Genomic DNA, 57,671 nt, shown 5'->3' on the forward strand with positions numbered 1-57,671 from the left:
TTCATCGCATTGGCATTACGAGTCTTAATTTCTTCTAAGACGAAGCGATCATTGATTAATTGCGAGCGGGCATCGGCCAACTGTACCCTAGTTTGGGCCAATTGTTTTTCTAATTGTTCCATTTCCAATCTAGCGGCCGCTTGTCGAGAATTGGCCTCCCGTCGGGAAGCCTCTAAACGGGCTAATTCATCCCCTTGTAAAGCAGAGCTAGAGGCACCTTCATTGACCTGTGCTTGATAAAGTTGATTTTCTGCCACCAAAGCGGCACGATTACGCGCTAAATCGGCGATTTCACTCGGTAATTTTAATTGAGTGATCGAACTTTCCACTTGTGCCGGTGTCAGATCCTGCGCCATTAAGAGACGATAGAATTGATTTTCCTTCTCGGCAGTGGCCCGAATTGTTCTCAAGGATTCTAACTGCACTTTCGAGGCACTGGAATCCATTAAAACCAGTACATCACCTTTGTTAACTCGATCGCCGTCTTTAACTTTTACGAACTGTACTACCCCGTTCACCGGTGCTTGTACTTCTTGCACTTTGCCCTGGGGTTTAAGTTGTCCTTGGGCGCCCACCACCTGCTCGATTTTGGCGACCGCTGACCAAATCAAAGCGGCAGTGGTGACACTCATTAATGTCCAGATAATCGTCCGCGACCAAATGGGCGATTGTTTCAGAATCACCGATTGTTCCGGTGGGCTGAAAGTGGGTAAAGAAGGGGTAATACTTTTATTTTTCGTGGTAGTAGCCACATTTTTACCCGCTTGGGTCAGTTCATCGCTTTTACCGTTACCGTTGCCGTTGTGGCCGTTGTTAGAATTACCATCCATGAAGATTCTCCTATATTTATTTTTTCAGTGTTGCCAAAGGCACGGCGTAGCCGTCCAGTGAACAGTAAACAGTAATCAGTGAACCGATAACCGTTTACTGATAACCGTTTACTGATTACTGATAACTGATAACTGATAACTGACTGACTAGATTTGCGAATCCTGTTGTTTATAGAGAGTATAGTAAAGGCCTTTTCTGGCCATTAATTCCTCGTGGGTGCCTTCCTCTGCTACCGTCCCTTTATCCATCATGACAATAATATCGGCGGATTTGATCGAAGCTAAACGATGGGTGATAAAGAAGACCGTATGATCCTTGAAAGCTTCCTTGAGATTCAGACACACTTGCCGTTCGGTGTTATAGTCGAGGGCGCTGGTGGCCTCATCAAGAATGAGAATTTGCGGTCTTTGCAGGACGGAACGAGCGATCGCAACCCGTTGTCGTTGTCCCCCCGATAGGGATGCCCCCCGTTCACCGACGCGGGTATTATAGCCATTAGGCAGGGTCATAATAAATTCGTGGGCTGCCGCTGCTTTTGCTGCCGAGACAATTTCCTCCACAGTCGCATCGGGGTTAGTCAGGGCGATATTTTCCTGTACCGTACCGTCAAATAATAGCGTTTCTTGGGGAACCATGCCGATTTGACGACGCAGGGAATAGAGTTCCACTTTGTTGATATCATAGCCATCGATGAGAATCCGTCCCGATTCTGGTTCGTAGAGACGAGCTAATAGTTTAGTGATGGTACTTTTCCCGGCACCACTTTCTCCCACCAAAGCGACAAAAGTACCAGCGGGGAATTCTAAGTTGACGTTGTATAGTTGCAGGGCGCCGTGGGGATTGAAGCGGAAAGCGAGGTTTTCGTAGGTGACAGTGCCTTTAATTAAGGGCATGGGGATATTTTGGCGATCGAGTTCTGCTTCTTGGGGAGTATCGACGATATCGGCCAATCTTTCCAACGATAAGCCAGTTTCTTGGAAGTTTTGCCAGAGTTGGGTCAAACGCAGAATCGGCGAGGTAACGTAGGAAGAGATAATCCGGAAGGCGATTAATTGACCGAGAGTGAGTTTTCCGTCTAAAACTAAGGCCGCCCCCACCCACAGCACTAATAAACCCGATAATTGGTTAAAGAAGTGACTAAAGGAACCGGCCAAAGTTGAGGTCATGACCGTTTGAAAACCTTCGGCCACATAGCGTGCATAACGTTCTTGCCACTGCCAACGGGAACGCAATTCGATATTCTGTGCTTTCACGGTTTGGATTCCCGTCATCACCTCCACTAGATAGGATTGGGTTTCGGCGTTTCGTTCCGCTTTTGCTCGCAGTTGTCGCCGCACGATCGGTGCGAAAATAGCTGTGGAGATAACTAAAATCGGCACGACTCCCAGGGCCCAAACGGTTAGGATCGGGCTATAGATCAACATAACCACGATGTAGATAACCGAGAAAATGGCATCTAACACCACTGTTAGGGCTGTACCCGTTAAAAATTGCCGAATATTCTCTAATTCGTTGATTCTTGTCGAAATTTCCCCCACGGGCCGCCGTTCAAAGTATTTCAGGGGTAAGCGCAGCAGGTGATCGATAATTTCTGAACCAAGGGTCATGTCGATGCGGTTAGTGGTATCGACAAACAGGGATGTTCTCAAAAAGGTTAAAATTCCCTCAAAAACGGCAATTACTAAGAGGAAAACCCCGAGGGTATTCAGGGTTTCCGGGCTATTCTGCACGATCACTTTATCGATGATCACCTGAATCATCAAGGGATTGGCTAGGGCAAATAACTGCACGAAGAAAGAAGCAATAAAAACTTCTATTAAGACTCGTTTATGTTTCTTGACAGAAGGCCAAAACCATGATAGGCCAAAACGCTGTTGCTGGGTGTGTTTGGTGGGTTTAAGCAGAATTACTTCCCCTTTTTCGCCCCAAGATTCCAGAAATTCGCTAGTTTTGCGTTTAATTATCCCCCGTTCGGGAACGGCGATCGTGGTTTCCCGTTGATTAATTTCGTAGAGGATAACGATGCTATCTTGCCAGCGAATTAGGGCAGGAGGGTTGATATTGGGCAATGAAGAAGCATTTAGGGGTACTAATTGGCTATGGAGTCCCACTACCTCAGCCACAGCCCCACACAGGGGCAGGGAAAGGCTGCCAGTTCTTTGCAGTTGATCCCCTAGGATGCGTTGGATCACGTCCTTGCGAAAGGGGATATTAAAATATTTGCAGAGCATCTGAAAACAGGCACTCACCGCCTCTAGTTCCGTTTTTCCCCTGAAAAAAGGATAGGATTTGCCGTTTTTCTTGACAGTTTTTTCAAGGTCGATATCGCTGGTGATGTCGCTTATTCTTCCTTGGGGGATATCTAATACCTGGGTAGGTTTATTTCCCTTGATGACTTGGGTTTCTAGGATATCATCCCTTTCTGTTGCTGCGGCCGCTTCGGTTTCAACTGTCAGGAACTTGTCTAACCGATCCGAGGAAAGGCCTAATAATCGGGTGTTAGTCGGATTATTCTGGGTGATAACTGTGCCTATAGGATAATTATCGGTATTTTCGCTGACTAACCAGAGATAATCATCGTTAATCTGGTTGTAGGACACAGAAGCTTTGTTTAAAAGAGCTTGAGCAATTTCTTTCAGGTCCCCCCCACCCCAGGCCTGTTGATTAAGATAGGAGCCTAGAAGATCATAAACTTCAGCGATCGAGGTTTGTTTAAAGAAATATTCCTTAAATTCCGGGTAATTATTGATTAAAGACCAAAAATCCTCTTGTTTTAAGGTTAAACAGATAGTGACTTCCGAAGAAGCGATGACCGTTTCACAGGGGGTAGCGCGCAGGAGACTGATCCACCCGAATAAATCCCCGGGCTGTAATTTAGCTAAAGTGACTGGCAGCGGATTGTTTACCCTAGCATCGTAACCCAAAAGTCTGCCCTCTCCCTCGTAGAGAAGGACGAGGTGGGAGGGTAAGCGGTCGCACTTGAGTATGGCATTGCCCATATCATAGCGAAGGGGTTGTAATTTCTGACCGAGGGAACGTCTAACCTGGACGGGCAGTCGATCGAAGGGCTGTACAGTCTCCAGAAAAGCGGTAAAATCTAAAGTGGTATAACTCATTAGCTAGGCGAAAATTGACTAAGTTGGCAAATAATTAGGCGAAAAGACTGGGTTTACCCAGTGTTGCAAGGGATGCTATATAAGTGATAGCTGCTCGCCATTGACTGGGGTTGATTCGGAGATAAATTTGACTGTTTGCATTTGAGCCGTTAACCATTGTTGGAATAAATCATTGCGTAAGCGTTGACGGGTGGGAGGATCCAGTTCACAGGATAAATATTTTTCTAGCCGGACAATCACGACCCATTCTCCCACTTGCGTCGGTGGCCACAGTTGCCCCGGTTTACTTGCTTTGAGAATTTGCCCGATCTGGGGATGGGGGGCACTCAGTTCCACCGGTCCGATTAGTCCTCCGCTTTCCGCTTCTGAGCCTTGGGAGTATTTTTTGGCTAGTTCAGCGAAGCTATTTTCTCGATCCTGTATCCGGAAAAATAGTTCTTGGGCAATGCCGAGATTTTTTGTCCGAATCAGCGAATAAACCACCTTATCCAATTGATTTTTGACTTGCAAGAAGTAGGATTCTACTTTGTTATCCCAAGTCTCCTGTTTAAATTTTTCCAATTTAATGTCCCGAAGAATTAGATATTCTAGTTGTTCGGAATCCATCCCGTTTTGTTGTAACCAAGATTTCATTTGTTCATCGTTGGCAATTTGATTATTTTGATAGAAACGGGAATAGGCGGCGTTTCTTTCTTCGGGATTGCAGCTGATATTGGCGATCGCTTGCTCGATAATCACTTCCCGGATTAACTGCGGCAGCATACCATATTTTGCCAAAAGAGACAAGACCTGTGACTCGCTAATTTTTTGGTCGCCGATTTCAACAATTGAACTCATAATAAATACATTTTCCTCACAGAAAGGCTTAAAACTATAAACTCTAGAAGCTTCTAAATTTTATTGAGGTGATTATACGTCAAAAGAGGGATTTCAAGCTATTGCCCCCTATTCTAATGTGAGTTTTCCACCGTGAAAGCCGAAAATTACGGAAATTAAACAAATAAGTCGGTCCTCTCGGTGGGGATGGTGAGGGGAAGTGATCCTGGTCTGGCCGATAGGCCTGCCCAAAAATCCTGCTCAGAAACCCCTAATCACGGCTCTAATTGACTAAAATAGACTTCTTGCAGAAGTGGGGGAAGGGGGAGAGGGGAAATTTTAACCTTTAACCCTTAACCCTTAACCCTATAATATGCAACCCTTTTCCCTACATTTGCGGAAAGTTTTTTGATTTATGCAAGAGATCTAATGATAGGATATAGGTCTAGCTGCCTTGGAGAGGTGGCAGAGTGGTCGATCGCGCTCGACTTGAAATCGAGTAACCAGCAATGGTTCGTGGGTTCAAATCCCACCCTCTCCGTACTCAACCAATCAAATTGAGACTCAGGTTGCACGATTGTTCGTAGACAGGGGAAAATAAAATATACTAGGCTAAAAAGATAACATGAGGCAGTAGCCCCCCGGCATGGTTTTTTGGAAAAGATTGTTTAATAGCTCGGAAGTCACTGCATCACCTGACTATTCGGGAGACTTGGTAGAGGTTGCTCAGAACGACCTCGGACAGACGCGAGTGTTTTTTAGTACCGATCGAGAGCTAGATCTGTATGAGTTAGAAGAACTTTGTGACTCGGTAGGTTGGGCCCGTCGTCCTTTACGCAAAGTTAAAAAGGCGATCGAATGTAGTTTTTTAGTGGTATCGATGTGGGAAGTGCGAGGTAATCGCCGTCGTTTGGTGGGTTTTGCTCGTGCCACTTCCGATCACGCTTTTAATGCTACGGTCTGGGATGTGGTTGTTCATCCTCACTATCAAAGTAAAGGCTTTGGTAAAGCATTAATGAAATTTATGATCAGGAAGTTGCGGGGTGAGGACATCAGTAATATAACTCTTTTCGCCGATCCACAGGTGGTGGATTTCTATCGTCGTCTCGGTTTTGTTCTCGATCCCGAAGGTATCAAAGGGATGTTTTGGTATCCCGATTAAGAATGCGGCTCTTAGGCTATACTAAAAAAAGAGTTTGTTTCGGGATGTAGCGCAGCTTGGTAGCGCGCCTGCTTTGGGAGCAGGATGCCGCAGGTTCAAATCCTGTCATCCCGACTGGAGAAAAAATTATTAAAATCCTAACTTTGTCTCCGTTCCGGTTGACAAAAAAGGCTGCCTTCTTTTATGGCCAAACTCAGGTGAATTAGCTGGAAAATTAGGGAGTTTGGGGAGAGAAGCAGGAGATTCTTGGGGAATAACAAGGGTCTTTCTCTAGAAAAATTGCCCTTGCCTCCCCGTGTCTCCCACTGCTCCTTGTCATATCTCGACAGACGATTATTCTTCTTCTTCGTAATCCTCCTCGAAATCGTCCTCCTCCCCTTCCTCATCAGCTGCTGACCAGCTGTCGCTAATGGGTTGGCGACTAAAGCGACTGCTGCCGCGGGAGGAGAGGAAAGCCATCTCATCATCCTCTAAATCGACCACATCACCCTCAGCGTAGGCGCGAGCGGTTTGATCGTCAAGAATCATATCGCTATCGTCACTACTATCGCCGAAACCGGGACGGGGGGGGAAGCCGATCGCGCCGGGGGCAGCGTAATAGCTACGATTGTTGTAGTTATATTCCTCCTCTGGGGGGGTGTAATCGCTGATCCCCGCCGTGTTTTCGTGGGAATTGAAGCCAGTACCCGCCGGAATCAGACGACCGATAATCACGTTTTCCTTGAGACCGCGTAACCAGTCGGACTTGCCTTCGATCGCCGCTTCGGTGAGGACGCGGGTGGTTTCTTGGAAGGAGGCGGCACTGATAAAGCTATCGGTATTCAAGGAAGCTTTGGTGATCCCCAGTAGTACAGGCGTATATTTAGCCGCCGCCCCACCGGTGATCGACATGGCTTCGTTTACTGTTTCCACCTGTCGCAGTTCCAACAATTCCCCGGGTAACATACTGGTATCGCCGCCGTCATCGATCCGCACCTTAGAGGTCATCTGACGTACGATCACTTCGATGTGTTTATCGGCAATATCGATCCCCTGGGATTGATAGACCGACTGTACCTGATCGACGAGGAACATCTGGGTTTTTTCCAAGGCCTTCAGGGCTGCCTCGTAACTGCCCAAGCTATCCACATAATAATTAAAGAACACCTCTAAAATCTCGTGGGGATTAGCCTGACCATCGGTTAACGCCTGGCCCACATCGATACGCTGATTATCGCTCACCAGAGGGTTTTGACTGCCTAAAAGCGGATATTCACTGATCGTGCCGTCATCCTCGACCACCTTAATATCGACAATCTCAGAATCTTGGTACTCCACTTGACAAACTCCCGGTTTGCGTGACAGAACACAAGCCTCTTTCGGTTTACGCGCTTCGAGCAGTTCTTCGATTCTCGGTAAACCTTGAATGATATCCCCAGTTTTCGAGCGCTCAAACACCAACAGCACCAAATTATCGCCCCGTTGGACCAAATCCCCCTCATCGATGTGCAGAATGGCCCCCGCCGATACTCGGTAGGGTCGGGCGCTACGCAGACGGATTTCGTAGCCAGTGACGGTTTCGTCAACGGCCAGCACTTGACCAGAATTGGGGGCTAAAACTCCGTCACCGATCTCAGTTTCGGCGATCACCAGATCCCCAGCTTTGACGGTGGGAGCAACGGCGAGCGGGAGAATAAACTCGTCACGGTCACTCACAATTAAAAGACGGCGCACCGCTTCGCTACCCTTGCGAATCCCGCGAATTTCTCCAACTTCCTTACACTGGATCTCGGTTCTGGCCACCACTGCTCCAGGTGGAATTTCATCGCCATCTTGGACGAGAACGCGAGTCTGAACATTGCCACCTAAAGGATCACTATCACTATCCCGACGCAGCACCAGAGATTCCAGAATAACTAACTGTAAACGCTGACAATCGCTGTCCTCGCACCGCTTCGCGGATCCCTGCGGGATCGGTTCTAACTCGATATCGGCCGTCAGATGGGAGACCGATTCTGGTTCTTCGCTAGAAATTTCTAGGACTAATTGGGTGCTAATCAGTTGACAACCCTCAACGGATTTAACTCTTTCCCCGTCTTTAAAGAAGATGCGCTGCACCGATCGCAGTTCGATATGTCGTCCTCCTTCTTGGTTAGCGGAACCTTGGGTGGGAGAAGTGGATTGGTCCTGTACGGTGAACTCCTGTACCGGTCGCAACAGTAACCCCAAACCCTCGTTAGTTTCTACCCATTCGGCTTGCCGTAACTCCTCGATCGTCACTTCGGGAGTCAACTGTGTCCCAGGGTAAATTAACTGTTCTTGGGCAATTCCGGAGGATTCTGGTTCGAGATCCATAAATAACAGCCCCGGTTTGACAATAATCTCCCGGAGGATGTCATTTTTCTGGATCACTTCCACCACACCGCTAGAGTTACAGAAGATGTCTTTAACCACTTCTTCCCCCGCTTCCACATACTGGCCATCTTCCACCTGTAAGAGGGAGATATCTTTATTGACTTCGTGGGTTTCTTCGGGAATCCAGAGGATCGTGCCGCCTTTGGTGATTTCATACCCCTGTTTACGGCTGCCTTTGGAGACTTCGATATCGACGTATTTAATCATGCCGCCGGTGTGGGTTTGATAGCGATCATCGATTAACTCGGCGACAATGGCATGATTCTGTACTTTTGTCCCCGGAGTGGTTTTCAGCAGGAAGCGTTGACCGTCTCCGGTATGAATAATAAATTGTTCCCGACCAGCACTACTTTCTACTTTTACTTCGGCCTGATCCAAAGACACGGAAGCGGTGACGATATCGATTTCCCGGCTATTGGGGGCTAAACGCACCAAACCGCCGTTAGTGGATACCAACTTAGTTTCCGCCAGAACATCCCCCACTTGTACTTTATCGCCGTTACTGACCACGGGTTCAGCCCCCGGGGGCAAGTTATACACTTCTCCGGAGAGAATCCATAGTAATCCCCCCCGTTGGGCGATGCGGGTGGTATTGCCTTGGCGATCGGTTTTTTCCTCTGGGACTAATTGGGAGAATAGCACCTCGCCGGCTAAGTCACTGGTTACGTCTTTTGTGGCTTTTTCCGTGGATTTTTGGACTTTATCGGAGGTAATTTCCGCTAGTAACTGTTCCTCGCTTACTGTTGCCCCATCGGTGACGAATAGCAGCGACCCCGGAGTCAAAGAGTAGGTGACAGTTTCTTTAGTTTTATCCTTGGGCGTTAATTTAATTTCCCCTGGGGCCTCCACCTGATCCCGTTCATCCCCGTGGCGAGTTCGCACGTTACGGATACTTAACCCCGGCAGAAAACGCACAGTTCCCTCGAAGGGACTCCGCACTTGCCGGGCTACTTCTCCGGTAAATACGCCCCCGGTGTGGAAGGTACGCATGGTTAACTGAGTCCCCGGTTCTCCGATCGATTGGGCGGCAATAATCCCCACTGCTTCACCCATATCCACCGGATGACCGTGGGCCAGACTCCAACCGTAACAGGTTTGACAAACCGAGCGGGCCGCTTCACAGGTTAAGGGGCTGCGGACTTTGATTTTATCGACGAGTTTGCCCAATTTTTCGGCGGTTTCGTCATCGATAATTTGGTTGCGGGTGGCGATCACTTCTCCGTTGACCACCACATCTTCGGCCAGGGAACGACCTAATAGGCGATCGCTTAAGGGGATTAACACGCGATCGCCATCGGTCATGGCGGTTAATTCGATGTAACGATTGGTGCCACAATCGGCCTCGCGGACGATGACATCTTGGGACACATCGACGAGACGACGGGTCAGATAACCGGAATCTGCCGTCCGTAAGGCTGTATCAACTAAACCTTTGCGGGCCCCGTAGGAGGAAATAACGTATTCGGTAACGGTCAATCCTTCCCGGAAGTTAGTCTTAATCGGGAGGTCAATAATTTCCCCCTGGGGATTGGCCATTAATCCCCGCATTCCGACTAACTGACGCACTTGGCTCATATTACCCCGCGCCCCGGAGAAAGCCATCATATAGACGGAGTTGAGGGGATCGGTAACTTGGAAGTTGCGAATTACTTCATCTTTAAGCGATTCAGATGTACTATTCCAAGTGTCAATTACTTTTTGGAAGCGTTCCACTTCGGTGATTTCCCCGCGCACATAACGCTGTTCGGTTTGCCGGATTTCCTGTTCGGCACTTTCGATCATCTGTCGTTTAGCCGGCGGTACGGTTAAATCATCCACACTAATGGAAACCCCTGCTTTGGTAGCGAAACGAAAACCGAGGTTTTTCAATTCATCGGCCATTTGTGAACAGCGCGCCGAACCGTAGTTTTGATAGGCCCAAGCGATCAGTTTTTTCAGTTTTCCTTTGTCAACAGTTTGGTTATAAAACATCTCGATCCGGGTAACAAGTAAACAGCTATTAGCTATCAGCATTCAGCATTCAGCTATCAGTTAGAAAAGGGAACAGGAAACAGGGAATAGGGAACCTGGAATAGGCAAATTTTTACTTTACTGTCCTTTTTTTGGCTTTTTCCTTGAAAATTCTCTCCTGTCTCCTGACTGGAAAGAGGGTGTAGGGTGTGGGGTGTAGGGAAAGAAACCTCTTTCATCTGTGGGGGTGAAAATTTTTTCATCGGGACTGACTCCTGACTTCTCACTGATAACTGATAACTGATAACTGATAACTGATAACTGATAACTGATAACTGAAATTACACTTCCGATTCTTCTTCCTCAAGGTCTTCCGTGGTTAAGGATTCGTAGGTGGGGCGAGAGGGGGCGCGACGGCCGACATCGACCATCAGATCCACCTCCACATCGCGGGAAGTACCATCGGGGGCATTTTCCACCTTGTGAACGGCGATATCGAGGCCGAGGGATTGCAATTCTCGCATCAAAACCTTAAAGGATTCTGGCGTACCTGGGCGGGGAATCGGCTTGCCTTTTACGATCGCATTTAAAGCCTCATTCCGTCCTTGCATATCATCGGACTTCACCGTTAGCAATTCCTGCAAAGTATAGGCCGCCCCGTAGGCCTCCAGGGCCCAGACTTCCATTTCTCCGAAGCGTTGGCCTCCCTGTTGAGCTTTACCGCCCAAGGGTTGCTGAGTAACCAAGGAGTAGGGACCGGTAGAACGGGCGTGAATTTTATCATCAACCAGGTGAACCAGTTTTAACATATAAGCCATACCGACGGTAACGGGACGGTCAAAGGGTTCGCCGGTGCGACCATCATAGACGGTGACTTTGCCAGCGTGTTCTTCCTTGAACACCCAATCGCGATTGGGTTTTTTCGAGGCGTTTTCTAGCAATCCGTGGACGGTTAAACGGCTGGCTTCTTCCCCATACATTTCGTCAAAAGGAGTAATCTTAAAGCGCACGCCCAGATTTTCGCCGGCCCAACCCAGTAAACATTCAAACACCTGACCGACGTTCATGCGACTGGGAACCCCTAGGGGATTGAGAACGATATCGACGGCACGACCATCGGGGAGGTAGGGCATATCTTCTAGGGGCAGAATCCGAGAAATAATTCCTTTATTGCCGTGACGACCCGCCATTTTATCGCCCACTTGGATTTTGCGTTTTTGGGCAACATAGACCCGCACCACCATATTGGCCCCGGGGGGTAATTCATCCCCCTGTTCGCGGGTAAATACCCGCACATCCACTACCCGGCCTTTTTCGCCGTTGGGGACGCGCAGGGAGTTATCGCGTACATCCCGGGCTTTTTCGCCGAAAATTGCCCGTAGTAGTTTTTCTTCGGGGGGTTGGTCTGATTCTCCTTTCGGGGTGACTTTCCCCACGAGGATATCGCTGGCTTCTACCCAGGCACCGACGCGAATAATGCCGCGTTCATCGAGGTTTCGCAGGGCATCTTCACCGACGTTGGGAATTTCCCTGGTGATTTCCTCCGGTCCGAGTTTGGTTTGACGGGCTTCGATTTCGTATTTTTCGATGTGGATACTGGTATAGACATCTTGTGCCACCAGTCGTTCACTGATTAAAATTGCGTCTTCGTAGTTATAGCCTTCCCAGGGCATATAGGCGACGAGGATATTCTGGCCGAGGGCGATTTCTCCTCCTTCGGTGGCGGAACCATCGGCGAGGATCTGTCCGGGGACAACCTGTTCACCTTGATAGACTAAAGGACGCTGATTTAAGCAGGTATCTTGGTTAGAGCGTTGATATTTCTGAATTTCGTACTCGATCTCGCTCTTGCCAAAAATCTCTTTGTCTTGATCCGCTACTTTGATGCGAATCCGGTTAGCATCAACGTAGGAAACGACCCCATTGGTACGCGAAACGATGACCATGCCAGAGTCGCGAGCGGCCTGTGCTTCTAATCCCGTTCCCACAAGGGGACGTTCGGGACGCAGCAGGGGGACTGCTTGTCGTTGCATATTAGAACCCATGAGGGCGCGGTTAGCGTCGTCGTGTTCGAGGAAGGGAATCAGGGAAGTGGCCACCGAGACAATTTGGACGGGGGAAACACAAACGTAGTCCACTTGTTCGGGGGAAGTGGTGGAGAATTCCTGCCGATAGCGCACTGGGATAGTTTCGCCGAGGATATAACCATTTTCATCGGTGGCCACGTCTCCAGGGGCCACCCGCAGATCGTCTTCTTCGTCGGCGGTTAGGTATTTAACGGGGAGATCATAGCGTACTCGGCCATTTTCCACCACATAACAGGGGGTTTCAATAAAACCGTAGTCGTTGACGCGAGCGTAGGTGGCCAGGGAACCGATTAAACCGGCGTTGGGACCTTCTGGGGTTTCCACCGGACAAATGCGACCGTGGTGGGAGGGGTGGATGTCGCGCACGGCAAAACCGGCCCGTTCCCTGGTGAGACCGCCGGGTCCAAGGGCGGAAATGCGGCGTTTATGGGTCAATTCCGCTAGGGGGTTGGTTTGATCCATGAACTGGGAGAGTTGCGAGGAACCAAAGAATTCTTTAATGGCCGCTACTAGGGGTTTCGGGTTGACTAGGGAAGCGGGGGTGAGGTTTTGGGATTCACTGACGGTCATCCGTTCCCGAATGATTCTTTCTAAGCGGTTTAAACCTACTCGCACTTGGTTTTGTAGCAGTTCACCCACGGAACGGACGCGACGGTTGCCGAGGTGGTCGATGTCGTCGGTGTTGCCGATGTCAAATTCGAGGTTAATTAGGTAGTCGATCGCTGCTAAGATGTCGGTGGTGGTGAGAACGCGCTGGTTATCGGGGACGTTGAGGCGTAGTTTTTTGTTGAGTTTATAACGACCAACGCGACCGAGATCGTAGCGTTTATTGTCAAAAAAGCGCGATTCGAGCAGTTGTTGTCCGCCGGTGACGGTGGGAGGTTCCCCGGGGCGTAGTTTGCGGTACAGGTCGAGCAGGGCTTCTTCTTCGCTGGGATTGCCTTCTTTGTCAAGGGTTTTTTGGTAGAATTCGGGATGCCGTAGGGAGTCCAAGATTTCGTTATCGCTCAATCCGATCGCTTTCAGGAGAACTTGGGCGGATAATTTGCGGGTTTTGTCGATTCTGACCCAGACTAAGCCGTTTTTGTCGGTTTCAAATTTTAACCAAGCTCCTCGGTTGGGAATCAGGGAAGCGGAGTAGGTGCGGCGACCGTTTTTGTCGATTTCGGCTTTGTAGTAAACACCGGGGGAACGGACGATCTGATTGACGATGACTCGTTCGGCACCGTTAATGATGAAGGTTCCCCGTTCGGTCATCAGGGGTAAATCGCCGATAAAGACTTCCTGTTCGATGTTTTCTCCCGTTTCTTTGTTGATTAAACGGGTGGGAACGTACATCTGAACGGAATAGGTGCTATCGCGTCGTTTGGCTTCATCGACGTTGTATTTCGGTTCTTTGAGTCTGTAGTCCTGGCCGAGAAAATGTAGTTCTAATTTACCTGTATAGTCGCTGATGGGGGAAAAGCTGTTCAGTTCCTCGATTAGTCCTTCTTCCAAAAACCACCGAAAACTGGAGTGTTGGATTTCGATGAGGTCGGGTAAGAGGTTAAAGGTAAGATTGTTCATTATGGTTACAAGGGCTGATGACACGATAGCGACGGTCGGATATCAGTGAGCGGTGAGGGGATGGGTGATGGGGGAGTAGGGGAACACCGGAGAATAAATAAAAGCTTTCTCCTGACTCCTGACTCCTGACTCCTGACTCCTGACTCCTTTCTCCTGTCTAATAAACTATGTTTTTTAACTGGGGAGTTGAAATAAGTTGCGGGCGTTGTGGGTGGTTTGTTCGGCTAGGGTTTCGACCGGATAGCCGCGCAGACGGGCGACGGTTTCGGCCACGTGGAAGACGAAGGAGGGTTCACAGGGTTTACCTCGGTGGGGATTGGGGGAGAGAAAGGGGCAATCGGTTTCGATCAGTAGGCGATCGCTGGGGACAATTTGGGCGGCAGCTTGCACGGTTTTACTGTTTTTGAAGGTGACAATGCCGCTAAAGCTGATGTAAAAACCCAAATCTAAAAACCATTGAGTTTCTTCGGGGTTGCCAGTCCAGCAGTGCATCACGCCGCGAATTTTGCCCACTTGTTGCCGAAAGGCGATGATTTCCTCCCGCATGACCGGGGCCGCATCTCGACAATGGATAATCACGGGTTTATCGAGACGATGGGCGATTTCTAATTGCGTCCAAAAGACTTGTTTTTGCTGCTCTTGATTATCCGCTTTATAGAAGTCTAAACCCATTTCCCCGATCGCCACAACGCGCCGATCAGATCGGGCTAGGGATTCGATCTGATCGGCACTATTATCTCGCCATTTTTGGGCATCTAGGGGATGTAAACCGACGGCGAAGGAAATTTCCTCAAATTGATCAGCAATGGCTTTAATCGCCGCAAATTCATCTGGTTCAACACAGGAGTGAACCAGATGAACGACTCCCACACTTCGCCAACGTTCGGAGATAGCGGGCAAGTCGGCTTGCAAAACGTCAAAGTTCAGATGAACGTGCGTATCTATTAATTGCATCGACCCCCGATCGCTTGTTGCGTCTGTCCTGATTACAGCTTACTTGTTTCTTAGGAAGCTTGGCTAACTTTTTGCCAAGCTTTGGCTAAACCAGCTTTTTTTCTAGCGCCGTTGTTCCGGTGCAAGACGTTGCGCTTGACGGCTTTATCGATTTTACTGTAAGCTTCTGATAGAGCTTGTTGGGCGCTTTCTAGCCCTTCTGGGCTGGGGTTGGCTCCGTAGGCCGAGACAGCGACAAGACATTTTTTGATCAGGGTTCTTACGGCTGACTTGTACGCTTTGTTGCGTAGACGATTTCTTTCGGAGATTTGGACTCGTTTGAGTGCAGACTTTGTATTAGCCACAGTCGTTTCTTGTTCTCAATACTGGTATGGTTAATCGGGACACAGACAAACCATAATAACAGATTTGTGCTATTTGTTGCAAGAGTTTTCTGGACAAGATTGGGACAACCCCAGAGACGGGGAAGGATTGAAGGTTAAGGGGACTGTCAAACCTGAATTCAGGTTCAGGGGATTTTGCCGTGACTGTCCCGATAACTATCGCCAAACTTGTCGCCAGAGGCTAAAGTGTGCTATAAGCAGTCAGACCCTGCCCTGGTCTTTATTCTTTCCGATTAGGTAAATTACTGATGACTGAAGCTAAACGCGCCCTCATTACCGGCATCACCGGTCAAGATGGTTCCTATCTGAGCGAATTATTATTAGAAAAAGGCTATGAAGTCCACGGTATCATCCGTCGTACTTCAACTTTTAACACCGATCGCATCGATCATATCTACATTGACCCCCACCAGCCAGATGCTAAATTATTTCTTCATTATGGCGACCTCACCGACGGGACGACCCTGCGGCGTATTCTCGAACAAGTGCAACCGGTAGAAGTGTATAATTTAGGGGCCCAATCCCATGTGCGAGTTAGTTTTGATGCCCCAGAATACACCGTTGATGCAGTAGGTGTGGGAGTTTTAAGATTACTAGAAGCAATTCGGGATTACCAAAAAAGAACTGGCATCGAAGTGCGTTTCTATCAAGCAGGTTCCTCGGAAATGTTCGGGAAAGTCATGGAAGTTCCCCAAAAAGAAACCACGCCATTTTATCCCCGCAGTCCCTACGCTTGTGCGAAAGTTTACGGTCACTGGCAAACAGTCAACTATCGGGAATCCTACGACTTATTTGCCTGTAACGGCATTTTATTTAACCATGAATCCCCCCGTCGTGGAGAAACTTTTGTCACGCGCAAAATTACCCGCGCCTTGGCCCGAATTATTGCCGGACAACAGAAAAAACTCTATCTAGGAAATCTCGATTCTAAAAGGGATTGGGGTTATGCTAAGGATTATGTGCGGGCGATGTGGTTAATGTTACAACAGCAAGAACCGGATGATTATGTGGTGGCAACAAATGAAACCTATTCTATCCGGGAGTTTCTCGATATTTCCTTCCAATATGTTAATCTAAATTGGCAGGATTATGTGGAGTTTGATGAACGTTATTTGCGTCCAGCGGAAGTGGATTTATTGATAGGAGATTCCACAAAAGCTAGGGAGAAATTAGGCTGGCAGCCGTCGGTGACATTCGAGGGACTGGTAAAATTGATGGTAGATGCGGATTTAGCGGCTTTGGGGATTAATCTTAATAACGGTGGTGATAGCCAACAGTTATTAAAAGATCTGGCTTATCTTCGCAATCGTTCCTTAATTGCCGTCGATTAAAAAGTCGGGTGGGTTAGGGAAGGGCAACCCACCCTCCTGTCGGGAATGACCAGCAACTGTTAAAATGTCATACATTAGATGTGTAATTAATTTTGCTTAGGTACTTATTAGGTAGTTACAAGAAAAAAGACGGTATATTGCTCAAAAAAGTCAACAAAAGTAGCCGTACTAAAAACAAAATATTTCCCGTTTGTAGAACTATTCTCATAAGGAAATTGGCAAGAAAATTGGTGCTTTAGAAAAAAGCCGCGGTGACATAAAAACACTATTAACCTTAGGTTTTGGAGAGATTTATGTAGAAATTGAAGAGATAATCGGCAAAATGACTAACCCTACTATCTTAGAAAAGCTACTAAAATTAGCAGCTACTGCTAATTCTCTCGCAGAATTTAAGCAGTTTTTGGCAAGAATCCAATAATCTTATACTAGGACGATGCACTGCCTACCATGACGAATCTCTTCCTTGCAATAACCAGCTAAAATTGTCATTGTGAGGGAGTAATTGACAAGTAATCTTCAGTCATTAACGAATAAAATTAATCTGACAAATATTAAGAGGAATAATCGGTTCAAACGATTCAAACGGTTCGGTTCACGATCAATTAACCCGTCAAGACGGAAACGATAGTTTAATTGGTGGTTCTGGCGATGATTTACTCACCGGTGGTAATGGTAGCGATAACTTTATCTTCAACAGTAGTAATTTAGGCATCGATGCCATCAGCGATTTCACCCCAGGCAGCGATAAAATAGTATTAAGTAAAGCCATCTTTTCCGCTTTACAAAGTAGCATTGGCAATGGCTTCAGTCAACCGGCTGAATTTGCCAGCGTCGATGACGATGATTTAGTCGCCACTAGCAGTGCTCTTATCGTTTACAGTAACAGTAGTGGCAGTATCTACTACAATCAAAATGGTAGTGCTGCTGGCTTAGGAAGTGGCTCTGAATTTGCCAATTTGTTGACTGTTCCTACCCTGATGGCGGCTGATTTCACACTGATAAATTAACCTAGCCAAACAGCCACTAATTTTACCACTAAAATTAGTGGCTACTGCTAATTCTCTCGCAGAATTTAAGCAGTCTTTGGCAAGAATCCAATGTCGTAATTCTTGACATCCTCACCGCCGTAAACGGACGGTGATTCCCAAACCTCACGATTTGAGTTTCTGCTTCTTTCCCGAAGGATTTTTCGCACCTGCCTTAACAGATTTACTCTGTTCTGGTCTTATGGTCGCTCTACAGACTGACACCGCAAGCCCTGCGGCCAAAATGTTTTTACTAGCGTTAATATCTCGGTCATGGTGTGTCCCACAGTCTGGACAGTCCCACTCTCGAACATTTAACGGCATCTTCAAGGGCAATATGCCCGCAATTACTGTACCTTTTAGAACTGGGAAACCATCTATCTATTTCGATGTAATTTCTACCGTACCAACGGCATTTATAGGCTAATTGTCGAGTGATTTCTCCCCAGCTAACGTCAGATATTGCCTGAGATAACTTGGGGTTTTTGACCATATTCTTGACGGCTAAATTCTCAACCACAATCGTTTGGTTTTCACGAACTAATTGAGTGGTTAGCTTATGTAAATGGTCTTTTCTGTTATCAGTAATTTGAGCGTGAATCTTGGCTACTTTGATTCTTGCTTTTTCCCGATTCTTTGAGCCTTTCTGTTTTCTAGAAAGGCTTTTTTGTGCCTTTCGCAGTCTCCGATAATGTTTCTTAAAATGCTTGGGATTAGATACTTTATCGCCGTCGCTGGTAATGACAAGGCTACTAATTCCTAAGTCAATTCCGATGGCTTTATCTGTTACTGGTAATGGCTTAATCGTTGGGTCATCAAATCTAATTGAAATATGCCAGCGTCCAGAGGGATGTAATCTGACTGTTACTGTGCTTGGTTCACAGCTTTCTGGGATTTGTCTTGACCATCGAATAGGTAAAGGTTCTGTGCATTTAGCTAAATAGATTTGTCTGTCTTTAAATTTAAAAGCAGATTTGGTAAATTCGGCACTTCCTCCTTGATGTTTTTTCTTAAAGTTAGGATACTTATTACGACAAGCAAAGAAGTTAGTAAAAGCTGTTTGTAAATGTCTTAACCCTTGTTGTAAGGGTACACAGCTTACTTCATTGAGAAAGTTTAATTCTTCTTGTTTTTTCCACTCGGTTAGCATTGAAGAAGTTTCAGCATATCCTACTCTTTCTTGTCTTTCATGCCAAGCTTGTGTTCGTTCGTGGAGAGCTTTATTGTAAACCAATCTTACACATCCCAAAGTGCGCCGCAATAGCGACTCTTGTTCGGGTGTGGGGTAAAATCGGTAAGAATAGGCTTTTTCCATACCTCACATTTTAGCATATATTTCGTAAACGATGCTCATATTTAACAGCAAAGCCAACCTAAAACGGCGGGGTTTCAGACCCAAATTTTCGATGAGACCTGAGACCCCTAAAAGGTTAACCAGAAAATTCCAGATAGATTGGAAATGTCGTTGGTGTAACTGGTTATCTACGGGTGTTTCGTCAGAACAGGGCAATTCTTCGGCACTGGGAAGAAGGCGATTTTTATTGTAGTCCAGGTTAACCATAGCTCCCGCAAGCGTGGTGTTTGATTGATGCCAATTCTAGCAGATAGCCTCGATGCGCTGTGACCAAGGCAGTCCGGGTAAAGATAACCGCAGCGCTCAACTTCCGCAAGAATGCTAATATAAAAAAGCTATTGGCTAATTTTTTCCTATTTTAACTCGCAATATGCTCCCGTCTAATCTTGATCGCATCGTCGAACGCCTCAAACGTCGTACCGATCCTAAGCAAAAATACGAACAATTACTAGCTTTTGCTAAAAAACTAGAACCAATACCAGAATCTGCCAAAATACCCGCTAATAAAGTTCATGGCTGTGTATCCCAAGTTTATATCACCGCCGACCTCGAAAATGGCCAGGTTTGGTACAAAGGGGATTCCGACGCACAATTAGTCAAGGGTTTAGTTGCTTTGTTAATCGAGGGGTTAAATGGACTGACTCCCACAGAAATCCTGCAAGTCACCCCGGATTTTATCGAAGAAACCGGCTTAAAAGTCAGTCTTACCCCTTCTCGCGCCAACGGCTTTTATAATATTTTCCAATTAATGCAGAAAAAAGCTCTCGGTTTTCAGTTGGGAATGTCCGCTTAGATGTCTAGTTTTCTGGTTCCGGTTCCTTTAATTCAGGAATCTCGCAGTTTTGGAAACGAGTATCCACCAGCGAACGGGTACAACCCCAATTACTCGGTATTCCCGACGGCCAACCCATCCGCAAAGCTTCCGGACAGATGGCCATCACCGTTAGCTGACAGTCAATTAACTGAAAACCCTCTTTCTCACACTGTTTGAGACTGTGTTTGAGAATCGAATCATTGTTAAATTCGATGGTTTTATTGCACTGAATACAGACCAAATGATGATGGTGGTGGGGATAGGGTTGATTGAGTTCGTAGTGTTTATGACCTTCGGCCAATTCCAACTCCCGCAAAATCCCCATCCGCGACATCAGTTTAACACTGCGGTAAATCGTCGATAAACTAATTCCCTCCCCCCTTTTGTCCAGTAATTCCTGCAATTCCTCAGCACTGAGATGATTGCCTTTCGGTAAATTCTGGAAAACGTGCAGAATTTTCTCTCGCTGGGGAGTTAAGCGCCACCCCCGCGCGTTGAGTTCCGCTTTCAGGGAGGAAGCAGTGTAGGCAGACATAAGCGATCAACTCTCAATAAAAGCTATTTAATTGACAATGATAGTCGTTTCGGCGAGCCATTGGCAACAATTTTAAGTAGTTGAAAATTCCCCCAGCATTCGAGTATGAAAAATTACTATGAAGTCCTCCAAATTCCCCGTAATGCCAGCAATAATCAGATAAAAGCCGCTTTTCGTCGTCTGGCCCGGCAATATCACCCCGATTATAATCCCAATGATCCAGAGGCAGTGACAAAATTTCGGGAAATTGAACAAGCTTATCGGGTTTTGAGGGATAAAGACAAAAGAAAAGAGTATGATCGCCGTTTATACCCAGAAATACCCACTTTTAACCGTAGTGCCGAGGATTTTTATCAACAGGGATGGCACTACGCTCAAGAGAAAAATTATCAACTAGCGATCGCTTTTTACCAGCAAGCGATCGCAATTAATCCGCAATTTTGGCAGGCCTATCTGCAACGGGCGGAAGTTTACTACTATAATCAGCAGGATCGGCAAGTTTTAAGCGATTGTCGGCAAGTTTTGCAGTTAAAACCCGATTGTTCCCAAGCTTACTATTACCTCGGTTTATCCCGTCAACGACTCGGTTACACCCAATCCTCCCTAGAAGCTTATGGCAAAGCAATCGCTATTGACCCAAATAATCCCCAATTCTATTATCAAAGAGGATTGGCTCTAGAGGAACTCTCGGAACTGCCAGCAGCACGAAAAGATTTTCAAATAGCGGCAAAAAAATTTAAGCAACAGGGAAATTTTCGCCGCTATCATGCCATTGAAAATAAATTAAGAGATGCTCATAAAAGTTATCGACAACGGCAATCAATCAAGTGGTCAAAAACTCTTTTTATTGTTGTTAATTTGCTGAAAATCTCTTGCTCATCTTTGCTCAAACCCAAGACAGGTCTGGCAGAGGCTTTTTTAAAGCTCAACCGTAATCAGGCTTTAGCTACAGGGGTATTGGCGGCAATAATCAGCAGTTTTTTTATCGCTTTGACTTGGCAAAACTGGACAGTTAAATCTGAGTTTGTGCTGTTATTAGGCTGGGCAGTATTTCCTTTTATTATTCTGACTTTATCTAGTTGTTTGGGCAGAAAATTAAGTAATAAATATGGTGGTTTTACTGGCGATATATTTTTAGGTGGCTTAATAATTTTGCCCTTTTCCCTCGTCATTTGGCTCACTTCCTATTTATCCATAAATGGTGATATTATTGGCGCAATTATCGGTATAACGGGCGGTTATCTAACTGGAATACTCTACTATAGTTATCGCCATTTATCCAATATTTCTTCGCAGATCTCTTTACTTTTACTCCCTTTTGTGCTAAGTTTTCTTACGGTTAATATCTGGGTAGTTTATTATTATCTCTAAATCTTCTGGAGTATTACAGTTAAATAAAATCTCAGAATTATCGATGATTAATTCCTCCACCACAGCGGCATTTAACCACTTTTGAAAAGAAGTTCCCCCCTGCTTAATATAAGTCTGCAAAGATGCTAAACAACGACGATGATAAAAAGCACAGAGAGGCTCCCAACGATTGCCGCAGCGGGGAACCAAAGCGATGGCATTTTCCGGTACAGTGGCTAGTAATCTTGACCATTCTTGAATAATTGGGGGCGTTAGTAAAGGTAAATCGCAAGGGAGTAATAAAACCCAATCGGTTGATACAAAAGTTAATGCCAAGGCAAAGGCCAATAAAGGACCCCTAGTGGGAAGCGGTTCCTTGATTATTTGGCAGTATTGGGGAATGATCAGTTCATAACGTTCCGGCCAAGGCGTAATCACAGACACTTGTACGGCACAATCTTGGGCAATTAAACAGATATTCTCCAGAAAAGAGAGACCCTGAAAAGATAACAATGCTTTATCTCGTCCCATACGGGAACTTTGACCACCAGCCAGAATTAACGCCGTTAAAGCGGGAAAATCACTCATAATAACCAGTTCTAAAGGATAAACCACAGAGGCACAAAGGACACGGAGAAGAAGACAGAAAGGACAAGAGAGCCTACTAATCTAGCCAACTTGCTCCAATCTATGCTAGTCTGTTGACATTTATAAGATATCCATAAACAAGCACTAGATGAATTCCAATTTAATCAAAGTTCCCTTTGTGGATTTGACTTGGCAAAATCAGCCCCTACAGGCAAAAATTACCGAGGCCATCCAAACAGTTATCGACCGAGGAGATTTTGTTTTAGGCCAAGCTTTAGCCGAATTTGAAACCGCCTTCGCCCAAGCTTGCGGAGTCGAGTATGCTGTGGGAGTAGCTTCCGGCACTGCCGCTCTTGCCCTTGCTTTACAAGCTTACGGCATCGGTGCCGGGGATGAAGTGCTAGTCCCCGCTAATACCTTTGTCGCTACCCTCATGGGTGTTATGCAAGCGGGAGCTAAACCGGTTTTAGTTGATTGTCACCTCGATACAGCCCTAATTGACCTCGCAGCGGCCGCCCAAAGAATTACCCCCAACACCCGCGCCATTCTCCCCGTACACCTGTACGGACAGATGGTATCACCCCAACAATTAGAGGATTTTGCCCGCAGCTATAATCTGACTATCTTTGAAGATGCGGCCCAGGCCCATTTAGCCAGTAGAGAAGGTTATCGCGCCGGCAGCATCGGTGTGGCGGCGGGGTTTAGTTTTTATCCCAGTAAAAATTTAGGTGCTTTTGGCAATGGCGGAATGTTAGTGAGCAATGATCCCGAAATTAGCCAAAAAGCCCGCAGTTTAAGAAATTATGGCGCACCAAGCAAGTATTTTCACACCGATATCGGCACTAATAGCCGTTTGGACAGCATACAAGCGGCCATTTTAAACGTTAAACTACCCCATCTGGACAGTTGGAATCTCTCCCGTCATCAAGCGGCAAGACAATACGACCGGCTTTTGGCTCCTTTGGCCGATCAGGGCATTTTACCCATAAGGGATGAAACCGAAACTGGTCATGTCTATCATCTCTACGTTATTCGCATTCTCCCCCATTGTCCCGTTGATCGCCAACAACTACAAGAAAAATTAACTGCCGTCGGTATTCAAACCGGCATTCATTATCCGATACCTTGTCATCTGCAACCGGCCTATCGCTACCTGGGTTATCAACAGGGAGACTTTCCTCATGCAGAGAGCCTCTGTGAAGAAATTTTATCTCTCCCCATGTACCCCGGCATCGGTGAGGAGCAAATTGCAATCGTAGTTGAACAGATCACTGCGATCATTGGGTAACATAAACTCAGAATTTGTCACTAAATCGCTACGTCCTATGGGTATTAGTCCTTCCCTATCCACCGTCTCCCAGAAAAATCGGCAATCTTGGCTGATTATCGCTTTCTTGGCGGTTATCTACGGTCCGGTGATCTTTCATTGGTACGATGGTTGGCTGAATAAATCGATCAGCATTGAACACGAATACTTTAGCCACGGCTTGATCGGCCTTCCCTACGCCGCCTATATTGTCTGGCAGAATCGCAAAAAATGGCAACGCCTCGAAGATCGCTCCCACCCCCTCGGAGCGTTTTTGTTAACCCTAGGAGCGATTTTTTATCTCCTCGGTTCCTCTCTTTGGGTTAGTATGTCTTTCCCGATTATGTTAGCGGGAATCTGTCTCTGGTTAAAAGGAACGGAAGGTTTAAAATTACAGGGATTTCCCCTACTTTTAACAGCTTTAGCGACTCCTAATCCTATCCCCTACCTGATTACTCCCTATACCCTACCCCTACAGATTTTTATTGCCGCTTGCGCTGGTTTTATTCTCCAGCAAGCCGGCTTAGATGTCTCCGTTGACGGTATCTATGTAGCGGTAGAAGGTCGGATGGTGGAAGTCGCTCCCTACTGTGCGGGGCTAAAAATGTTATTCACCAGTCTTTACGTCACCCTCCTGCTGCTCCATTGGACTGATACCATCGAAAACGGTCGTAAAACGCGCTTTATGCTCCTCAGTGCCTTTGGAATTAGTGTCGGGGCTAATATCGTTCGTAACGCACTTTTAGCTTGGTTTCACGGCACAGGACAAGAGGAAAACTTTAAATTACTCCACGATAGCTGGGGGGGTGATTTGTACTCCGTCTTTATGTTATTACTCATCCTTTTGGTCTTCCAAATCATCCAGTATCGCGAGGCGCTCAGGAAACAGTCCCTGGCTCAAGAGGAACGTAACCAAGATGATTAGTCAAAAAACTCCGGACGAGGTAACTTTGGTGTTAGATAAAGTCAAAAAAAAGCTACCGGGTAATTATTTACTGGTGTTGGGTTTGCTGCTGCTGTTGATTTTAGGCGGTATCTTGCCCAATTTAATTTCTGGCCATTGGTCTTGGCTGGAGCAACCGAGAATCGGTAATATTGAGAAAATGCGGCTCCTACAAGCATCGGGAATCGAGTTGTCTGACCTGAAAACCATCGACCAGAAACAGGGCGACATCGGTGAGGGAAAATGGTCGGTACAAGTGGTAGAAAGTCCTGAGGGCAAGAGGATCACCGTGCTTTTAAAGCCACAGATCTACTATAAAAACCAACCGGGATTAGAATGGTCGGATATCACTTCGATTAGTCATTGGAATCAGGGGGAAACAACCGAGCTATCAATTCCCACCCAGTCGGGAGGAAAGGCCAAGGCTCGATTCTATCGGGCTTGGACACAAAGCACTTTTGCCGTGGTGCAATGGTATGCTTGGCTAGGTGGTGGTCATTACGATCCCTCTGTTTGGTATTGGCTTGACCAATGGGCGCAATTAAAAAGACAGAGAGTACCCTGGATAGCCGTTTCCTTGGTGATTCCCTTAGACCCGACGAAAGAACTGCAAACTCTCACTCCCTTTGCTCTCAATCTCGCTGGGGAAGTTCAAAGTTACTTAGAACAAAATGTCTTAAGTCAATTAACTTCTCTCCCTCCGCTCAAAAAAGAAAAGTAATTTTTCTGCCCGCAACCATCTCTTTCAAGAAACTAGCTCAAGGCACTTTTGAGTCCCTTAATAGCTTCTTTGTTCCTCTCCCACTAGATAAGTCCCAGAAAATAAATTATCATCGTCAGAACCCAAAAATTGATAAATCTGTATGATTCCACCAATGCTCAACAAGTTTTTGCCAGTTAGTTTATTGAGAACTGGGGCTATAGCCTTATCGGGGTTGAGTCTGACAGGGTTCTTATCGGTAATTGACTCCGAGAGCATCAAAGCCCAGGGGCCTTTGTCCATACCCCAGACTCAACCAGGAGCAGGGTTGGAATTTTTGCCCCCCGAACCGCCTAATCCCACCTTTCCTGAAAACACGATTCCCCCCACTGGCTACAGTCCTCCGGTTTACTCCCCCAATAATCCCCAATCCCGACAAATTCAGATCTATCGACTCGATATAGGCGATCAAATCACTGTCTCGGTTCCCGATTTTCCCGAATTTAATTCCACAGGTCCAGTGGATCCCGATGGGAATTTTCTGGTGCCGATTTTAGGGCGTATTCCCGTGCTGGGCTTGACTTTAGACGAAGTGGAAACTAAAATACGACTCGAATTGGGGCGAAAATACTTGCGGGAGGAACCAGAAGTCATTGCTGTTTTAACCACTGCCCGTCCTGTTGAGTTAACCATTCTGGGAGAGGTACAGCGACCGGGGTTTTATAGTATTGCTCCTAATACTTCCCTAGCACAGGTAATTTTGGCGGCGGGTGGTGGTACTCCCAGAGCCGATCTGCGTTCGATCCTTGTCCGCCGGATTTTAGTCGATGGTACAGTTTTAGAGGAGAAACTTGACCTTTATACTCCCTTGATTAAGGGGGAACGCTTGCCAGATCTGCGTCTGCAAGGGGGCGATGCCGTGATTGTTTCCAAGTTAGAAGCAGGCCAAGAAACGGGGTATAATCGCACACTGGTGGCTAAGACCACCCTCGCCCAGCAGAATATCACCGTCAGGGTTTTATCTCCCTCACTTCCTTCGGGAATTTCCCTGAGAAATGTTTCGATTCCTAATGGCAGTAGCTTCCTCGATGTGGTGGCTAGTTTACCGGTTTCTGATCGCCTGCGGATTAATGTCAATGAAGTGTCCCTGCTCCGTTTTGACAGTGCCAAAGGGGGAATTGTTAGTCAAACTTTGAGTCCGCTAGCGGCAGTTAGGGGAGACATCTCCCAAAATGTTCCCTTAGAAGATCAAGACGTAATTATCGTCACCCGCACCCTATTGGGGGAAATTTTCGCCGCTTTTAATATTATTACTCAACCCATCCGCGATCTTTCCAGTTTTACCAATACAATTCTCAACATTAGCAATCAATTCGATGGCTCACGATAATTGACGAGCAACTCGCTCCTCTCACGCCTTAACACAACTTCATAAGCTAGGATTTCAAGGACGAGAATAACTCTTGACCGCTAGAATGTAAAAAATCTGGGAATATATTAAAAAGCTATGGCTGTACCAATTGTTAAACGATTTCTCATCTCGCTAGATCAGAACAAATTTGTCGGAATATTCGTCTTTCTCGTCTGTTTAGGCGGTTCTGCGATCTTTGCTCTTCTCCCCGACCCGGAGAAACCCCCTACCTTTTATCGGGCGGTGGGACAATTGGCCTATCGGGTGCCGCCGCCGGCTTTTACCACTACGGGAACCCAACTGCAAGAACAAGGGCGGGCTATCGATCGCGATTTACTGCTATCTCCCCGGGTATTGGTCAATACAGCCAAAAAATTGCAATTTAATCAAGAACAGATCGTTAAAATTCGCGATCAAGATTTAAAAATTACCTTCCCCGGTGAAGGGGAGGAACAAAACAATAATAAAAATAGGTCTACAGCAACCGACCAACCCCAAGAGGTGCTTTTAGAGTTAACGGCCGACTCCCAGGCCAAGGCGGAGTTAATTCTCGAAACCTTGATGAAGGAAATGGTCGAATACAGTCGCTGGCTTAATACTTCCCAGTTACGCGCCCGCATAGAGGCTCTCGGTGTCCGGCTTAAAGAAGTCCAAAAAGATTTAACCAGAGCCGAAGAAAAGTTTTATCGCTACATTAGTACCCAGGGTTCGGATTTACTGGCCATTCAAGATGGGAGTTTATTCACCGCCATCACCAGTAGTCAACAGCAACAGCGAGAAATTCGCCTAGAACTGCAAGGTATTCAAGGACAAATTGATAGTCTAAGTGAACAACTCGATTTAACACCTGATCAAGCCTACACCTCCTCGGCCCTTAGTGCCGACCCGATTATTGCCAGTATCCGAGCGCAGATATTGGACACGGAGTCCCAATTGGAGCGACTAGAGAAGGATTTACGTCCCGAACATCCCACCGTAGTTAAATTACGCAAACAACAGCAGGTTAACGAGTCTCTCTTACAAAAAAGAGCCGCTGAGGTGATCGGAAAAGATGGTGTCCTGACCGCTCTTCCCAGCAGTCGCATCCGTCAGCAAAGTAATCTCGATGCCACCCGTCAACAACTAGCGACTCAATTAGTCACCCTGCAAACCCAGCGCGAGGGTTTGATGAAACAATTAGAATCCTTAGTGACTCAGGAACAGCAATTACGCTCCCAATACGAGAAATTCCCCGATAAACAGCTACAGCAAGCTCGTTTAACCCAAGCAGTCGCCTTTCAAAGGGGTATCTACGAGAATATTCTCAATTCTCTGGTAGATGCTCAGGCCGCAGAAGCGGAAACCGTGGGCAGTCTCACCGTCGCCCAACCGCCGGTTGCTGAACCGATCGAACAGGTATTTAACCGCAAGAATCGTACCTTGATTCTCTTGGCGGGTGCCGGTTTGGGAACTTTAGCAGGATTGGGTACAATCCTGCTGTTAGCAGTGATCGATGATCGCCTGCACAGTCCCCAAGAATTGCGGGAAGCTTTGGTGAGTCGGGATATCCTCCTCTTGGGACAATTGCCGATTGTCCGCAATTTAGAGGGCGAGGAAATCGATCCGATTCTCGCCGATGCTAATGCCAATTATCTCCCCTACTACGAACGTTTACGCAGTACCCTGCGACTTGTTGGCGGCGGCGAAACGGTGAAAGTGGTTGTTGTCACCAGTATTACTGGCGGGGAGGGGAAAACCGCCACTGCCTATAATCTGGCCATCGCTGCAGCTTTAGCGGGCCGACGGACTCTGTTAGTGGAAGGAGATCTGAGAAGTCTTTCCAAAGCTGAAAAAATCGGAGTCGCTCCCGATCCCAATTCTTTCCGAGAACCCCTACTTTACTACGGGGCAAAAAGTAAATCGATCCGTCTGGCCCCAAATATTGAAAACCTTTCCATTTTGCCTAGTCCCGGTCCGCAAAAACAAGCGGCAGCTATCATTGAATCGAGCGAATTACAATTAATTCTCAAAGATTCTCGCGGCCGTTTCGATCTGGTGATTGTCGATACGCCTTCTCTGTCTAGCTGTAATGATGCACTGCTCTTAGAAGAACTAGCGGACGGGATTATTCTGGTAACGCGCCAGGCGATCACTCGTTCTAGTCTCTTGAGTGAAGCAACTGATCAGTTAGCAGAAGCGGAGGTGAAAATTTTAGGGGCGGTGATTAACTACGTCGATATTACACCGACTCTCAACACCGCCGAACCAGAACTGCCAGCTTTGATAGTTCCCTCAACACAGGGACAAACAGAGGTGGAGGAAGTGAAAGTGGAGGTGTAAATGCGGTTACTTATGACAAAATCTTCTGGCTCGATCGAATTGTGGTTCTTGCCAAGAAAAAGCAAAATGACTGATACTATCTATGGTGGGAAAAGCAATGCGAATCGCTTCCATTTGCACTTCTAAGGAGGGACGATTGTTATAGGGTTGTCCCCATAAACCGGCTAAAGCTGGGATAACAGGAGTTTGATTTCCCCTGCTTGCCACTACTCTTTTGATCTGATTAACTACACAGGTAGTATCGTTACAATTAGCGTAGGACATGGGATGCCATTCTAGGGAAGCGGGGAAACTATCCCAAGCTTGTAAACGGGAATCAAAACCTTGATTACCCACAAGACGATTACCATCGGGAAAAAACACTGCCCCGGCGGGGATTCCTTGACGTTCCACCAGGGCAGAAAAATAACTAATATAATCAATGACACCCTGGGCAGCATGGGCAACCGCTAGGAACCAAAGTTCTAATTTGAGGCGATCAAAACGACTTTGAACTGATTGTTTCATCTCGTCTTCTAAGGAGATTCTACCCTGCCAAAGAGGGGCAGTTTCTTGGGGATAAAGGCGATCGGCTTCGACGATATCATCGGGGGAAATTTGGCCACGAGTCAGATAGCGATCGATTAAAAATTTGCCCTTATTATTCAATGCTCGATTAATTAAAGCTTGTCGAGATGCGGGACTAAAAATCCATAAATCTTTGACATCATCGGCAACGGAATCGACTCCTGTTCCTCTCGGATAGCGAATATAATCGAATAAAACTCCATCGGGACGACGTTGTAAAATGGCTTCTAGGAGAATTAAATAATCCTGTCGCGCTTGATTGCTGTAGGGATCGACAAAAGTTTGGGATTGATCATCGACAAAAGAGGTGCTATCCTGTCCCTTGCCATTGCGTGCTAACACCTCCTGTCGATAGGGTTTTAAGCTATAAGCATAGCCAAAATTGAGGCTAAATAACCAAGCGTAAACCTTTAAACCGCGTTTATGTCCCTGTTCGATCGCCTGTGCTAATAAATCGACATTTCCGGCACCGGGATTTTTAATGACGCTATCCCAAACGGTGGGATTATTGTTAGGAGGTAATAGGACTTGACCATCGGCAAAAACTTCCACATAAACCGTATTATAACCTTTGGCCACGATGCGATCGAGGATACTTTCGAGCGATCCTGGACGGGTATCACAGGAGTAGAGACGTAACCAGATCGCTTGTTCCTGTAACCAGTGTCGGGACCGACAAAAGCGCAATTGTTCAGCATATTTCTGTACTAAAATGTTATATTCTTGGGGCGAGGTTTGACGCAGATTTTCTTGTTGTTGGATTTCTGATTCGGACAGTTGACAATTATCATTGATAGCGAGGCTAGAGTTAATCCCTAGAGGACTACTCCAGAGGATTGTAGCGAGGAAACAAGATAGCGATCGCAGACAATTAACTTTCTTTAACATAGTTGTTCACAGCGTTTGCTATTTTTTATTGTTTTTATTTTCAGATAAATAGCCATTTTTCAGGAGAAAAGCGCTCAGAGCAGTGGGAAAGTCTGGATATTTGCCGAGTGCTGTACTTTCGCCATGGATATCGAGACCCCAATCGGAGTTTTTATCGTAATTAGCGAGGAGAAATTGCCAAGCTTCTTCGTATTCTCCTAGGAGAATTTTCTGTGCCACATAACCGGCCAAAATGCCATTAACTTCGGCTTTTTCTTTTTTAGCTAACTGCAAGGCTTTCAAAATTGCTGCTAAAGTTTTTCTTAATTCTTGGGGATATTTTCTGGTGACATCCGCTAATTTACCCTGTTGAAAAGTATAAATTCTCGAGGGAGGAAAAGAAGCGGCGTAGGAACTAAAAGCATACAAAAAAGCATTATCAACGGTGACAAATTCATAATTGTTATCTCCATCTAAATCTTCAAAGGAACCACCATTACCATCTAAAAACCCCGTTTCTTCTCTAATAAATTTATCTTTTTGCCAAGTATAAATTACCAAAGATGTGCAGCAATGAGCGCCCCCGCTATAGGTGGAGACGATAATCTCATCGATGCCATTATTATCTAAATCTCTTAATTCGACATAGCCAGATCCAAAGGCACTATACTCGCTATTTTGCTGATAAAGTTGCTCGTTATAAAAGATTTGATAAGAAACATTATTAATATCAGAATTGTCATCAATTTTCTCGTTTAGGTCGATGGGTTGATAGCTAACTTGTACCTTAATTTTCCCCGATCTAACCACTTGATTTGTGAGGGGTTGACTGGCATCAAAATCGAGTTTAGTCACGGCTAAACTCGCAGCTGCACTGCCAAACAATTGAGATAATAAGCAGCAAATAAAGCAAGTTTTGCTAATATCCATCGGCTAATTCCCAGAGAGATTAATATCAGTGTAAGTAGCTGGTTATAATTAAATTAAAAATGGATTTTAGGTTCGATCCCCCCTTAGTCCCCCCTTAATAAGGGGGGCATCTGAAAGTTTTTAATACCCACCTACTTATCTTACTTATTTTTACCGACAAGCAGCCGTTAACTTTTCGAGAAAAACTATCTATTCCAAAGTTTTAACGCTCAAAACTTGGGGGGGGGTAGCATCGGGGGGATAGAGAAAATCGAGATTAATGTCGCGTTTGGCGCCGGGGGGAAGTTCCACCTGCACTAAAGCTTCTCCCTGTTGTCCTTCCCGTTGAACGAGATGGAAAAAACGTTCCTCGGTGCGTCCCAGGGCGTTACGATAGGTAACACGCACCGCACCCCGGAAAAATACCGGTCCCTGGACGGGTTCAACAAATAACAAGCGATCGAGATAATTATCTTCTTTAATTGGGGTTTGAATACTCAAAGCCACCACCTGCGTCTTGCTACTGTTGTTATATAGAGGTAAAGTCAGATAGTAGTGAACACCGTAGTTACCGTGAGCTTTGAAAGCCGTATCGGGATAACGCACTAACATGGGGGCGCTTTGAATTTGTCTGGTTCCGAAAGTAGCTGCTGTCACCGTACTTAAAGGATAGGCAAAAGCTTGACCGGGTTGAGGAATGGTGAGATTAATTCCCCCTTTGGGATCAACAATGCGGGTTGCCCATTCCGAACCGACAGAAATTCCGGCGACGCGACCATAAAAATTTCTTCTTCCGGGGGACCATTGATCGGGAGGAGTGGGGGGAAAATCGCGAGGGGCGGCTAAATCACCTTTAACTAATAGAGTACGCCATTCCTCTAGGGTAGGGGGACGAAAGGTTTCTATTTGCCTGTCTTCGATATTGACTTTTTGGGGAACTTCGTATAGGGCCAAATTAGCCATATAGACTGGTCCATCGCTGTAGAGACGCAGGAGGGTCGAGCGGGCGCTACTTCTGGGGATGACCAGATCGAAGAGCATCCGACTTTGGCCGGGGGGAATGACGATCTGGGTGGGAAATTGGGTATCATGGCGACGACGCATGATATCGCTGGCTAAACGGGAACCGGGACCGGAAAAAACCCGGCCGTTGGGATCTTCCACCAGAGAGGGCAAATCGACAAAAGGCGCATCGGCGGAGGTGACGTAACTGACTCCTTGCAGGATGCGGATAACGAGGTTTCTGGAGGTGGGATTAGTAACGATCAGGCCCTGGTGTAAGTCGCGATCGGGATCGGTTTGACGGGCGATGTGGTGGGTGAAAACGTCAAAACGTCCTTGTAGGGGATGATTGAGATGGGCTACGGGATAACGTTTTCCTTTGCCGGGGAAAGTGGAGAGGAGAATTCCCTCTTTTTCTACGACTTCGGGACTATTGCTATTAAAAACCAGCACATCATTCAGTTGACCGGGCAACTGACGCACTTCTTGATATTGGGTGACTAATTTCCTCTCTATCTGGGGCAAGACCGAGGCGGACTGAGCTAAAAGAATAGTGGGTAAGAAAGAAAGCATAGAGATTCTATATTTATAGGATCTAATTAAGGGTGAGTCGATGGAGAGTTGACATCCTCACCGCCGTAAACGGACGGTGATTCCCAAACCTCACGATTTAGGCTTCTGCTTCTTTCCCGAAGGATTTTTCGCACCTGCCTTAACAGATTTACTCTGTTCTGGTCTTATGGTCGCTCTACAGACTGACACCGCAAGCCCTGCGGCCAAAATATTTTTACTGGCGTTAATATCTCGGTCATGGTGAGTCCCACAGTCTGGACAATCCCACTCTCGAATATTTAACGGCATTTTTTCAGCAATATACCCGCAATTACTACATCTTTTAGAACTAGGAAACCATCTATCTATTTCGATGTAATTTCTTCCGTACCAACGGCATTTATAGGCTAATTGACGAGTGATTTCTCCCCAACTAACGTCAGATATTGCCTGAGATAATTTCGGGTTTTTGACCATATTCTTGACGGCTAAATTCTCAACCACAATCGTTTGGTTTTCACGAACTAATTGAGTGGTTAGCTTATGTAAATGGTCTTTTCTGCTGTCGGTGATTTGAGCGTGAATCCTTGCTACTTTGATTCTCGCTTTTTCTCTATTCTTTGACCCTTTCTGTTTTCGAGAAAGATTTTTTGATGCTTTTCGCAGTCTCCGATAATGCTTTTTAAAATGCTTAGGATTAGATACTTTATCGCCATTGCTAGTAATCACGAGGCTACTAATTCCTAAGTCAATTCCAATGGCTTTATCTGTTACTGGTAAAGGCTTAATCGTTGGGTCATCAAATCTTATTGAGATATGCCAACGTCCAGAAGGATGTAATCTGACTGTTACTGTGCTTGGTTCACAGCTTTCTGGGATTTGTCTTGACCATCGAATAGGTAAAGGTTCTGTGCATTTGGCTAAATAGATTTGTTTGTCTTTAAATTTAAAGGCTGATTTGGTAAATTCGGCACTTCCTCCCTGATGTTTTTTCTTAAAGTTAGGATACTTAGTACGCCCAGCAAAGAAATTAGTAAAAGCTGTTTGTAAATGTCTTAACCCTTGTTGTAAAGGTACACAGCTTACCTCATTGAGAAAGTCTAATTCTTCTTGCTTTTTCCAATCGGTCAACATTGAAGAAGTTTGAGCGTAGCCTACTCTTTCTTGTCTTTCATACCAAGCTTGTGTTCTGAGATGGAGAGCTTTATTGTAAACCAATCTTACACAGCCCAAAGTGCGCCGCAATAGCGACTCTTGTTCGGGTGTGGGGTAAAATCGAAACGAGTAGGCTTTTTCCATGTCTCACATTTTAGCATATATCGTGTAAATGCGCTAGTATTTAACAGTAAAGCCAACCTAGAACGGCGGGGTTTCAGACGCAAATTTTCGATGAAGTTATACAACAATATAAGCGAGTGTGTCCAGGCGATCAATAAAGAATCTTAATAGATTTTTAAGTCCTGATCAAGTCATGTCAGGGGGAATGTGAGCTAGGGGCGGTTTTCTGGGTGAGCAAGGGAGAATACCCCTTGCTATTGCCGATGTTAACGGTTAAGTTGAGAATGACCCGTAACTGCTCACCCTAGCTTTAAATTTCGCCGCGAATTTCTTCGACTATGCCATCTCTAAGGACGAGTTCTACATTCATTTTTGCTACTAAGTTATCGCCTTTTTCGACGCGGAAAAAGCTTTCTAATTGTGCTTGGGCGACTTCTTGATTGAGTTCCAAGAGTTGTACCTGTTGCAGTTGTTGCAGATACTGGTTTTTTTGTTCGAGAAACTCACTTTTCTGTTGATTGACTTGGATTTGAATATTGTCAATCTGTTGGGCAGCCGCGGGGGGTAAGGGGATCAGACTCTGACGCTGAATTTCGGCGATCGCTCTTTGTCCTTGGCTTTCTAATTGTTGAATTTGTGCGTCAATTTGAGCCATTTGTGCTTGTAATTGCTGTTGTGCTTCTTCTTTCCAGCGCGGAGTCACGATGACTTTAATTGTCACCGGGCGCTTCAGTAATAAACTGGTTTGTGCGTCATCCATGATTTGCTCATCCTAAAAAGGTTTTTTTGTCAAGGGGTTAGGGAATATTTGCCGGAAATATTTACTTGGCAAACATCTCGTTAATCATATCGCGATAGCGTTGCGTTACTACCGGTCGTTTAATCTTTAAAGTTTGGGTCATCATGCCGTTTTCTAGGGAAAAAGGCTCTAAAATTAACTCAAAGGTTTTAATCTGGTCATCGGCACGATAACCGGGCCGATTTCTTACCTCGCGCTTTAATTCTTGTTGGTAGAGAGCTAAGACTTTTTTGCTGTAGAGATCGCTAGAAAGAATCGTGGAGCGATCACTGTGAAGATCGGGTAAATTTAAGGATATTTTCTCTTCTTGGGCCCAATTGGCCAGTATATCAAGATTAGGCACGATCAAAGCCCCCAAAGCTTTTTGATCCTGTCCCACTAGCATGATTTGGGAGATAAAGGGACTGCGTAAACAAGCATCTTCAATCGGTTGCGGTTCGATATTTTCACCATTGCTCAAAACAATTGTATCTTTAGCCCGTCCGGTTAAGACTAAATCGCCGGCAGCGGTTAACCAACCAATATCACCGCTATCAAACCAACCATCGGGAGAAATCGCTTTTTCGGTTGCTTCGGGTTTTTTATAGTATCCCTGCATCACCTGCGGACCACGAATCAAGACTAAACCGTGTTTTTCCGTCGGTAAGACTTCTTTGCTGTGTAAATCGACAATACAGATTTCTGTCTGAAAAACGGGACGACCGGCAGACCCGCGCAGGTTATGATCGATACGACGGACGGTAGCGACTGGAGAAGTTTCTGTCAGTCCATAACCAACTAAAATCGGGATTCCCGCAATCTCATAGAAAGTATCTAGATGTCTAGCTAAGGAACCACCGCCACTAACCAATATTTTAACTTTATTTCCCACTGCTTGGCGAATTTTGCCATAAACTAGCTTATCACCGATGGCATGGAGGGGATAGAGTAAGAGGGATTGAATTCTTGCTTTTAGTCTTTCTCCGGGGGAAGCGTGAAGATGATCTAGACTGAGATTATCGGCGATACGTTTAGCAATAACGTACTTTTCCGACTTTTCTAGCAAAAATCGCACTAATTTCTGTTTTGTGGCCGATTGTTCGCTAAATTGTTTTTGGATACCCTCGTAAAGAGATTCCCAAAGACGGGGAACTCCCACCATTAATTGGGGACTAAATTGCTTTAAATCCTGCTTAAAAGTGCGAATACTGGTATAAATCTGGGTGCAACCCTGAGCTAGACTGAAATACTCACAACTGCGCTCGTAGGAATGCCATGAAGGTAGTATACTTAAAACTCGATCGCCAGGCTCCGGTTGAAAGATAGCATTTAAGTTGCGTACCTGATGCAGCAGATTACCATGACTTAACATCACCCCTTTGGGTTGTCCCGTCGTTCCCGAAGTGTAGATGAGGGTAGCCAGATCATTTTCGCTCTTGGTGATGGGTTTAAGGGTGTTCTCAGCCCCGATCGCCATTAGTTGCTTGAAATTTAAGGTCTGCACGGAAATCGCCCCAGTAGCGGGGTCTTCGTCGGTGAGCAGCACGATTAATTTTAGGGGCAATTCAGGGATTTTCGCCAGCAATTTCCCTAAAGTTTTGTTATTTTCCACAATCAGCGTCTGACTGTCACTATCGGCCAGAATATAGGCTAATTCCTCTGCATCTGCTTGAGCAGATCGTACCGCATTGGCGGCCCCGGCTGCCATGGAACCTTGGTCGGCAATAAACCACCGGGGACTATTATCGGCAAATAAAGCGACATTTTCGGTTTCTGTGACTCCTAATGCTTGCAAAGCGGCGGCAAATTGCTGAATTTGTTGATAAAGTTCCCGATAGGTGATAATTACTTCCGGTTTACTGTGGGGATCGTGCAGGGCGATAATATTGGGGAAACGCTGGGCAACTATTGACCAAACTTCGGGTAAAGATTGAATATTTGAATAGTCAATTAGGGTTGTCATAGCAGTAGTTATAGGGAGTTACAAGGGTAATAGCATATAGATTAACCATTCTAGGCTCTTTTTGCTGGTTCTCCTAGACAGTATTTCAACAGGTATCTAGTCCTGCAAAGTTAATTTCCTAGTCGAGACTGGGAGAGGGGAGACTTTTCGGTTATCGGTGAACAGTAATCAGGGAATGTTACTGTTACTTAATACTGCTTACTGATTACGGAAAAGGCTAACGGCTTAGATGTATAATTAATTTTGCTTAGGTACTTAATATAGTTGTAACTAGCAGAAAAAACCATGATTGCTTTATCTAACTATAATAATCTCACCCCAGAAGAATATCTTCAGTTTGAAAAAACCAGTCTCATTAAACATGAATATATCGATGGACAAGTTTACGCCATGGCAGGGACGAGTGATACTCATAATATTATCGGACTCAATTTCACTTTTATCATTCGTAATCATTTGCGGGGTTCCGATTGTCGGGTTTATTTTGCCGATGTGAAAGTCAGATTAGAGAAGCGCAATCACTTTTATTATCCTGATATTCTTGTCACCTGCGATGACAGAGATAGAGAAACTGCTACCTACAAAAGTTTTCCTAAATTGATTGTTGAAGTTCTCTCCGATTCCACAGAAGCTTTTGACAGGGGGGATAAATTTAATGATTATCAAACTCTAGAAAGTTTAGAGGAATATGTCTTAGTGAATAGTAAACACCAACGAGTGGAAACTTTTCGACGGGGTGAACAGGGTTTATGGATTCTGCAAACCTATCAGCAAGAAAGTTTTAGTTTACAGAGTATTAATCTGACGGCATCTTTTCGGGATTTATACGAGGATGTCACCCTAGAAACGGTTAATGATACTCCCCAAATTCCTTAAAAACCATGATTGCTCTATCTAACTATAATAATCTCACTCCAGGAGAATATCTTCAGTTTGAAGAAAAAAGTCCCATTAAACATGAATATATCGATGGACAAGTTTACGCCATGGCAGGGACGAGTGATACTCATAATATTATCGGACTCAATTTCACTTTTATCATTCGTAATCATTTGCGGGGTTCCGATTGTCGGGTTTATTTTGCCGATGTGAAAGTCAGATTAGAGAAGCGCAATCACTTTTATTATCCTGATATTCTTGTCACCTGCGATGACAGAGATAGAGAAACTGCTACCTACAAAAGTTTTCCTAAATTGATTGTTGAAGTTCTCTCCGATTCCACAGAAGCTTTTGACAGGGGGGATAAATTTAATGATTATCAAACTCTAGAAAGTTTAGAGGAATATGTCTTAGTGAATAGTAAACACCAACGAGTGGAAACTTTTCGACGGGGTGAACAGGGTTTATGGATTCTGCAAACCTATCAGCAAGAAAGTTTTAGTTTACAGAGTATTAATATGACGGCATCTTTTCGGGATTTATACGAGGATGTTACCCTATAGGGAATGAAAAATAATTAAGGTACAACCTCAAAAGGTTGATTTCCATACCGTCGGTAAATATAGAAATCGCTATCGAGAGTGAATATTTGTTTTTGATTAAGAACTTCAGCCATGGCTACTAAAGAAGCATCTGCTAAATCCATAGGAACATCTTGATATTGTATCATTAAGGTTTCCATTCTTTTTAGTTCATCTGAATTATGATGGTGTATTACCAGTATTTCATCTACCACATAACCCCATAATTCTTGTTGTGCGAACCAACCACCATATCGACGCAATAAATACATTGCTTCGGTAAAACAAGCGCAAGTCGTGACAAGGGGGGCCGATAGCGAAGATAAAATGTCAACACAACGCTGATGATTTTTATCAGCTTCATTAATTAAGGCAATAAGTGGAGAAGCGTCGCAAAGAGTCATTGATGTAATGCTGATTAGTCTTGAACATCTAAAATATTTGTAAAAACTTCTTCTACTCGCTCAGATAAATCTGATGGCTGAAAATAAACTCGTCCAACTCTTCCTTTTAATTTTTGGTCTAGGGTTTCTGGAGTGGAAGAATTGGAAGATTGATTAGGTAGAATGGTCAATCTCACTCGCTGACCTGCTAATTTAGCACTATGCTGTAAAATTTCTTCCCAAGTCCCCTCTAAAGTGTTTTGTTCCATAGATATTGATTTGAATTTCGTTCTTTCCTCAGTGTAACAAGCAAAAGATAAAAAAACAAATTTCTAGAATTTTTTTGTCTTATTGTTTTCTACCAGGGGGAATAAAACGGATTTCAATTCTGCGTCTGCTTGCATCTGCGTCACGATTAACCGCAGCTAATTTACCCGATGGGAGGTATAACTGTCCTGCGGAAAAAGCTCGAAATTTGACGTTTTTGAGTTTACCTGTGCTTTCGATTTCTTGCACTACTGCTAAAGCTCGCATTAATCCTAAATCAGTGTTAGAACCGGGTACTAGCATTTTAACAGATTGTTTTCTGCTGGCAACCGATTCGATATTTTTATCGAGATTACTTGTCTTTTGTATTCCCTGTCCGTCGGTGTGTCCAATTACTTGAATAAAGTCGATTTCTCTGTCTTTGGTAATGGTTTCGATAGCGGGAATAATGCGCTGACGAATATAGGTTTTTAAAGCGGGGTTTAATTCAGCACTTCCCGACTGAAATTTGAATTTTCCTGATTTTTCATCGATAACTATCGGGGTTGCTGTTTGCAGTTTTCGGTTAGCTTCCTCCAGTTTGCTGATGAGATTATAGGACTGAAAAAGTGCCAAGAGGAGAAATAAACTCAGAATCATGAAAGCATTGGACATTAAATCGGTAAATGCGGGATAAACATCCACCGATTTATCTTCATCTCGGTAGTAGGTACGTCTAGACATAGTTACTTAGAATGGTTTTTTGATACTATCAGATACTTGATTGATTTCTTTTTCCATCTCAGATAAAAAAGAATTTTTCTGTTGATTGCTAAGGTTAATAATTTGGTTTAAGATGGCTTGTATATCTCTGAGATAACTGACTGTTTGCTGACTTTTCTCAGCAATAATTTCTCCTTGATAATTATTACGGCCAACTTCTTGAGAAATTAATCGACTTAACCGGTCACCTAAAGCAGTTAATTGGTCTGAGTTATTGTTAATATTGTGAGTAGTTTCTAATAAGTTATTTTGGATTGACTGAAGAGAAATAAGTAGTTGTTCAGTCCTTTCATTGAGAACAATGTTTAAATTTTGACTTTCTTTACGAATTGATAGAGAAGACTGTCCTAAATTTTTAATTTCCGCTTCTACGCTTACCAAGCTTTTGAAAGTATTATGAACATTATCTGTTGCTTGACTCATCAATTTAGTTAAACTATCTATATGTTCCACTGTTAGACATAACTTAGCATGAGTAGAATATAACTTTTCAGAAGTTGCGACTAAATTATCAGTAACTTGACTATTAACTAATTTATCAACTGTCGATTTAAAGTTACTAACGCAGTCATTCAGAGTTTGACTATATTTAACAAAGTTTTCGTGGTGAATTGCCTTATATAGTTTGTTGACATTTTCTTCAAAACTATTGGTAGAACTCTTAAAAGTTGATGCACCAGTAGATAAAGTTCCTGCGGTTTCAGTTAATCTGTCACAAACCTGAGTGACTAATTTAGCAGTTTCCTGATTACCATCATCAATTTTTTTAGCAACTTTTCCTAAAGAAGATTCTAATACTCTCGTCACATTCTTATGAAAGTTTTTAAGAAATTCCTCTTGTTTATCCACCATGCGATTAACCGCTTTATCCAAGCGACTATTCCCTTCTACAGTCGGCTGCAAGATGTTATCTAAATAGTCTTCTAGGGAACTAATTAGATTTACTTTAGCAAGGTTGGTATTAAAGATTAAGTTAATCACAGTCAGTAAAGAACTACAAGCTAAACCAATTAAGCTAGTGATAAAAGCAATCCCCATACTTTCTAGGGGAGTTTTGAGCTTTTCTCCTAAACTTTGCAAATCGACATTATTGATATCGATAAGTGTGCTGATTCCCGTCAGATTGAGAGTAATTCCGAAGAAAGTTCCCAACAAACCAAAAGCGAGGAGGAGATTGGGTAACACTCTTACAAAATAATCCCATTTCTCGCAGCTGAGGGATTTAGACATAAAAGTAAATTGTTCTTCATGGTATAAACCATCTACCAAAGCTGCTGTGTTAACATCATCTAGTTGACTACTGGCTATCTTAAATCTATTCTCTAGATTAGAAATAATTTTAGGTTGAACCCCGCGACTTTCTCCCCGAATTAAGCGGTTGACTTTTGCGGTTGACTTTTGGATATGTTTATAGAGAGCAATCCGGATTCCCACAGCTAAGACGGTGGGAAAAATAACCAAGACTAGAGTTAAAAGAATCAGATAGGGGGGAAAAAGGTTAAGTAATGCCATGATAGTTATTGGATACCTCGAATTGTGGTTGATAGAGAGAGTGAGGGGTGAATGTTTCCTCAGATAGCTGGGGAAACATCATTAAGATTGATTAATTTGACCATTCATCAGTAGTGCTAACCTCTGCGGGTAAACTGGGTTGACTACTGTTATTATTTGTTCCCAGTAAAGTTTGTTGCTTTTGCTGTTGTTTTTCGAGTTTTTTCTGTTCAGTAGCACGTTTTTCTAGTTCCATTTTCAGTTGATTAACAACACGGGTGATAATTCCTTCTTTTGCCTCCTGTTGAGCATTTCCATCTTGTCCAGCTACCTTATCTTTGTAGCGATAATTAGGGTGATAGGAGGGTAAATTTTTGACATTGTTGACAAAATAGCTGACGTTCTGGAAATAATCACCCTCGTTAGTAAATAATAGAGGAGGATTAGCCAATATCTCATTTTTTGCCTGATTAAGCAGTATCTGTAAAGCATTAATCATGTCCTTACGAGAAGCAAATTGTTCTAAGGCAAGTCGCCAATTACCGCTAATGTCAATGATGGACTTATTGTTAAATAAATCGCCTTCGATGACTAATTGATAAGTATCATCTTCCTCATCGTATTCTAGTAAACCGAGAGCAATTGCGGGATAGAAAATAAACTCTAATTCCTCAATTAATTTGGCAGGTGGTGGAATAATATCAGCAAAATCTATCCTGTAATCATTGTGTAAAATGCTGATTCTTTTTTGGTCTTGATAGATTTTTTGCAACCCAGATAAATCAGTAATGATTCTTAGGGGAAACCCACCAAACTCGCAGGTAATTAGGATTTCTTCGTCGGTTTGAATTGATTCAAAAGAAGTCCCCAGATTAATATTTAAATCAGATTCAAGAGTCTTCATAAATCTTTGCATGGTGGGTGAATTATCATCCTTAGTCCCAATTAGTAATGCTTTATCTGTATGCAAGCGATAGTAAGCATCATTAACATTTATCGGTAACATTAAATCAGCTTCTCGCAGAATTTGCGCCAAGCGTTCAGGAAAATCATGGGGTTTATATTGACCCATAAATCGCTTAATTACTGCATCAATTTTATTAGTGCTTACTGATTGAAACTGTTTCTCGATTGTTGCTGTTAGAGTCTCTTTGAGAGTTTCATTATCAATAACAAAAGATTGGCTAAATAAACTGAATAGGGAAGCATTATAGCCTAAATTATTGGTGACTTTTTGGCTAACGGAAATGTATTGAGTTCGGGAGTTACTGTCCGGGATACAGTTATCAATATTCTCCTCTGGGAAAATACCTTCCCCAGTCATCTCGTCGAGATTTAACTGCATTAACTCCTGTTCGTATTTATCGTATTCTGTGATTAGCTGATATAGGGATTCTTTCAGTTGTTGTATCTGCAGCATTCGACTAGAAATATGCTTGAGAATCGCTTCAACAATCTTTCTGGATTCCCCATTAATGCTGAAATTAAAGTTCTGCTGAATTAATTTTTGTCCGCTTTGAACGTAGTCTCTTAACTCAGCTTTGATTCTCTCACTATTGGCATTTTTATTGAACATCTTGAAGACAGACTTTTTCCCGTTTATATCTTCGAGAGTTTGTTTAACATTTCGCCAAATGTTATCAATTTTTTCCGAGGAATGAAACCCTTTATTATCCTGAGATAATTCCTCTAGATTACCCTTGTAGGTATTAATCTGTACTTGTAAAGCGACCAAAAAAGATAGGCTATTTTCCAAAGAAAATTCTAGGCTATCAGGATCAAGAAGAATCTCCAAAAATTGGTCAATATCTGACTTAAATTTTTCGATTAATTTAGGTTGAGTTTGTTGGGTCAGAGTTAACCAGATTCCGCGACTGCTATCTGTTTCTCCCCCCTGTACTTTGCGAAACTCTTTTTCTAGGGATTGCTTGACGGTTTGGGGTAAATTCTCCAAATCTTGACTATTGGATATTTCTTCCTCTAGGGAATTTTTCCACGCGGTTAAAGTCTTAGAAAAAGTTTTATTATTCTCTAGGGTTGCCTCTTCCAATCTGGCAGTAAAATAATCCTTATTACTTTGGGTACTCCAATTAGCTAGGAACTTACTTAATAACTCTTGTCCACTGGGACTTTGACCATATCCCTCTAACCAAAATTTAATTAATTTGAGACTAAAACGATTGAGACCAATCTGCACAATTCGGTCGCGAGTAAAATAAATCCTCGCTAGTCCAAAGGACATATAACCTTGACACATCTGAAAAGGATGATTATCTTTACGAATCATCGGGTCTTTATGGTTATCCCGATTTCTTTTGATGGGGAGAGATAACTCATCGGCAAAATCCAAGAAAATCTTGTAAGCAATGACATTACATAATTTACCTTTGTTATTAATCTGGTAATCTCCCGCAGTGCGATTAGAAACTAAGTAGGCAAAATCAAAAGGAGAACGTTTTTCATCGATGTGGACGAAATTTTGTTTATCATAACAGGCTTGAAAGGAATTACTTTCATTGGTATAATGATCTAACTCTTTCAAAGCTGCATAGGTATTAGCTCTCATAATTGCCCCATCACCATAAAGTTTAGGACTAATTACCAAATAACCAAAGGATGTATATTCGGCCGTTTGTTGTAAAATATGACGCAAAGTATAGGCCACATCGAGGAAAATACCGCTACCAGTTCCCCCACACAAAGAACCGACAACAAAGACATTTAACCCCCCTTGGACATTAAAACTTTGACCGTTAACTTTACCGCTAAACATAAAGGATTCATGACCAGAAGTTCGTCTTTCCGCTGCTTCAATTGCCTCCTGAATTTTTTGATAGTTATGGAAGAAAGCTAAACGACCGACGGGACGAATACCCCCCGCACCATTTTCAATGGCAGTTATTTGTTTTTTTAGTCTTGGGTCTAACCAGCTTTCAATATGGGAAAAGGGACTTTCAAAAAGGGTTTTGTGTTCAAGTTCATAGGTGAGATTGTTAACATCCTGAGCATTCATATTAATAAATACTCTTTCAGCAGCTGATAGAAGAATTTCTTCCCCGTGATAGCTATTTCCTGTGGGTAAACCCGAACCATTGAAAGCGTTTTTGTCTGTGTCAATATGAACAAAACTGACAACGGGTAGGTTAGATAACTTCCCATACTTATCAATAATAAAGCGACGAATTCTCATTAACACATCTCGACCAGTACCACCTAATCCGATGATAATTGTCCGTTTGATAGCGCGGGTTTGACTGGTGTTAGCCATAGTTTAAATCTCCTGAGTTATTTTTTGCTAATCTGAATTTGTAGGTCGAAATCTTGATGGTTATGGTGATAGGTTAAAGTCAGGTAATTTTTATCTATCTTCACCTCCTGAGTTAGTTGATTACCTCGATAAAAAATCTCTGCTTGTTTAGTGGGTTTCAGATATAACTGATTACCGCGTCTTTCTAAATAGCAGCGAATTTCTTCCCCAGCACGAGAAAAGGTATTCTTCTTATGTTCTTCACCACCGATGTTAATTTTTCCAGATGTTTTTAAAATATATTTTTGGGTTTCATCTTCATCATCATTAGAGGAGACTTCAATAGTCCAAGCAGTATTTAACAGCAACCAGTGACGAATTCCCAAAATACTCGCTACTATTCCCCCAATTCCCATTAATGTAATTACCAATGCTGGCAACCATAACTGACTCAAGAGATAAGGATTAATCAAACAGGTTTCTTGTCCTCCCGGTGCGGGAGTGCAAAACTCTTGTGCTGTGGGAGCAATATCGACAACTGATAGTTTATATTTATTGCCGTTAGTGGCGGTAATTTCTTGGGTTCTTAGATTAATTGGTAGGGAATTAAGCCAGTTTTGTCTCTCCAAACTTTCGGGAGAATCAGCAAGACGAAAAGGGCTATTTTTTGGGGTTTCTATCCACTGTTGTGAAGTAATCCCCGCGCCAGTAGAAAGGGGAGCATCGGTAATCCAAACTACCGACTGGGGTTTGATAGCTTGATTGGCAGTTAAACGACACTGATTTAAGCGTGCCAGTCGGGGATAAACGTGCCATTCTGCTTGCTGAATATCGGTATTTTTAGCACTTTGGCTAGATTGCCAGGGAATCGCTTTTAAAACCGCGTCTATATCTTCGTTTCCCCGAATTAAAATCGGTTCTGCAATCGGTTGAACATTATCAGCAAAGGGAACTAAATAAACGGAATCGTTATTTTTTAAACTATCGCGAATAATTTGACCAAGGCGCGTGCGTCCTTCATCATTAAAGTTAACACTACCGGTAAGATCGATCGCTAGGATAACATCTCGTCCCTGCCAACGAGCCACCAAATCTAATCCCAGTTTTTGCCAATCGGTAAGCGGTTCCCCGGGGGATACCGTTAAACATTCAGCACTTTTCATCTAACCTCGTCCGAGAGTGAAAAATTGAGCTTATCCCTATCCTTCCGCCATTGTACTAAAAAAGTTAATACTTCTTAAAAGTTTTTTTCGCTTTTATTCTCGATTTGCCCTAGGTCATTGTCAATAGTAACCATAGATTAAAATAAATTTTTCTGACTCGATTGGCAGCATAGATTAATATTATCGGTGCATCTCAGATTTGCAGAAATACCGACAATTATTACATATATATCAGCAGCTGCCTGTAAGCATCTCACCGAAAAACTGATGTGCAGTCGAGTGAGTGGAACGAACCACTCCAGACACAAAGGACACAAAGATCGATCACTACTATATAAGTTAAACTTATCACACAAAGAATAAGAGAGCCAATATTATTCAATTAAGTAACTTTGATTACAGTCTTTCTTATCAAGATGAAGTATGACCTAATTTGGTATCGAGGACAGACAAAAGTTATCCTCTAACCACCTAATCCTAATTCTCGTCTGAGCAATTGAATTGATTTATCCCCAATATAATTATCACTACAGATAATTTCTGGCAGACGAATTAAATCCGATCGCACTTCATTAATCAGATTTTTAATTAAAGTATAACTCGCCTGATCACTGATAATTGTCTGGGAAGTTCGGGCTAAAACTTTTAACTTATCCGTTTCATGAATTTGGGCAGACATAACTAATAAATCATCGCCCCGTAAACTATGAATTAAAACTTCGGCCACCTTAATAATACCGGTGCTAATACTGACAATCCCCAAGCGGCTATCGGTGGGTAATTTTTTGATTAATGCCAATTCCTTGCTGTAATCGTAGATATCGATGGGAATGACTCGTAGGTGAAAAGGAGCGGCAATTTCCTCCGCCACACTGATAAAATAGCGACTGGTGACAACAGTGGCAGATTTAGTATTGGCTAAAACTTGGGCTAAATCCTCCATTGCCACTAATTGGACGGGAATTTTGAGGGATTGCTCTAATTCTCTCAACATTAGTTCCCCTGCACCCAAATCGTGACGGGGAATGGTGACAAGAACTTGAGAACTACACTGCGATCGCCAATCGATTTCCGCCAGTAATAACTCGCGAATTTCCTCTAAAGTTAAACCTTGAGCGAGAAAACCAGCCAAACTCTGGCTAATTAGTCTGCCTATTTCTGGATTTTGTTCCAATAGGGGCGAACCCAATAAATTATCGTTTTCATGCCCGCGAGCCTTGACATAAATCCCCGAACCTGCTATGGATTCCACTAACCCATCGTCTTCCAGTTGTTGATAAATTTTACTTATCGTATTACGGTGTAATCCCGTGATCATAGCTAGTTGACGGGTACTAGGTAAACGATGGCCAGGTGGATACTGACGAGAGGCGATAGCGAAGCGAATTTGGTCAAATAATTGCTTAGAGGCGGGTATTTCACTGTCTGGCTGGATTTGGAACTGCATCGGATCACTTCGCTCACAAACTACTTTCGCTGATGCCCATTCTATCATTAGACCTCCGGCAACAATCGGATATCTTCCCCGATCTGAGGGGTCTTCGAGGCAGTATTCAGGAGCCAGAAGCAGCAAACACCAAGATATTATTTATTTAAACTAGAAAAGCCACTTTTTTGTTTAAAAATAGTTAAAACAATAATTTTAATCCGTCCCCGAAATCCCACTCATGGGGTAGATAGTCAACAGCTGATTAAGGGGATTGATCCTCGTGGAGAAGTTTTAAGCGATCGCTCAAGGTTTTGGTTAAGCGGACAGTTTCCCGTTTTAGCGAATTTTGTTGATAATCAAGCACATTAATCTCTTGACCGATATTTACTATCGCTTCGCTTCCCCATCCGGGGTAAGGCTGATTATAACTAATGCTTACCGGCAAAATCTTGATATCTGCATCGGGTTTGATAGTCTTAACTTCCAACGCGATCCGCGCTACCCCCGGTTTAAGGGGATGAACCACTCGATCGCGACAGATACCCCCTTCCGGAAAAATCGCCACCATTTCCCCCGCGGCCAAAAGTTCGACGCTATGGACCAGACTACCCATACCGGGGTGATCGGTGTTGACGGGAAAACCCCCCAAACGTCGGATAAACCAACCTTGCACCCCTTTGATCTCGTTAGCGGAAACCATAAAGCGCAAATCCCGTCCACTAACTAAGCGTCCCACCGCGTAGGGTAAAATCAGCGCATCCCAACGGGACCGATGGGTAGGTGCAAGGATGACCCCCCCCGTTAGGGGAATATTTTCCTGGCCTGTCACCGTTATTTTGCTGAAAAAAGCTGGTAAAACCAGATAATTTCCCAGAAAATAACAAAAGCGAATTAAACAGGGATTAATTCGGGAATTGACAGCAGGACTTTTTCTAATGGTGAGGGACTCGTCAACGATAGTGCTTTGAGACATCCGAGTGTTAGGAAAGATCGAGACTTTCTGACCACTTCTACTTTAGAGTAGTTGTCTGGGGGTCGCCATCTTGTCCTGACCAGTTCGGCAATTGTCTTGGGGGATTAATGGTTAGGATTGGGGTTGTACTCCCGATCCTACCGGTGCGATCGAGTTTAATTGCAAAGAGGGATGATCTTCTTTGACTTGCTGTAAATTCCACTCATTTTTGAATAATAAGACGGGACGACCCCAATAATCTTTGACGGTTAAAGTATTAAAGAGTTTACCTGCTTTTTCTAAAGCGGCCCAACCCCCGGCGACCCAACGGGCTAAACTATAGGCTAGGGGTTCGAGGGTAGTTTCGACTCCGTACTCGCTTAAAAGACGGAATTGCACCACTTCAAACTGTAATTGACCGACGGCGGCTAAAATCGGGTCGCGTTTAAATTCATCGATCGAGGATAATATCTGTACGGCCCCTTCTTCCTGTAATTCCGAGACTCCTTTTTGAAACTGTTTGAACTTGGAAGGGTTAGGATTTCTGAGATAGGCGAATAATTCTGGAGAAAAACAGGGAATACCTTCGTATTCGAGCTTTTTACCCATATAAATGGTATCACCGATCGCAAAGACCCCGGGGTTATTCAATCCGATCACATCTCCGGGATAAGCTTCTTCAATAACTGCCCGATCTTGGGCAAAAAGTTTCTGAGGACGGGATAAACGGATAGTTTTACCAGTTCTAGCGTGGTTTACTACCATATCCTTCTCGAATTTCCCCGTACATACCCGCACAAAGGCCACCCGGTCCCGATGTTTGGGATCCATGTTTGCTTGCAGTTTGAAGACAAAACCGGTGAAATCGGGATAGGTGGGATCAAGGACTCCTAGGGAGGAATTGCGTCCTCTGGGTGGCAATCCATAGTCGAGGAAGGATTCTAGGAATAATTTCACCCCAAAATTGGTCATGGCGCTACCAAAAAAGATCGGGGTCATTTCTCCTGCGTGGACTGCTGGCAAATCCAATTCTGCACCCAATTCCGAGAGTAGTTCTATATCCTCTTTTAACTGGTAATACAGGTCTTTTTCGAGATAATCCTCAATTTTGGGGTCGCCAAGCTCGATCACGGTTTCCTGCGCCTCCTGAGAGCCGTGGGAGCGACGTTCAAACAGGTGTATGGTCTGGGTTGCTCGATCAAAAACTCCCCGAAAGCGATCGCCAATTCCGATCGGCCAATTGACGGGATAGGTTTGTAATCCTAATTCTCGCTCGATTTCGTCCAATAAATCCAGAGGTTCGCGGCCGGGCCGATCCATTTTGTTAACAAAGGTAAAGATGGGTAACTGCCGCAGTTTGCACACTTCAAAGAGTTTTCTCGTTTGCGGTTCCAAACCTTTGGCCGCGTCGATTAACATCACCGCATTATCGGCAGCGGCCAGGGTACGATAGGTATCTTCGCTAAAATCTTGGTGGCCGGGAGTATCGAGGAGATTAATCTGAAAATCACGATAATCGAACTGTAAAACCGTGGAAGTAATCGAAATTCCCCGTTGTTTTTCCATTTCCATCCAGTCGGAGGTGGCCTTGCGTTGGTCGCGTCTTGCTTTGACTGCACCCGCTTGATGGATTGCACCCCCGTATAGTAACAGTTTTTCGGTCAGGGTGGTCTTTCCTGCGTCAGGGTGGGAGATAATGGCAAAATTTCGCCGTTTTTCCAAGACAGCTTCGCTGGTTTCTAGTTCTTTTTCAATTTCGGTCGTCATTCTAATTTCGATCGCTTTCCTATCTTTCTATTCTAGTTTAGCTGGGGAGTTAATCCGCTCAAAAAATCGATCGCTCTGGGAAAAGTCATTAAAAAAAGTCTATGCTAGGATAATTTACAATCCACAACTGATAGTGTTATGAGTGATAATACTAAACAAATTTATAACTACACCGTTATTCTAGAAAAAGAATCAGACGGTGGTTATCACGCTTTTTGTCCTGCGCTTAAAGGTTGTCATTCTCAAGGAGACACTTTTGAAGAAACGATTGTCAATATTACAGAAGCTATGGAATTGTACCTCGAAAGTTTGATAGCTTTTGATTTTTAAGCCTTTAAATATTTGGCTCTTCTAGAGTAGTTATGATATATTAGTACAAAATAATCGACGCAAGCCTTACTTGGCAAGGCTTGCCAGAATTCAAAAAAGCAATTTTAATAAAAAAAGCTTTTTGCTTTGTCGGATTCCAGGCTATTTAAGGGGTTAAGCTCATTTCAACTACTAATTTGCTATAACCAGTCTAGGAGAGCCAAATATTTTAATATGAGTCAGTATCCCGCAGTCTAATAATCGGGACGAATTATTTCTAGTAAATTTCTAGCCACTGCTTCCACTACAGTGATAGGAACAGAATTTCCGAATTGTTTTTTAGCGATAGCTGACTGTGGATGATAGATAAAATTATCGGGGAATCCTTGTAATTTACGCGCATCTTGGGGAGTAATTTCTCGAAACTTTTTGGGTTTATAGATTTTCTTTAAAAACAATTGTTTGTATTCTTGGGGATGAGTAGCGGTAATTGAAATAGTAGCAATATAATCTTTAGCACCCGTAGCGGTTAGGGTAGGAATAATATCGGCCGTCGGTAAAATAATCCGATAAATGCCGTTAATTCCCGTCATATTTTTCGAGTTAATAAATTCATACTTACCCTCCTGCGTTTGCCAACAAATCCCCAGAGAAACTAACTGATTTAGTTCCTCGATTTTTAGGTCGGGTATAATTTCCAAAAAAGCAGAAAAAGCCACGGGATGACCATCTTTTTCGCCATACTTTTTACTGCGTCTTAATTTCAGCAAAGCTAAACAGATACTTTTTTGTCGTTCCGTAGTTTTGATAATATCCCAAGAATGAATAGTTGTGTGGCCATTTCTTAAATCAGAAAAAATAAAAAAGTCATTTAATTCATCTTCTTTTTGGAAACGAGTTCTCGATGGGGGAACAAACCCATTAAATAAAGTATCTGCTGATAACTTAACTTTCTCGACGGTTTGAATATTTTTGATGTCTTCTAAAATATCCAAAACCTTGGGATGGATACCCAAAGGTAAGGGAAATTTAAACCGCTCATAGTTATCTATATCTTTTCTAATTCCTACGATAAAAACTCTCTCGCGATTCTGGGGTAAACCAAAATCGTAGGCATTTAATAACTGCCAGTAAACTTGATAACCACAGCTAGTTAATTCATCGATAATTAACTCTAAATTCTCCCGATTGCGAGGACTAGCTAACCCACTGACATTCTCGAAAATAAAGCTTTTGGGTTGACTTTTCTGGACTAATTTAATCACATCAAACCAGAGTTTTCCCCGGGGATCCTCAAATCCCCGTAAACATCCCGCCACCGACCAAGGTTGACAGGGAACGCCGCCGACAATAAGATCAAGATTATCGGGTAAATTGCTGATTTTACTCACATCTCCGAAAGCAATTTCATCGCTGTTGAGATAGCTAATAAAATTTTGTTGATAAACTTGGATGGCCTGTTGATCAATTTCTGAATAGCCTAAACAACGTCCCCCCAATTTCTCCAAAGCGATTCTAAAACCACCGATTCCTGCGAATAAATCGACAAAACGATACTGGGGATGAGTAATAACTAGATGTAGGGGTAATTGGGTTTGTCTGCTGACTTTAACTGTGGTTTTCAAGGGTAAATAATTCCTTTTCACCGTCTGGGAAGATGCCTATCTGTACTAAATATTTTAGTATAAATGAAGAGTTTTTTTCTAGAAACCTCCTGCAAATTTCCTGTCTCCTGACTTGAAAGAGGGTGTGAGGTGTGGGGTGTGGGGTGTAGGGTGTAGGGTGTGGGGTGTAGGGAGTTTTCTCAGTGAACTGATAACTGATAACTGATAACTGATAACTGACTTCTAACCCAATGGTAGATGTGGGATTTTTGCAGCAGCTCTATCGAGGAGAAGAATGCTCGTAGTCTTCGATAATGTGGAGAAGTCGCATAGCTGAACTACAGGATTCTTCTAAAATTTCCTGTTTCTCCTGAGAATCATCGATTAAATCCTCAGATACCAGACGCAAAGAACCTAAAAGACTATTAAGACTGCTTCTCGCTTCGTAGGATAAATAAGCTTTTCTTTTTTGCTCATCTTCCCTATTCTTAGAGTCGTCCTCTTTGCTATCACTAAATTGCAGAGCGTGTAAACGGGCATAATGACTACCTTGAGCTAATAATTCCTCGTGATTGCCGATTTCTGCCACTTTTCCCTTGTCCAGCACCACAATTTGATAGGCTTTTTGAACAGTGGAAAGACGGTGCGCGATCACAAGAGTAGTGCGCTCGCGACAGAGTTCATCGATCGCTTCCTGTACTAAACGCTCAGAAACCGTATCTAACGCACTTGTAGCTTCATCCAGAATGAGAATATCCGGATCTCGCAGTAAGGCACGAGCGATCGCTAATCTTTGTTTTTGTCCTCCCGAAAGTCTCACTCCCCGATCGCCAATTTCCGTATCCAGTCCTTCTGGCAGTTTGGAGATAAACTCGTAGGCATTCGCCCTTTTTGTCGCCGCTAAAATTTCTGCATCACTAACATTGCTTAGTCCGTAGGCAATATTAAAACGTAGAGAATTATTAAAGAGAAAAGTATCTTGACTGACTATTCCCATCGCTTTTCTCAGAGATTTGATCTCATAATCGCGTAAATCGTGACCATCAAAAAGAATTCTCCCGGCTGTAGGGTCATAAAAGCGTGGTAATAAATCGGCAATTGTCGATTTTCCGGCCCCCGAAGCACCAACAAGAGCGATCATTTTTCCTTTTGGAATCCAAAGATCGATGCCCTTGAGAACTAATTCTTGATGACCGGGATAGGAAAATTGAACGTTATCAAAATGAATGCCTGTCTCTAATCTTTGATAGGGAATAGAGCCATTAGTCATAAATGGTTTATTCTCTCGAATGAGAAAATCTGCTACCACCTCTACTGCGGAAACATCACCTACTAGACTACCCCTAGCACTGTTAATTTGACTAACCATCGGCAAGGCCCGGAAAAGTACATAGAGATAGGTCAATAAAATTGTCGCCAAGGCTTGAAGTTGTTCATTAAAAAGATAACGACCAGCAATGATAATTAAAGCAATAATAATTACACCACCGAGCTCATTAAGCGGGGCGATTACAGCATTATTAGTCTGGGCATCTACACCCGCTTTCTCCCGGGCTTCGATATCCTCTACAATAGATTCTAATTCGTATCTTTCATTGCCTACCGCTTTAATTATGCGAATGCCCGTTAACAGTTCCAACAGTTTATTAGTTTGCTGTTTAGCCGTTACGGTGATAATCTCTCCAAACTTTTTCGATCTCTTGACAAAGTATTGATTAAGCAGACCTAAAAAGCCCCCCAAAACACTAGAAAGAATAGTTAATTGCCAAGAAATTGATAATAAAATAGCCAAGTACATGAAGGCCGTGGCGATAACCTTAATCAGATTTATGTAATTTCTAATCGATGCCACGGCTCGATTAATCTCTGACATAAAACAATTATAAATATCTCCTGTTTTACTTTTTACATAATAATCTATATCCACTTCTAGCAGCATAATAACTGAATCAATTCGCATATCTCTTGCCATAATCAAAGATAAGTAAGTGCCTAACAAATTACTAACAAAATTGGTAATGTGCTTGAGAATTAAAATCCCTAATATCGCCGCAAACATCCAGAAAAAACGAGTATCAACCGAGAAAACCTCGAAAACGGAGAGCAGCTTTTTGATAATTTGAGGGGCATTTTTTAAGAGATCATTTTCGGGATTAATAAAAGAAATTAGTAGGGGGATAACTAAAACAGTTCCTACCCCATTAAATATGGTACTGGCAAAGCCGATAACAATGCTGGAAACCACTAATATCCAGTGTTTCAGCGTATATTTAAGCAGAATTTGATTAGGATTCATCGCTATAAGTAATAAGGTAAATAGTCAACGGTCAATTATCCTACTCGCTAGACTCTAATATTTCCCTTCCAGAGAAGTAATTATGCCAGAGAGAGTTGTCGCCATGGCGGTGGTACTATAGGAGGCGATACAGCGCTCTCTCGCTTTTAATCCCCGTGCATTAGCCGAGTCGAGATCTTTAAAAACCTCTCTAATCATGACAGCTAGTTGCTCTGGTGATCTAGGTTCGACTAAATAGCCAATATCAGCTAAAACTCCCGGTATATCTGCCACTTTAGTGGAAATAATCGGTTTAGCCATCGCCATACCATCGGTGAGTTTAATCGGAAATTGCGCGTTAGCCGTGGCTTCATCCCTCTGGGGAACGATAATAGCATGGGCAGCGGCCACAACTTCCGGCATTCGATCGATCGGTTGAGCAGGCAAATGAATTAACCAAGGTTGACCTTTTTCTAACAAACTATCCAGATAGCCATCCCCGATTTGGCGACCACCCACCACCACCAATTTAAAATCAGGATCACCAATTTGATCTAAAGCGATTAAGACATCTTCTAAACCTTTGTGGGGTCTAGCAGTACCCGGGAACATTAAGACTTTATAGGCAGATAAACCGTATTTTTGACGACAAGCGACAGGATCGTAGAGATTGGGATCGAAAAGTTGCGTATCCTTGCCATTCGGTAAATAAATCCCCCCATAACGCTTTTGCAAAAATTGATTATTAACCGTCACCGCATCAGCTTGGTTAATTAAATTTTCCATCCAGCGCAGATAAAGAGGGTAATTCGGATCCCTAAGCGCACCATTTTTTTTGAGGATATCCCTAGCTAACTGTCGGGGATGAGGACGATAGGACCATCGATCACCACCAAACCAACTCATTTCCCAATCGTCAATATCGAGAATTAGGGGACGTGGGGAAAAAAAACGTTTCAGTAAACCGATGCCGAAACTGGTGGGACGGGGTTTAACCGCATAGATAATCTCTCCGGAGAGGCGATCGAGTAAAGTTTTGATCTGGCCAAAAAACTGGGGATAATTATTGCCTTTGACCGATACCACCGGTATATTCCCCGGTGGGGTTGGATAGATTTCCTGGCCAAAAATCGGACCATAGACCGTCACCTGACAGTTTAGCTGTTGCAAGACTTGAGCAATCAAATAGACTCTTGTGCCACCACCACCGGATAAATCTGGTGCTAAAACAGAGATTTTTTTGTTCATGATCGCCGATCAATCCAGATTATCTAGCACGATAGGAGAATGTTAATCAATGTTAACGTTTTTGTCAATCTTAGGCGAACTTAACATTAATTCCCCCAGAGATGGACTAGACAAAGAAAACTAACATATACATAGCCGAGACGACTAACTGAGTAAACATCACCGGTAAACCGTAGCGCAGAAAGGTATGAAAGGTGATTTTGCCCCCGTGTTGTTCAGCGATGCCGGCGGCGACAATATTAGAAGAAGCTCCCACTAACGTACCATTACCCCCTAGGGTGGCTCCATACATCATCGCATAGAAAAGCGGTAAAACTTCTGGGGGAAAGGAACCGGCATAATCGGGGGAAAGAACCTCAGTCCCGACTAAATTAACATTAACAAGGTACTGTTTCAGTAGTGGAACCATGGCCACCACTAGGGGAATATTCGGAACGACACTGGAAACAAAACCGACAAAAAACAGCAAGACTAGAGAACCTAAAAAGATATTTTGGCCTAAAATTATCGCCAGAAGTCCCGATACACTATTAACTACGCCAGTTTTTTCTAAGCCGCCAATTAGGACAAAAATTGACATAAAAAATAATAGGGTACTCCAGTCCACATCTCGGAGAATATTATGCACCGTATCGATTTTCGATTGCTGGGCTAAAAGTAGGGCTAAAGTTGCCCCCATCAAAGCAACGGCAGCGGGAGAAATGGGTACGGGAAAAGATTCACCGACGACGAATAAAAATAAGACCAAAAAGACGATAATTCCCCCCACGGCTAAGACGCGAGGATGATCAATCTTCGGATGGGGTAAGTCTTCTAAATGCTCGAATTTTGTCCTCCAGATTTTCGGGAATAACCAAGGTAACATAACCAGAATGGTAATCACTGCCAAGGCACCACCTAAACTCAAACGCTGTAGGTATTCCATGAAGGTGATATTAATAGAATCACCGACGATATAAGTAGCGGGATCACCAACAATAGTTAATAACCCGGAACTGTTGGCCACGAAAACCATCAGGATTAAGAGCGGCACAAAATCCACGCCTATATCTTGAGCTAAGGGAGGAATTAGAGGTGCTAATAACATCACCGTGGTAGCGTTGGGTAACACCGCACAGATTGGGGTAGTAATGGCGACAATTCCTATTAGTAATAATTTCCCCTTTCCCTTGGCTAAAAGCACCATTTGTGCCGCTAAATAATCAAAAATTTTCGTTGGTTCAAAGGCTCTTACTAACACCATTACCCCAAAAAATAGGGCGAGAGTGGCATAACTGCGACTGATATAACCCACCGCCTCCTGGAGAGTCATGATATGGGTAAAAACTAATATTAAAGCTCCCAGTAAAGCCGCTACGGTAATATGAAGCCACTCGAACATAATCACGACGATGACTGCAATAAAAGTCCCCGCAGCAATCCACATTGGTAAATATTCCAGCATTTTTGATCCTGTTTTTACTCTCGGTTTCTCAATAGGACTAAAAGTTTGCCCGAAGAATTTACAGCAAACTCATAGAAAATATGGTTATCTACGGAAAATCTTAAAATTGTTGTGATCGGTAAGCTGATATGAGAATCTCCATAAACAATGTCTCCTGTAAGTTATGACTATCAAGTAGTACCAGCGACATAACTGAACCGATCAAGACATTACTAGGAATGTAGTGATGTTTCAGTCTTCCCCCCCACGCCGACGAAGTTAGCTGACGGGCTAGGATAGAGAGATATCCTTTTCTAGGCTAAAAAATCTAGAAATACGCCCCAAATATGGTTCCTCCGCTCCGAATTTGTCTAGCTAATATCTAGCATAGAAACTTGGATTAGGCTGACTTACTCTGTTTAGTGATCCACCATAGCATACTAACCCAAAAAAAACTATATAGCCCTATACTAGACCTATCCCGTCGGTTATCCCCCGGGTTGCTAGGATAGAACAATGATAAGCTAATAGCTAACGACTGACCGCCATAGCAGCCACAGCAGAAATTTCTATGAATAGAAGACCTCGTTATACTCCTCCCCGATCACGCGACCGTGATTATGACCGATCCTATGGCGATGACTCCCGCAGTTCGTCCCCTGGGGGCCTATTGGCAAAATTAAACTATGCCATGATCGCCCTGATTGGCGGTATTTTTGTACTAGGAGTGGGTCTAGGTCTGGTATTCAGTTCTACCGCTAATTTTAGCCCCGAAAACGTCGCTTCCCGGGAAGTAATCGATCGCAGCGCCCCCAATGCGGAATTATGCGTGCAATTTGGGGCCAGTGCCATTGTCACCGATTTGCGGGTTTATGTCACTCTTAACCCCTTTAATGTTTTTGTCACCCAACCAGTCATGCAACCCGGTTGCGTTTTGCGACGCAATAACTGGTCAATTTTAGAACAACAAAAATTAGTCGATGGACAGCAGGTACAAAGCTGTAAAAACCGGATGAATACTTTTGGTTATACCGGCCCCC

At 43.9% G+C, this 57,671-nt stretch carries 42 protein-coding genes, 2 tRNA genes, 2 pseudogenes and 1 riboswitch (2 of these 47 running past the window's edge); of the genes and pseudogenes, 16 read left to right on the top strand and 30 right to left on the bottom strand.

Annotation, left to right across the window (positions count from 1 at the left end; all coding sequences use genetic code 11):
• The 3 genes from N0824_RS16785 to N0824_RS16795 form a co-directional block, all read right to left on the bottom strand.
• Nucleotides 1-830, bottom strand: the beginning of a protein-coding gene (locus N0824_RS16785; RefSeq protein ID WP_108937577.1) for an HlyD family efflux transporter periplasmic adaptor subunit. Its footprint begins 940 nt before the window's first position; 830 of the gene's 1,770 nt are visible here — the first part of the coding sequence; the start codon lies at nt 828-830; its stop codon lies off the left edge, out of view.
• 147 nt (nt 831-977) lie between these two features.
• Nucleotides 978-3,947 carry a peptidase domain-containing ABC transporter gene (locus N0824_RS16790; protein ID WP_108937578.1) on the bottom strand — a complete coding sequence of 990 codons (2,970 nt, stop codon included), beginning with the start codon at nt 3,945-3,947 and terminating at the stop codon, nt 978-980.
• A 75-nt stretch (nt 3,948-4,022) separates the two neighbouring features.
• Entirely contained in the window at nt 4,023-4,784 is a 762-nt protein-coding gene (locus N0824_RS16795) for a peptidylprolyl isomerase (RefSeq protein ID WP_108937579.1), read from the bottom strand.
• 435 nt (nt 4,785-5,219) lie between these two features.
• Here N0824_RS16795 and N0824_RS16800 point away from each other — a divergent pair.
• From N0824_RS16800 to N0824_RS16810, 3 genes are all read left to right on the top strand, one after another.
• Nucleotides 5,220-5,304: transfer RNA gene (locus N0824_RS16800), tRNA-Ser, on the top strand.
• A 105-nt stretch (nt 5,305-5,409) separates the two neighbouring features.
• A complete protein-coding gene (locus N0824_RS16805) occupies nt 5,410-5,925 on the top strand; it encodes a GNAT family N-acetyltransferase (protein WP_002736326.1) in 516 nt (171 codons plus the stop codon).
• Between the two features lie 40 nt (nt 5,926-5,965).
• Nucleotides 5,966-6,039, top strand: a tRNA-Pro gene (locus tag N0824_RS16810).
• A 219-nt stretch (nt 6,040-6,258) separates the two neighbouring features.
• Here N0824_RS16810 and N0824_RS16815 read toward each other — a convergent pair.
• The 4 genes from N0824_RS16815 to rpsT all read right to left on the bottom strand — a co-directional run bounded on the left by N0824_RS16815 (nt 6,259) and on the right by rpsT (nt 15,220).
• Nucleotides 6,259-10,290: a DNA-directed RNA polymerase subunit beta' gene (locus N0824_RS16815; protein ID WP_108937656.1), complete on the bottom strand. Its 4,032-nt coding sequence runs from the start codon at nt 10,288-10,290 to the stop codon at nt 6,259-6,261.
• 320 nt (nt 10,291-10,610) lie between these two features.
• Nucleotides 10,611-13,922, bottom strand: coding sequence for a DNA-directed RNA polymerase subunit beta (gene rpoB / locus N0824_RS16825; protein WP_108937581.1), 3,312 nt, complete (start codon nt 13,920-13,922; stop codon nt 10,611-10,613).
• Nucleotides 13,923-14,096: 174 nt separating this feature from the next.
• Nucleotides 14,097-14,876, bottom strand: coding sequence for a TatD family hydrolase (locus tag N0824_RS16830; protein ID WP_108937582.1), 780 nt, complete (start codon nt 14,874-14,876; stop codon nt 14,097-14,099).
• Nucleotides 14,877-14,926: 50 nt separating this feature from the next.
• The gene (gene rpsT / locus N0824_RS16835) at nt 14,927-15,220 is read right to left on the bottom strand and encodes a 30S ribosomal protein S20 (RefSeq protein WP_108937583.1); all 294 of its coding nucleotides are present in this window, start codon (nt 15,218-15,220) and stop codon (nt 14,927-14,929) included.
• A 287-nt stretch (nt 15,221-15,507) separates the two neighbouring features.
• Here rpsT and gmd point away from each other — a divergent pair, with 287 nt between their 5' ends.
• Together gmd and N0824_RS16850 are read left to right on the top strand one after the other, a co-directional pair.
• On the top strand, nt 15,508-16,590 hold the full coding sequence (gene gmd, locus N0824_RS16840; RefSeq protein ID WP_108937584.1) for a GDP-mannose 4,6-dehydratase: 1,083 nt from the start codon (nt 15,508-15,510) through the stop codon (nt 16,588-16,590).
• Between the two features lie 563 nt (nt 16,591-17,153).
• A complete protein-coding gene (locus tag N0824_RS16850; protein WP_255420543.1) occupies nt 17,154-17,597 on the top strand; it encodes a M10 family metallopeptidase C-terminal domain-containing protein in 444 nt (147 codons plus the stop codon).
• Between the two features lie 144 nt (nt 17,598-17,741).
• Here N0824_RS16850 and N0824_RS16860 read toward each other — a convergent pair.
• A pseudogene (locus N0824_RS16860) lies at nt 17,742-18,930 on the bottom strand (RNA-guided endonuclease InsQ/TnpB family protein).
• A 102-nt stretch (nt 18,931-19,032) separates the two neighbouring features.
• Nucleotides 19,033-19,176: pseudogene (locus tag N0824_RS21950) on the bottom strand (Uma2 family endonuclease); the annotation flags it as partial.
• A gap of 163 nt (nt 19,177-19,339) precedes the next feature.
• On the opposite strand from N0824_RS21950, the gene N0824_RS16870 reads away from it, so the two are divergent.
• Nucleotides 19,340-19,762 (top strand): SufE family protein, encoded by a 423-nt coding sequence (locus N0824_RS16870; RefSeq protein WP_046663438.1) that lies wholly within the window; start codon nt 19,340-19,342, stop codon nt 19,760-19,762.
• A gap of 4 nt (nt 19,763-19,766) precedes the next feature.
• Here N0824_RS16870 and N0824_RS16875 read toward each other — a convergent pair whose 3' ends face one another.
• Nucleotides 19,767-20,318 (bottom strand): transcriptional repressor, encoded by a 552-nt coding sequence (locus tag N0824_RS16875; RefSeq protein WP_108937587.1) that lies wholly within the window; start codon nt 20,316-20,318, stop codon nt 19,767-19,769.
• Between the two features lie 105 nt (nt 20,319-20,423).
• On the opposite strand from N0824_RS16875, the gene N0824_RS16880 reads away from it, so the two are divergent.
• Nucleotides 20,424-21,689, top strand: coding sequence for a J domain-containing protein (locus tag N0824_RS16880; protein WP_108937588.1), 1,266 nt, complete (start codon nt 20,424-20,426; stop codon nt 21,687-21,689).
• On the opposite strand, the gene N0824_RS16885 is transcribed toward N0824_RS16880, so the two are convergent.
• Complete coding sequence (locus tag N0824_RS16885; protein ID WP_108937589.1) at nt 21,642-22,256, bottom strand: molybdenum cofactor guanylyltransferase; 615 nt, start codon at nt 22,254-22,256, stop codon at nt 21,642-21,644. The genes N0824_RS16880 and N0824_RS16885 overlap by 48 nt on opposite strands.
• 148 nt (nt 22,257-22,404) lie before the next feature.
• Between N0824_RS16885 and N0824_RS16890 the strand changes: the two genes are divergently transcribed.
• The 5 genes from N0824_RS16890 (at nt 22,405) to N0824_RS16910 (ending at nt 28,935) form a co-directional block, all read left to right on the top strand.
• Nucleotides 22,405-23,544 carry a DegT/DnrJ/EryC1/StrS aminotransferase family protein gene (locus N0824_RS16890; RefSeq protein ID WP_108937590.1) on the top strand — a complete coding sequence of 380 codons (1,140 nt, stop codon included), beginning with the start codon at nt 22,405-22,407 and terminating at the stop codon, nt 23,542-23,544.
• 37 nt (nt 23,545-23,581) lie between these two features.
• Nucleotides 23,582-24,487 (top strand): cyanoexosortase B, encoded by a 906-nt coding sequence (gene crtB / locus N0824_RS16895; RefSeq protein WP_108937591.1) that lies wholly within the window; start codon nt 23,582-23,584, stop codon nt 24,485-24,487.
• Complete coding sequence (locus N0824_RS16900) at nt 24,480-25,226, top strand: cyanoexosortase B system-associated protein (RefSeq protein WP_108937592.1); 747 nt, start codon at nt 24,480-24,482, stop codon at nt 25,224-25,226. Before crtB ends, N0824_RS16900 begins: the two co-directional genes overlap by 8 nt.
• A 154-nt stretch (nt 25,227-25,380) precedes the next feature.
• Entirely contained in the window at nt 25,381-26,595 is a 1,215-nt protein-coding gene (locus N0824_RS16905; RefSeq protein WP_108937593.1) for a polysaccharide biosynthesis/export family protein, read from the top strand.
• Between the two features lie 117 nt (nt 26,596-26,712).
• Complete coding sequence (locus tag N0824_RS16910; protein WP_108937594.1) at nt 26,713-28,935, top strand: tyrosine-protein kinase domain-containing protein; 2,223 nt, start codon at nt 26,713-26,715, stop codon at nt 28,933-28,935.
• 6 nt (nt 28,936-28,941) lie between these two features.
• On the opposite strand, the gene N0824_RS16915 is transcribed toward N0824_RS16910, so the two are convergent.
• The 6 genes from N0824_RS16915 to N0824_RS16945 form a co-directional block, all read right to left on the bottom strand.
• Nucleotides 28,942-30,390 (bottom strand): family 10 glycosylhydrolase, encoded by a 1,449-nt coding sequence (locus tag N0824_RS16915; protein WP_108937595.1) that lies wholly within the window; start codon nt 30,388-30,390, stop codon nt 28,942-28,944.
• An 18-nt stretch (nt 30,391-30,408) separates the two neighbouring features.
• A complete protein-coding gene (locus tag N0824_RS16920) occupies nt 30,409-31,299 on the bottom strand; it encodes a hypothetical protein (protein WP_108937596.1) in 891 nt (296 codons plus the stop codon).
• A 189-nt stretch (nt 31,300-31,488) separates the two neighbouring features.
• Entirely contained in the window at nt 31,489-32,853 is a 1,365-nt protein-coding gene (locus N0824_RS16925) for a DUF3370 domain-containing protein (RefSeq protein ID WP_108937597.1), read from the bottom strand.
• Between the two features lie 90 nt (nt 32,854-32,943).
• Nucleotides 32,944-34,131 carry an RNA-guided endonuclease TnpB family protein gene (locus N0824_RS16930; RefSeq protein WP_108937598.1) on the bottom strand — a complete coding sequence of 396 codons (1,188 nt, stop codon included), beginning with the start codon at nt 34,129-34,131 and terminating at the stop codon, nt 32,944-32,946.
• 289 nt (nt 34,132-34,420) lie between these two features.
• A complete protein-coding gene (locus tag N0824_RS16940; protein WP_046663452.1) occupies nt 34,421-34,870 on the bottom strand; it encodes a YlqD family protein in 450 nt (149 codons plus the stop codon).
• A gap of 61 nt (nt 34,871-34,931) precedes the next feature.
• Entirely contained in the window at nt 34,932-36,851 is a 1,920-nt protein-coding gene (locus tag N0824_RS16945; RefSeq protein ID WP_108937600.1) for a long-chain fatty acid--CoA ligase, read from the bottom strand.
• A 285-nt stretch (nt 36,852-37,136) separates the two neighbouring features.
• Between N0824_RS16945 and N0824_RS16950 the strand changes: the two genes are divergently transcribed.
• Together N0824_RS16950 and N0824_RS16955 are read left to right on the top strand one after the other, a co-directional pair.
• On the top strand, nt 37,137-37,727 hold the full coding sequence (locus tag N0824_RS16950) for a Uma2 family endonuclease (RefSeq protein WP_108937601.1): 591 nt from the start codon (nt 37,137-37,139) through the stop codon (nt 37,725-37,727).
• A 5-nt stretch (nt 37,728-37,732) separates the two neighbouring features.
• Nucleotides 37,733-38,293, top strand: a complete 561-nt coding sequence (locus N0824_RS16955; protein ID WP_108937602.1) for a Uma2 family endonuclease — start codon at nt 37,733-37,735, stop codon at nt 38,291-38,293.
• Between the two features lie 14 nt (nt 38,294-38,307).
• On the opposite strand, the gene N0824_RS16960 is transcribed toward N0824_RS16955, so the two are convergent.
• From N0824_RS16960 to prfC, 9 genes are all read right to left on the bottom strand, one after another.
• The gene (locus N0824_RS16960) at nt 38,308-38,715 is read right to left on the bottom strand and encodes a type II toxin-antitoxin system VapC family toxin (RefSeq protein ID WP_002801652.1); all 408 of its coding nucleotides are present in this window, start codon (nt 38,713-38,715) and stop codon (nt 38,308-38,310) included.
• Between the two features lie 14 nt (nt 38,716-38,729).
• Complete coding sequence (locus N0824_RS16965; RefSeq protein ID WP_002756604.1) at nt 38,730-38,963, bottom strand: hypothetical protein; 234 nt, start codon at nt 38,961-38,963, stop codon at nt 38,730-38,732.
• A 79-nt stretch (nt 38,964-39,042) separates the two neighbouring features.
• Nucleotides 39,043-39,684 (bottom strand): OmpA family protein, encoded by a 642-nt coding sequence (locus tag N0824_RS16970; protein WP_002733090.1) that lies wholly within the window; start codon nt 39,682-39,684, stop codon nt 39,043-39,045.
• A gap of 6 nt (nt 39,685-39,690) precedes the next feature.
• Complete coding sequence (locus tag N0824_RS16975) at nt 39,691-41,235, bottom strand: hypothetical protein (RefSeq protein ID WP_108937603.1); 1,545 nt, start codon at nt 41,233-41,235, stop codon at nt 39,691-39,693.
• Between the two features lie 91 nt (nt 41,236-41,326).
• Nucleotides 41,327-44,482, bottom strand: a complete 3,156-nt coding sequence (locus N0824_RS16980; RefSeq protein ID WP_108937604.1) for a tubulin-like doman-containing protein — start codon at nt 44,480-44,482, stop codon at nt 41,327-41,329.
• 17 nt (nt 44,483-44,499) lie between these two features.
• Entirely contained in the window at nt 44,500-45,624 is a 1,125-nt protein-coding gene (locus tag N0824_RS16985; RefSeq protein ID WP_108937605.1) for a VWA domain-containing protein, read from the bottom strand.
• Between the two features lie 463 nt (nt 45,625-46,087).
• The gene (locus N0824_RS16995; protein WP_108937657.1) at nt 46,088-47,119 is read right to left on the bottom strand and encodes a GntR family transcriptional regulator; all 1,032 of its coding nucleotides are present in this window, start codon (nt 47,117-47,119) and stop codon (nt 46,088-46,090) included.
• A 196-nt stretch (nt 47,120-47,315) separates the two neighbouring features.
• Nucleotides 47,316-48,026 carry a 1-acyl-sn-glycerol-3-phosphate acyltransferase gene (locus tag N0824_RS17000; protein ID WP_108937607.1) on the bottom strand — a complete coding sequence of 237 codons (711 nt, stop codon included), beginning with the start codon at nt 48,024-48,026 and terminating at the stop codon, nt 47,316-47,318.
• A 111-nt stretch (nt 48,027-48,137) separates the two neighbouring features.
• Nucleotides 48,138-49,772 (bottom strand): peptide chain release factor 3, encoded by a 1,635-nt coding sequence (gene prfC, locus N0824_RS17005; RefSeq protein ID WP_002796521.1) that lies wholly within the window; start codon nt 49,770-49,772, stop codon nt 48,138-48,140.
• A gap of 138 nt (nt 49,773-49,910) precedes the next feature.
• Between prfC and N0824_RS17010 the strand changes: the two genes are divergently transcribed.
• On the top strand, nt 49,911-50,102 hold the full coding sequence (locus N0824_RS17010; protein ID WP_002764873.1) for a type II toxin-antitoxin system HicB family antitoxin: 192 nt from the start codon (nt 49,911-49,913) through the stop codon (nt 50,100-50,102).
• A 233-nt stretch (nt 50,103-50,335) separates the two neighbouring features.
• Here the strand turns inward: N0824_RS17010 and N0824_RS17015 are convergent, their stop codons facing one another.
• The 4 genes from N0824_RS17015 to N0824_RS17030 form a co-directional block, all read right to left on the bottom strand.
• A complete protein-coding gene (locus tag N0824_RS17015; RefSeq protein WP_108937608.1) occupies nt 50,336-51,706 on the bottom strand; it encodes a DNA cytosine methyltransferase in 1,371 nt (456 codons plus the stop codon).
• Nucleotides 51,707-51,965: 259 nt separating this feature from the next.
• Nucleotides 51,966-53,981, bottom strand: coding sequence for an ABC transporter ATP-binding protein (locus N0824_RS17020; RefSeq protein WP_108937609.1), 2,016 nt, complete (start codon nt 53,979-53,981; stop codon nt 51,966-51,968).
• A 54-nt stretch (nt 53,982-54,035) separates the two neighbouring features.
• Nucleotides 54,036-55,208: a glycosyltransferase gene (locus N0824_RS17025; RefSeq protein ID WP_108937610.1), complete on the bottom strand. Its 1,173-nt coding sequence runs from the start codon at nt 55,206-55,208 to the stop codon at nt 54,036-54,038.
• Between the two features lie 106 nt (nt 55,209-55,314).
• Nucleotides 55,315-56,652 carry an ArsB/NhaD family transporter gene (locus N0824_RS17030; protein ID WP_108937611.1) on the bottom strand — a complete coding sequence of 446 codons (1,338 nt, stop codon included), beginning with the start codon at nt 56,650-56,652 and terminating at the stop codon, nt 55,315-55,317.
• A 232-nt stretch (nt 56,653-56,884) separates the two neighbouring features.
• Nucleotides 56,885-57,048, bottom strand: a riboswitch (cyclic di-AMP (ydaO/yuaA leader).
• 154 nt (nt 57,049-57,202) lie between these two features.
• On the opposite strand from N0824_RS17030, the gene N0824_RS17035 reads away from it, so the two are divergent.
• Nucleotides 57,203-57,671 carry the 5' portion of a DUF3172 domain-containing protein gene (locus N0824_RS17035; protein ID WP_045357147.1) on the top strand. Its footprint extends 110 nt past the window's final position, so only the first 469 of its 579 coding nucleotides appear in the window; the start codon lies at nt 57,203-57,205; its stop codon lies off the right edge, out of view.

Origin of the sequence: Microcystis sp. 0824 (assembly GCF_003112475.1) — a bacterium.
GTDB lineage: Bacteria > Cyanobacteriota > Cyanobacteriia > Cyanobacteriales > Microcystaceae > Microcystis > Microcystis aeruginosa_C.

What these genes read in the sequence shown, in the direction of transcription:
- N0824_RS16790 (WP_108937578.1), bottom strand. Translation starts at nt 3,947, where the DNA reads ATGAGTTATACCACTTTAGATTTTACCGCTTTTCTGGAGACTGTACAG.
- N0824_RS16795 (WP_108937579.1), bottom strand. Translation starts at nt 4,784, where the DNA reads ATGAGTTCAATTGTTGAAATCGGCGACCAAAAAATTAGCGAGTCACAG.
- N0824_RS16805 (WP_002736326.1), top strand. Translation starts at nt 5,410, where the DNA reads ATGGTTTTTTGGAAAAGATTGTTTAATAGCTCGGAAGTCACTGCATCA.
- N0824_RS16815 (WP_108937656.1), bottom strand. Translation starts at nt 10,290, where the DNA reads ATGTTTTATAACCAAACTGTTGACAAAGGAAAACTGAAAAAACTGATC.
- rpoB (WP_108937581.1), bottom strand. Translation starts at nt 13,922, where the DNA reads ATGAACAATCTTACCTTTAACCTCTTACCCGACCTCATCGAAATCCAA.
- N0824_RS16830 (WP_108937582.1), bottom strand. Translation starts at nt 14,876, where the DNA reads ATGCAATTAATAGATACGCACGTTCATCTGAACTTTGACGTTTTGCAA.
- gmd (WP_108937584.1), top strand. Translation starts at nt 15,508, where the DNA reads ATGACTGAAGCTAAACGCGCCCTCATTACCGGCATCACCGGTCAAGAT.
- N0824_RS16870 (WP_046663438.1), top strand. Translation starts at nt 19,340, where the DNA reads ATGCTCCCGTCTAATCTTGATCGCATCGTCGAACGCCTCAAACGTCGT.
- N0824_RS16875 (WP_108937587.1), bottom strand. Translation starts at nt 20,318, where the DNA reads ATGTCTGCCTACACTGCTTCCTCCCTGAAAGCGGAACTCAACGCGCGG.
- N0824_RS16880 (WP_108937588.1), top strand. Translation starts at nt 20,424, where the DNA reads ATGAAAAATTACTATGAAGTCCTCCAAATTCCCCGTAATGCCAGCAAT.
- N0824_RS16885 (WP_108937589.1), bottom strand. Translation starts at nt 22,256, where the DNA reads ATGAGTGATTTTCCCGCTTTAACGGCGTTAATTCTGGCTGGTGGTCAA.
- N0824_RS16890 (WP_108937590.1), top strand. Translation starts at nt 22,405, where the DNA reads ATGAATTCCAATTTAATCAAAGTTCCCTTTGTGGATTTGACTTGGCAA.
- crtB (WP_108937591.1), top strand. Translation starts at nt 23,582, where the DNA reads ATGGGTATTAGTCCTTCCCTATCCACCGTCTCCCAGAAAAATCGGCAA.
- N0824_RS16900 (WP_108937592.1), top strand. Translation starts at nt 24,480, where the DNA reads ATGATTAGTCAAAAAACTCCGGACGAGGTAACTTTGGTGTTAGATAAA.
- N0824_RS16905 (WP_108937593.1), top strand. Translation starts at nt 25,381, where the DNA reads ATGCTCAACAAGTTTTTGCCAGTTAGTTTATTGAGAACTGGGGCTATA.
- N0824_RS16910 (WP_108937594.1), top strand. Translation starts at nt 26,713, where the DNA reads ATGGCTGTACCAATTGTTAAACGATTTCTCATCTCGCTAGATCAGAAC.
- N0824_RS16915 (WP_108937595.1), bottom strand. Translation starts at nt 30,390, where the DNA reads ATGTTAAAGAAAGTTAATTGTCTGCGATCGCTATCTTGTTTCCTCGCT.
- N0824_RS16920 (WP_108937596.1), bottom strand. Translation starts at nt 31,299, where the DNA reads ATGGATATTAGCAAAACTTGCTTTATTTGCTGCTTATTATCTCAATTG.
- N0824_RS16925 (WP_108937597.1), bottom strand. Translation starts at nt 32,853, where the DNA reads ATGCTTTCTTTCTTACCCACTATTCTTTTAGCTCAGTCCGCCTCGGTC.
- N0824_RS16930 (WP_108937598.1), bottom strand. Translation starts at nt 34,131, where the DNA reads ATGGAAAAAGCCTACTCGTTTCGATTTTACCCCACACCCGAACAAGAG.
- N0824_RS16940 (WP_046663452.1), bottom strand. Translation starts at nt 34,870, where the DNA reads ATGGATGACGCACAAACCAGTTTATTACTGAAGCGCCCGGTGACAATT.
- N0824_RS16945 (WP_108937600.1), bottom strand. Translation starts at nt 36,851, where the DNA reads ATGACAACCCTAATTGACTATTCAAATATTCAATCTTTACCCGAAGTT.
- N0824_RS16950 (WP_108937601.1), top strand. Translation starts at nt 37,137, where the DNA reads ATGATTGCTTTATCTAACTATAATAATCTCACCCCAGAAGAATATCTT.
- N0824_RS16955 (WP_108937602.1), top strand. Translation starts at nt 37,733, where the DNA reads ATGATTGCTCTATCTAACTATAATAATCTCACTCCAGGAGAATATCTT.
- N0824_RS16960 (WP_002801652.1), bottom strand. Translation starts at nt 38,715, where the DNA reads ATGACTCTTTGCGACGCTTCTCCACTTATTGCCTTAATTAATGAAGCT.
- N0824_RS16965 (WP_002756604.1), bottom strand. Translation starts at nt 38,963, where the DNA reads ATGGAACAAAACACTTTAGAGGGGACTTGGGAAGAAATTTTACAGCAT.
- N0824_RS16970 (WP_002733090.1), bottom strand. Translation starts at nt 39,684, where the DNA reads ATGTCTAGACGTACCTACTACCGAGATGAAGATAAATCGGTGGATGTT.
- N0824_RS16975 (WP_108937603.1), bottom strand. Translation starts at nt 41,235, where the DNA reads ATGGCATTACTTAACCTTTTTCCCCCCTATCTGATTCTTTTAACTCTA.
- N0824_RS16980 (WP_108937604.1), bottom strand. Translation starts at nt 44,482, where the DNA reads ATGGCTAACACCAGTCAAACCCGCGCTATCAAACGGACAATTATCATC.
- N0824_RS16985 (WP_108937605.1), bottom strand. Translation starts at nt 45,624, where the DNA reads ATGAAAAGTGCTGAATGTTTAACGGTATCCCCCGGGGAACCGCTTACC.
- N0824_RS16995 (WP_108937657.1), bottom strand. Translation starts at nt 47,119, where the DNA reads ATGATAGAATGGGCATCAGCGAAAGTAGTTTGTGAGCGAAGTGATCCG.
- N0824_RS17000 (WP_108937607.1), bottom strand. Translation starts at nt 48,026, where the DNA reads ATGTCTCAAAGCACTATCGTTGACGAGTCCCTCACCATTAGAAAAAGT.
- prfC (WP_002796521.1), bottom strand. Translation starts at nt 49,772, where the DNA reads ATGACGACCGAAATTGAAAAAGAACTAGAAACCAGCGAAGCTGTCTTG.
- N0824_RS17010 (WP_002764873.1), top strand. Translation starts at nt 49,911, where the DNA reads ATGAGTGATAATACTAAACAAATTTATAACTACACCGTTATTCTAGAA.
- N0824_RS17020 (WP_108937609.1), bottom strand. Translation starts at nt 53,981, where the DNA reads ATGAATCCTAATCAAATTCTGCTTAAATATACGCTGAAACACTGGATA.
- N0824_RS17025 (WP_108937610.1), bottom strand. Translation starts at nt 55,208, where the DNA reads ATGAACAAAAAAATCTCTGTTTTAGCACCAGATTTATCCGGTGGTGGT.
- N0824_RS17030 (WP_108937611.1), bottom strand. Translation starts at nt 56,652, where the DNA reads ATGCTGGAATATTTACCAATGTGGATTGCTGCGGGGACTTTTATTGCA.